This window comes from Sphingobacterium thalpophilum, assembly GCF_901482695.1.
Lineage (GTDB): Bacteria > Bacteroidota > Bacteroidia > Sphingobacteriales > Sphingobacteriaceae > Sphingobacterium > Sphingobacterium thalpophilum.
Genome location: NZ_LR590484.1, coordinates 5185903 through 5243245, shown reverse-complemented (window position 1 = coordinate 5243245; position 57343 = coordinate 5185903). Strand labels below are relative to the sequence as shown.

The 57343-nt window shown below is 43.8% G+C and carries 57 protein-coding genes and 2 tRNA genes (2 of these 59 running past the window's edge); 34 read left to right on the top strand and 25 right to left on the bottom strand.

The window, feature by feature from the left end:
- The 4 genes from FGL37_RS22210 to FGL37_RS22195 form a co-directional block, all read left to right on the top strand.
- A protein-coding gene (locus FGL37_RS22210; RefSeq protein WP_028070200.1) for a response regulator crosses the window boundary here: on the top strand, positions 1-970 show its 3' portion. 2627 nt of this gene lie to the left of the window's left edge; 970 of the gene's 3597 nt are visible here — the last part of the coding sequence; its start codon lies beyond the left edge, outside the window; its stop codon occupies positions 968-970.
- 12 nt (positions 971-982) lie between these two features.
- The gene (locus tag FGL37_RS22205) at positions 983-1351 is read left to right on the top strand and encodes a response regulator (RefSeq protein ID WP_028070201.1); all 369 of its coding nucleotides are present in this window, start codon (positions 983-985) and stop codon (positions 1349-1351) included.
- A complete protein-coding gene (locus tag FGL37_RS22200) occupies positions 1352-2182 on the top strand; it encodes a CheR family methyltransferase (RefSeq protein ID WP_028070202.1) in 831 nt (276 codons plus the stop codon). It abuts the gene before it with no gap.
- 71 nt (positions 2183-2253) lie between these two features.
- On the top strand, positions 2254-2616 hold the full coding sequence (locus FGL37_RS22195) for a response regulator (RefSeq protein ID WP_028070203.1): 363 nt from the start codon (positions 2254-2256) through the stop codon (positions 2614-2616).
- Positions 2617-2871: 255 nt separating this feature from the next.
- On the opposite strand, the gene FGL37_RS22190 is transcribed toward FGL37_RS22195, so the two are convergent.
- Both FGL37_RS22190 and FGL37_RS22185 read right to left on the bottom strand, forming a co-directional pair.
- Positions 2872-2959, bottom strand: a tRNA-Ser gene (locus FGL37_RS22190).
- A 55-nt stretch (positions 2960-3014) separates the two neighbouring features.
- Complete coding sequence (locus tag FGL37_RS22185) at positions 3015-3533, bottom strand: YceI family protein (RefSeq protein WP_028070204.1); 519 nt, start codon at positions 3531-3533, stop codon at positions 3015-3017.
- Between the two features lie 184 nt (positions 3534-3717).
- Here FGL37_RS22185 and FGL37_RS22180 point away from each other — a divergent pair.
- The 3 genes from FGL37_RS22180 to FGL37_RS22170 all read left to right on the top strand — a co-directional run bounded on the left by FGL37_RS22180 (position 3718) and on the right by FGL37_RS22170 (position 4887).
- A tRNA-Arg gene (locus FGL37_RS22180) sits at positions 3718-3791 on the top strand.
- 261 nt (positions 3792-4052) lie between these two features.
- Entirely contained in the window at positions 4053-4358 is a 306-nt protein-coding gene (locus FGL37_RS22175; RefSeq protein ID WP_028070205.1) for an MGMT family protein, read from the top strand.
- A gap of 1 nt (position 4359) precedes the next feature.
- Complete coding sequence (locus FGL37_RS22170) at positions 4360-4887, top strand: DUF1697 domain-containing protein (RefSeq protein WP_028070206.1); 528 nt, start codon at positions 4360-4362, stop codon at positions 4885-4887.
- 109 nt (positions 4888-4996) lie between these two features.
- Here the strand turns inward: FGL37_RS22170 and mgrA are convergent, their stop codons facing one another.
- Positions 4997-6034, bottom strand: coding sequence for an L-glyceraldehyde 3-phosphate reductase (gene mgrA, locus FGL37_RS22165; RefSeq protein ID WP_028070207.1), 1038 nt, complete (start codon positions 6032-6034; stop codon positions 4997-4999).
- 197 nt (positions 6035-6231) lie between these two features.
- On the opposite strand from mgrA, the gene FGL37_RS22160 reads away from it, so the two are divergent.
- The gene (locus tag FGL37_RS22160; protein ID WP_232048760.1) at positions 6232-6873 is read left to right on the top strand and encodes a peptidylprolyl isomerase; all 642 of its coding nucleotides are present in this window, start codon (positions 6232-6234) and stop codon (positions 6871-6873) included.
- Between the two features lie 24 nt (positions 6874-6897).
- Here the strand turns inward: FGL37_RS22160 and FGL37_RS22155 are convergent, their stop codons facing one another.
- From FGL37_RS22155 to FGL37_RS22140, 4 genes are all read right to left on the bottom strand, one after another.
- On the bottom strand, positions 6898-7533 hold the full coding sequence (locus FGL37_RS22155; RefSeq protein ID WP_028070209.1) for an HdeD family acid-resistance protein: 636 nt from the start codon (positions 7531-7533) through the stop codon (positions 6898-6900).
- 94 nt (positions 7534-7627) lie between these two features.
- Positions 7628-8968, bottom strand: coding sequence for a TolC family protein (locus tag FGL37_RS22150; protein ID WP_051606943.1), 1341 nt, complete (start codon positions 8966-8968; stop codon positions 7628-7630).
- 85 nt (positions 8969-9053) lie between these two features.
- Complete coding sequence (locus tag FGL37_RS22145) at positions 9054-9905, bottom strand: helix-turn-helix domain-containing protein (protein ID WP_051606945.1); 852 nt, start codon at positions 9903-9905, stop codon at positions 9054-9056.
- 54 nt (positions 9906-9959) lie between these two features.
- A complete protein-coding gene (locus FGL37_RS22140; RefSeq protein WP_028070212.1) occupies positions 9960-10799 on the bottom strand; it encodes an aldo/keto reductase in 840 nt (279 codons plus the stop codon).
- 216 nt (positions 10800-11015) lie between these two features.
- On the opposite strand from FGL37_RS22140, the gene FGL37_RS22135 reads away from it, so the two are divergent.
- Positions 11016-13235 (top strand): NADP-dependent isocitrate dehydrogenase, encoded by a 2220-nt coding sequence (locus tag FGL37_RS22135; protein WP_028070213.1) that lies wholly within the window; start codon positions 11016-11018, stop codon positions 13233-13235.
- A gap of 95 nt (positions 13236-13330) precedes the next feature.
- Here the strand turns inward: FGL37_RS22135 and FGL37_RS22130 are convergent, their stop codons facing one another.
- Together FGL37_RS22130 and FGL37_RS22125 are read right to left on the bottom strand one after the other, a co-directional pair.
- Positions 13331-14284, bottom strand: a complete 954-nt coding sequence (locus tag FGL37_RS22130; protein WP_028070214.1) for a glycoside hydrolase family 43 protein — start codon at positions 14282-14284, stop codon at positions 13331-13333.
- Between the two features lie 254 nt (positions 14285-14538).
- Entirely contained in the window at positions 14539-15354 is an 816-nt protein-coding gene (locus FGL37_RS22125; RefSeq protein WP_028070215.1) for an META domain-containing protein, read from the bottom strand.
- A 38-nt stretch (positions 15355-15392) separates the two neighbouring features.
- Here FGL37_RS22125 and FGL37_RS22120 point away from each other — a divergent pair, with 38 nt between their 5' ends.
- The 4 genes from FGL37_RS22120 to FGL37_RS22105 all read left to right on the top strand — a co-directional run bounded on the left by FGL37_RS22120 (position 15393) and on the right by FGL37_RS22105 (position 20474).
- Positions 15393-16274 (top strand): hypothetical protein, encoded by an 882-nt coding sequence (locus tag FGL37_RS22120; protein WP_028070216.1) that lies wholly within the window; start codon positions 15393-15395, stop codon positions 16272-16274.
- An 88-nt stretch (positions 16275-16362) separates the two neighbouring features.
- A complete protein-coding gene (locus FGL37_RS22115) occupies positions 16363-17205 on the top strand; it encodes an alpha/beta hydrolase (RefSeq protein WP_051606947.1) in 843 nt (280 codons plus the stop codon).
- A 140-nt stretch (positions 17206-17345) separates the two neighbouring features.
- Positions 17346-19670, top strand: a complete 2325-nt coding sequence (locus tag FGL37_RS22110; RefSeq protein WP_028070218.1) for a TonB-dependent receptor — start codon at positions 17346-17348, stop codon at positions 19668-19670.
- A gap of 6 nt (positions 19671-19676) precedes the next feature.
- Positions 19677-20474 carry a DUF4249 domain-containing protein gene (locus tag FGL37_RS22105; protein WP_028070219.1) on the top strand — a complete coding sequence of 266 codons (798 nt, stop codon included), beginning with the start codon at positions 19677-19679 and terminating at the stop codon, positions 20472-20474.
- 4 nt (positions 20475-20478) lie between these two features.
- Here the strand turns inward: FGL37_RS22105 and FGL37_RS22100 are convergent, their stop codons facing one another.
- Positions 20479-21030: a polysaccharide deacetylase family protein gene (locus tag FGL37_RS22100; protein ID WP_317132248.1), complete on the bottom strand. Its 552-nt coding sequence runs from the start codon at positions 21028-21030 to the stop codon at positions 20479-20481.
- 113 nt (positions 21031-21143) lie between these two features.
- Between FGL37_RS22100 and FGL37_RS22095 the strand changes: the two genes are divergently transcribed.
- The 5 genes from FGL37_RS22095 to ispE all read left to right on the top strand — a co-directional run bounded on the left by FGL37_RS22095 (position 21144) and on the right by ispE (position 26267).
- Positions 21144-22508 carry a TolC family protein gene (locus FGL37_RS22095; protein ID WP_051606949.1) on the top strand — a complete coding sequence of 455 codons (1365 nt, stop codon included), beginning with the start codon at positions 21144-21146 and terminating at the stop codon, positions 22506-22508.
- 21 nt (positions 22509-22529) lie between these two features.
- Positions 22530-23834, top strand: coding sequence for an efflux RND transporter periplasmic adaptor subunit (locus tag FGL37_RS22090; protein WP_028070221.1), 1305 nt, complete (start codon positions 22530-22532; stop codon positions 23832-23834).
- Between the two features lie 110 nt (positions 23835-23944).
- Positions 23945-24907 carry a ComEA family DNA-binding protein gene (locus tag FGL37_RS22085; protein ID WP_051606951.1) on the top strand — a complete coding sequence of 321 codons (963 nt, stop codon included), beginning with the start codon at positions 23945-23947 and terminating at the stop codon, positions 24905-24907.
- A complete protein-coding gene (locus FGL37_RS22080) occupies positions 24894-25421 on the top strand; it encodes an adenine phosphoribosyltransferase (RefSeq protein ID WP_028070222.1) in 528 nt (175 codons plus the stop codon). Before FGL37_RS22085 ends, FGL37_RS22080 begins: the two co-directional genes overlap by 14 nt.
- Positions 25422-25451: 30 nt before the next feature.
- Positions 25452-26267: a 4-(cytidine 5'-diphospho)-2-C-methyl-D-erythritol kinase gene (gene ispE, locus FGL37_RS22075; RefSeq protein WP_028070223.1), complete on the top strand. Its 816-nt coding sequence runs from the start codon at positions 25452-25454 to the stop codon at positions 26265-26267.
- A 71-nt stretch (positions 26268-26338) separates the two neighbouring features.
- Here ispE and FGL37_RS22070 read toward each other — a convergent pair whose 3' ends face one another.
- Positions 26339-27184, bottom strand: coding sequence for an ATP cone domain-containing protein (locus FGL37_RS22070; protein ID WP_028070224.1), 846 nt, complete (start codon positions 27182-27184; stop codon positions 26339-26341).
- A 129-nt stretch (positions 27185-27313) separates the two neighbouring features.
- On the opposite strand from FGL37_RS22070, the gene FGL37_RS22065 reads away from it, so the two are divergent.
- A complete protein-coding gene (locus tag FGL37_RS22065) occupies positions 27314-27610 on the top strand; it encodes a YgaP family membrane protein (protein WP_028070225.1) in 297 nt (98 codons plus the stop codon).
- Positions 27611-27751: 141 nt separating this feature from the next.
- Here FGL37_RS22065 and ychF read toward each other — a convergent pair whose 3' ends face one another.
- Positions 27752-28852: a redox-regulated ATPase YchF gene (ychF, locus tag FGL37_RS22060; RefSeq protein ID WP_028070226.1), complete on the bottom strand. Its 1101-nt coding sequence runs from the start codon at positions 28850-28852 to the stop codon at positions 27752-27754.
- 68 nt (positions 28853-28920) lie between these two features.
- On the opposite strand from ychF, the gene FGL37_RS22055 reads away from it, so the two are divergent.
- From FGL37_RS22055 to trxB, 7 genes are all read left to right on the top strand, one after another.
- The gene (locus FGL37_RS22055; protein WP_028070227.1) at positions 28921-29256 is read left to right on the top strand and encodes a Rieske (2Fe-2S) protein; all 336 of its coding nucleotides are present in this window, start codon (positions 28921-28923) and stop codon (positions 29254-29256) included.
- A gap of 87 nt (positions 29257-29343) precedes the next feature.
- The gene (locus tag FGL37_RS22050; protein WP_028070228.1) at positions 29344-30348 is read left to right on the top strand and encodes an NAD(P)H-dependent glycerol-3-phosphate dehydrogenase; all 1005 of its coding nucleotides are present in this window, start codon (positions 29344-29346) and stop codon (positions 30346-30348) included.
- Positions 30349-30351: 3 nt separating this feature from the next.
- Positions 30352-31248 (top strand): oxygen-dependent coproporphyrinogen oxidase, encoded by an 897-nt coding sequence (gene hemF, locus FGL37_RS22045; RefSeq protein ID WP_028070229.1) that lies wholly within the window; start codon positions 30352-30354, stop codon positions 31246-31248.
- 18 nt (positions 31249-31266) lie between these two features.
- Complete coding sequence (locus tag FGL37_RS22040; protein WP_028070230.1) at positions 31267-32523, top strand: M16 family metallopeptidase; 1257 nt, start codon at positions 31267-31269, stop codon at positions 32521-32523.
- Positions 32513-33835: a M16 family metallopeptidase gene (locus FGL37_RS22035; protein ID WP_051606953.1), complete on the top strand. Its 1323-nt coding sequence runs from the start codon at positions 32513-32515 to the stop codon at positions 33833-33835. Before FGL37_RS22040 ends, FGL37_RS22035 begins: the two co-directional genes overlap by 11 nt.
- Before the next feature lie 71 nt (positions 33836-33906).
- A complete protein-coding gene (locus tag FGL37_RS22030; protein ID WP_028070231.1) occupies positions 33907-34860 on the top strand; it encodes a 3'-5' exonuclease in 954 nt (317 codons plus the stop codon).
- Between the two features lie 25 nt (positions 34861-34885).
- Positions 34886-35842, top strand: coding sequence for a thioredoxin-disulfide reductase (gene trxB, locus FGL37_RS22025; protein WP_037533490.1), 957 nt, complete (start codon positions 34886-34888; stop codon positions 35840-35842).
- Positions 35843-35984: 142 nt separating this feature from the next.
- On the opposite strand, the gene rnhA is transcribed toward trxB, so the two are convergent.
- Positions 35985-36479: a ribonuclease HI gene (gene rnhA / locus FGL37_RS22020; protein WP_028070233.1), complete on the bottom strand. Its 495-nt coding sequence runs from the start codon at positions 36477-36479 to the stop codon at positions 35985-35987.
- A 191-nt stretch (positions 36480-36670) separates the two neighbouring features.
- Between rnhA and FGL37_RS22015 the strand changes: the two genes are divergently transcribed.
- From FGL37_RS22015 to FGL37_RS22000, 4 genes are all read left to right on the top strand, one after another.
- Complete coding sequence (locus FGL37_RS22015; protein WP_028070234.1) at positions 36671-38506, top strand: alpha-L-fucosidase; 1836 nt, start codon at positions 36671-36673, stop codon at positions 38504-38506.
- A complete protein-coding gene (locus FGL37_RS22010) occupies positions 38506-38970 on the top strand; it encodes a hypothetical protein (RefSeq protein WP_028070235.1) in 465 nt (154 codons plus the stop codon). The genes FGL37_RS22015 and FGL37_RS22010 overlap by 1 nt, the downstream gene beginning before the upstream one ends.
- Before the next feature lie 83 nt (positions 38971-39053).
- Entirely contained in the window at positions 39054-39755 is a 702-nt protein-coding gene (locus tag FGL37_RS22005; protein WP_028070236.1) for an SIR2 family NAD-dependent protein deacylase, read from the top strand.
- Positions 39756-39861: 106 nt separating this feature from the next.
- Positions 39862-40980, top strand: coding sequence for a DUF2891 domain-containing protein (locus tag FGL37_RS22000; protein ID WP_028070237.1), 1119 nt, complete (start codon positions 39862-39864; stop codon positions 40978-40980).
- A 61-nt stretch (positions 40981-41041) separates the two neighbouring features.
- Here the strand turns inward: FGL37_RS22000 and FGL37_RS21995 are convergent, their stop codons facing one another.
- Positions 41042-41194, bottom strand: coding sequence for a lmo0937 family membrane protein (locus FGL37_RS21995; RefSeq protein ID WP_115048587.1), 153 nt, complete (start codon positions 41192-41194; stop codon positions 41042-41044).
- Positions 41195-41433: 239 nt separating this feature from the next.
- Here FGL37_RS21995 and FGL37_RS21990 point away from each other — a divergent pair, with 239 nt between their 5' ends.
- A complete protein-coding gene (locus FGL37_RS21990; protein ID WP_037533498.1) occupies positions 41434-41730 on the top strand; it encodes a hypothetical protein in 297 nt (98 codons plus the stop codon).
- Between the two features lie 82 nt (positions 41731-41812).
- Positions 41813-42310, top strand: coding sequence for a CinA family protein (locus tag FGL37_RS21985; protein WP_051606955.1), 498 nt, complete (start codon positions 41813-41815; stop codon positions 42308-42310).
- 66 nt (positions 42311-42376) lie between these two features.
- Here the strand turns inward: FGL37_RS21985 and FGL37_RS21980 are convergent, their stop codons facing one another.
- The 4 genes from FGL37_RS21980 to FGL37_RS21965 form a co-directional block, all read right to left on the bottom strand.
- Positions 42377-43405: an ABC transporter permease gene (locus FGL37_RS21980; protein WP_028070239.1), complete on the bottom strand. Its 1029-nt coding sequence runs from the start codon at positions 43403-43405 to the stop codon at positions 42377-42379.
- Positions 43350-44363 (bottom strand): ABC transporter ATP-binding protein, encoded by a 1014-nt coding sequence (locus FGL37_RS21975; RefSeq protein WP_028070240.1) that lies wholly within the window; start codon positions 44361-44363, stop codon positions 43350-43352. The genes FGL37_RS21980 and FGL37_RS21975 overlap by 56 nt, the downstream gene beginning before the upstream one ends.
- A gap of 11 nt (positions 44364-44374) precedes the next feature.
- Positions 44375-45232, bottom strand: coding sequence for a COG1470 family protein (locus FGL37_RS21970; protein ID WP_028070241.1), 858 nt, complete (start codon positions 45230-45232; stop codon positions 44375-44377).
- 258 nt (positions 45233-45490) lie between these two features.
- Positions 45491-46672, bottom strand: coding sequence for a glycosyltransferase (locus FGL37_RS21965; protein WP_051606957.1), 1182 nt, complete (start codon positions 46670-46672; stop codon positions 45491-45493).
- A 634-nt stretch (positions 46673-47306) separates the two neighbouring features.
- Here FGL37_RS21965 and FGL37_RS21960 point away from each other — a divergent pair.
- Positions 47307-47807, top strand: a complete 501-nt coding sequence (locus FGL37_RS21960) for an RNA polymerase sigma factor (protein WP_051606959.1) — start codon at positions 47307-47309, stop codon at positions 47805-47807.
- Positions 47808-47957: 150 nt separating this feature from the next.
- Here FGL37_RS21960 and FGL37_RS21955 read toward each other — a convergent pair whose 3' ends face one another.
- From FGL37_RS21955 to FGL37_RS21930, 6 genes are all read right to left on the bottom strand, one after another.
- Positions 47958-48671, bottom strand: a complete 714-nt coding sequence (locus tag FGL37_RS21955; RefSeq protein ID WP_051606961.1) for a DUF8832 domain-containing protein — start codon at positions 48669-48671, stop codon at positions 47958-47960.
- A 214-nt stretch (positions 48672-48885) separates the two neighbouring features.
- On the bottom strand, positions 48886-50316 hold the full coding sequence (locus FGL37_RS21950) for an MFS transporter (RefSeq protein WP_037533501.1): 1431 nt from the start codon (positions 50314-50316) through the stop codon (positions 48886-48888).
- A gap of 24 nt (positions 50317-50340) precedes the next feature.
- Positions 50341-51693 carry a TolC family protein gene (locus tag FGL37_RS21945; protein ID WP_028070243.1) on the bottom strand — a complete coding sequence of 451 codons (1353 nt, stop codon included), beginning with the start codon at positions 51691-51693 and terminating at the stop codon, positions 50341-50343.
- Positions 51694-51704: 11 nt separating this feature from the next.
- Entirely contained in the window at positions 51705-54815 is a 3111-nt protein-coding gene (locus FGL37_RS21940; protein ID WP_028070244.1) for an efflux RND transporter permease subunit, read from the bottom strand.
- Between the two features lie 3 nt (positions 54816-54818).
- Entirely contained in the window at positions 54819-55895 is a 1077-nt protein-coding gene (locus tag FGL37_RS21935) for an efflux RND transporter periplasmic adaptor subunit (RefSeq protein WP_028070245.1), read from the bottom strand.
- 206 nt (positions 55896-56101) lie between these two features.
- Entirely contained in the window at positions 56102-56680 is a 579-nt protein-coding gene (locus tag FGL37_RS21930) for a helix-turn-helix domain-containing protein (protein WP_028070246.1), read from the bottom strand.
- A gap of 196 nt (positions 56681-56876) precedes the next feature.
- Here FGL37_RS21930 and FGL37_RS21925 point away from each other — a divergent pair, with 196 nt between their 5' ends.
- On the top strand, positions 56877-57143 hold the full coding sequence (locus tag FGL37_RS21925; RefSeq protein WP_028070247.1) for a hypothetical protein: 267 nt from the start codon (positions 56877-56879) through the stop codon (positions 57141-57143).
- 11 nt (positions 57144-57154) lie between these two features.
- Here FGL37_RS21925 and FGL37_RS21920 read toward each other — a convergent pair whose 3' ends face one another.
- Positions 57155-57343 carry the end of a flavin reductase family protein gene (locus tag FGL37_RS21920; protein ID WP_160169495.1) on the bottom strand. It continues 879 nt past the right edge of the window, so only the last 189 of its 1068 coding nucleotides appear in the window; its start codon lies off the right edge, out of view; its stop codon occupies positions 57155-57157.

Sequence of the window (57343 nt, the reverse complement as noted above, 5' to 3'; positions counted from 1 at the left end):
CGATAACAGTACCCGCCATATTCCAGTGCATATCATGTCATCGCTGGAAGTCAAAAAAGAAAGCCTGCTGAAGGGAGCTATCGATTTTATCAATAAGCCGGTCGCTCTGGAGCAGATGACTTCGGTATTCCAAAAGATTGAATCGGCACTGAGCAAGTCGCCAAAAAAGGTGCTTATCGTCGAGGAAAATCCTAAGCATGCCAATGCATTGGCTTATTTCTTAAGTAGTTTTAATATTGCACTTGAAGTAAAAGATAATGTAGAGGATAGCATCAAAGCATTGGGTACAGCGGAGGTAGATTGCGTGATTCTGGACATGGGCGTTCCAGATGAAATGGGATACAATACACTGGAGGCTATCAAGCAGCATGAAGGTCTCGAAAATTTACCGATCATTATATTTACCGGAAAGAATCTGTCGAAATCGGAGGAACTCAAAATCAAGAAATACGCCGACTCTGTCGTTGTGAAAACAGCGCATTCGTATCAGCGTATTCTGGACGAGGTGGGTCTCTTCTTACACCTGATAGAGGTGAATAATAGCGATGAGGTCAGGAGAAGAAGCAACGGGCTGGGGGCGCTGACGGATGTGCTACGGGATAAAAAGGTGCTGGTAGCTGATGATGATGTACGTAATATATTTTCAATGACAAAGGCGCTGGAGAAGTTTCAGGTGCAGGTCATTCCGGCTATGGATGGTAAGGAAGCGCTTGAATTGCTGAAAGAGGACGAGTCCATAGATATTGTGCTGATGGATATGATGATGCCTGAAATGGATGGTTATGAGACGATCAGAAATATTCGGCAGATACCGAAGTTCTCGGCCCTTCCTATTATTGCTGTCACAGCTAAGTCCATGATCGGAGATCGTGAGAAATGTATTCAGGCGGGCGCATCGGATTACATATCCAAGCCTGTGGATATCGATCAGCTGCTGTCTCTGCTGCGTGTATGGTTATATGAAAATTAAGCTAAGAAATTGATGAACCAAAATAAAATACTCATCGTGGACGATGACAACCGGAATATTTTTGCCTTGGGGCTGACCTTAAAAGCCAAAGGCTATCCTGTTGCCAGTTGTCTGGCGGCAGGGGAAGCAGTCAAGTTATTGGAGCAGGAAAACGATATTGCATTGGTGTTGATGGATATGATGATGCCCGAGATTGATGGTTACGAAGCTATTCGTCTGATCCGTCAATCAGCGTATCGGCCCGATCTCCCCATTATCGCAGTGACCGCTCAAGCGATGGCCGGCGACCGGGAGAAATGTCTGGCTGCGGGAGCGCAGGCCTACGTCTCCAAACCGATTGACGTAGACAAACTGTTGGTGGAAATCGAACGCTTTATATAAATGTTAGGTCAGAGCATTATTAAGGACGAGGAGATAGATATTTTACTGGAAGATATCTACCAGCGTTATGGTTATGATTTTATGCAGTACAGCCGAGCTTCGATCAAACGCCGGATCAACCGTATCATGAGCAACGATCGGCTGGCTAGCTTTGCGGAACTGCGTTTTGCGCTGAAGGATGATCCGGAGTTTCTGCAGCATTTTGTCGAGGAAATTACTGTAAACCTGACCGAAATGTTCCGGGACCCCTTGTTCTTCCGTCAGCTGCGTGAAGAAATATTGCCGCAGCTGGGTACTTATCCGCTGATCCGGATATGGATAGCGGGCTGCTCCAGCGGTGAGGAAGCCTACTCGCTGGCGATCCTGCTGAAAGAAGCTAACCTTCATCATAAAGCGTTGATCTATGCGACGGATATTAACCCGCGGGTACTTGAAATTGCTCAAAAGGGTGTATATCCGCTGAGTCAGATTAAATCATTCTCCGAAAACTATATAGAATCTGGAGGGAAACAGGATTTTTCGAATTATTATACTGCAAACTATGAATGGGCAAAGTTTGATGCAGATCTCAGGCGTAAGATGATCTTATCGACCCACAATCTCGTATCGGATACGTCTTTTAATAGTTTTCAGCTGATCATGTGCCGAAATGTGCTGATCTATTTTAATAAGGAACTCCAAGACCGTGTCTTTAGGCTATTTGATGCGAGCCTCGAAAACCTTGGATACCTCGCTTTGGGCAGTAAAGAAACAATCCGTTTTTCCAGTATTCAACATCATTTCACTGCTGTCGGTGATCAAAAGATCTGGAAAAAAATTTTGCCATTGTAGGATGTTTGCTTCCGGCAAGAATAGCTTAAAGCGTAGCAGGCAACCTGCCATGGCATGATAAAATAGTGCATATGAATAAAAGAAAAACTGTACTGATATTTGAAGATGATAAGATCATTTTGGAGGTCATCACTGTTGTGCTGACTGATCTGGGGCTCGTGGTCAAAGTGTCGGAGACCTCTCATGATATTATTGACAAGGTAGAATCGTATGCACCGGATCTGATCTTAATGGACAACTGGATACCGAATATTGGCGGGGTGGAAGCTACGCGTCTCCTCAAAGGGGATGAGCGGTTCAAGCAGATCCCGGTTATCTATGTTTCGGCTAATAATGACATCGAAATGCTGGCCGAACGCGCCGGCGCGGATGCCTTCCTGCCCAAACCATTTGATCTGGAAGAATTGGAGGCCATCGTCAATAGCTATATTTGATGCTGGTTTGCGCGGCTGGCAGCTTCGACCGGCCAATTTGTTTCAACCCTATTTTCGAAAATAGGGTTGAAACCGAATTTAAAAATCTCGCGATTTAATTTTGTAGCGAATTACAATTTGCATAAACCCCACTTTAAATTCGCCTGGAGGACAGCAAAATTTAATGTTGAAGTAATTGGAGACATATAAAATTGATAGGTTATCTGCAAAAGTTTATAAACGACAAAGCCCGACTATGTCGGGCTTTGTTTTTGCTGGCGGAGAGTGAGGGATTCGAACCCCCGAACCTGTGACAGTTAACGGTTTTCAAGACCGCCGCATTCGACCACTCTGCCAACTCTCCGCGACAAAAGTACGACTTTTTGTGCTTCTGCCAAATTTTATTTTATATATCTCGCTTATTTTGCTTTTATAAACTGAATATCAGCACTAAATTTTACTTCGTCGCTAACCATTACACCGCCAGTCTCTAAAGCCGCATTCCAGTTGAGGCCAAAGTCTGAACGTTTAATTTTTCCTTCCACAATAAATCCTGCTTTTGTATTGCCCCAAGGGTCTTTCTGAATACCGGCAAACTCAAGATCAAATACCACAGGCCGCGTTACATCTCGAATTGTCAGATCTCCTTTGATCTGATCGTTTTCCAAGCTGGTTGCGTCAAAAGTAATTGCGGGATATTTCTCTACATCAAAGAAATCAGCGCTTTTAAGGTGTGCATCGCGTTGTTCGTTACGTGTATTGATCGATGCGGTATCGATGGTCACCTTGGCCAAAGCGTTTTCAAAACCTTCGCCTTCAGTATCTACATCTATTTTAAAATTGTCGAAGTTACCTTTGACATTGGTGATCATCATGTGTTTTACTTTGAATTCTATTTCGCTGTGTGCAGCGTCTAATTCCCATTTTCCTTGTGCCATAATTTTGTGTTTTTCTATTTGTTTAACAACACAAAGTTAACAGCAGTTTTGCGGAATTTGTTTGACCTAGGTCAATAAAATAATCGTATTGAAACGCAATCACTTATTGAAAAACCACAAAAAAAAGTAAATGATATTTTGGAATTCTTGTGCAAATGTCTACTTTTGCATTACCGAAAGCGACGCGCCAATAGCTCAGCTGGATAGAGCATCGGTTTTCTAAACCGACGGTCTCAGGTTCGAATCCTGATTGGCGTACGGAAAGGCCCTCATAGTAAAAGAGGGCCTTTTTTAATGCAACAATGATCCCTGGAAATTATCGCTATAAATCCTCCCACCACCTATTTTTAGTGGCTCCATAACCCAAAGTAGACACTTTCACCCTCTGATTTCGCATCGTATAAGCTGATTTTTCGTATCTTTAATACAATTGCTGCAACGACAGCCGTAACCGGCCGGATACAGCTATTTAACGCGCCAACGTCAGGCGATATTCGACATCATACCGAAGATATAACAATGGATGAGGATTTTAAAAAACAAGTATACGAAGTGGCCCGCCTTATACCCAAAGGGCGTGTCTCAACTTACGGCGCGATTGCTAAAGCACTGGGTTATCCCAACCATTCCCGGCATGTCGGTAAAGCCATGGGCGGATGTCCCAAGGATGTGCCTGCACATCGGGTGGTGTCCAGCGGCGGGTTGCTGTCGGTACCTGAATTTCAATCAAAGCTTGAAGCCGAAGGCATTACTGTGAAGGGATCGAGAATCAAGGATTTCAAGAGGATCTTTTGGAACCCAATGGAAGAACTAATCGATGAATAATATGAAATATTGTGCTTTTCTTCGTGGAGTGAACGTCAAAGGAACAAATATGAAGATGGTGGATGTATGTCAGGTATTCAGAAATGCGGGCGTGGAAGATGTCAGCGCCGTACTTGCGTCCGGTAATATCGTTTTTTCAGCTGATCAGCAGGCGGATGAACTGAAAAGCATGCTGGAGAAGGCGATGAGCCTCCATTTCTCTTATGAAGCTTATCTATTTGTCAGATCACAAGAGGAAACTGCAGCGTTTTGGGATCAAATTCCTTTCGAAAAGCATTCCGGATACCATATTTATGCTTTTATAGGTGCTCCGGGAGTGGAGGAGACGCTTATGGAGGAGTTTGACCGCGCCAGTAAAGCCGATGGTGAGAGGGGCACGATTGTCAATAATACATTTTACTGGCGGGTGCCTAAAGGAAATACGCTGGATTCAACTTTTGGAAAAGTACTGGGAAAGAGAAATCTAAAAGATAAGTTTACCAGCAGAAATGTCAATACATTCGAAAAAATATTAAAAAAGATGAGTTAGGGCTATCCGGTTTGGATAGCCCTGTTCCTTCTGCATACTTTTATGTCTTGCGCCTCGTTTTCTAATCGACATTCGGAGAATAGTCTGAACAGCCGAGGATGCCCGTTTATCAATCCTTGCTTAATTCCGCGGACTGTGCCCATATATTGATGTGACCATCTTTGGCATAGAGATCTATCTCCCGCAGCTCTGCTTCGGTAAAAGAAAGGTTTTTGAGCGACCCCACACAGTCAATGACCTGCTGTGGTCTGGAGGCACCGATCAGGGCCGAGGTAACTTGTTGCTTTCGCAATACCCATGCAATGGCCATTTGAGCCAAAGACTGCCCACGGCGCTCTGCAATAGCATGCAGCGCCTGTATATTCTTTCGGTTCTCCTCGTTTAAAAATCTCGTCTGTAGTGATTTGGACTGGGAGGCGCGACTGTCGTGAGGAATGTCTTTTAGATACTTGTCTGTGAGCATTCCTTGCGCTAATGGAGAGAAAACGATTGAACCGAGGCCGAGCTCATCCAGATTGTCCAAAAGCCCGTCGGATTCAACCCAGCGATTGAGCATGGAATAACTCGGCTGATGAATGATAAAGGGTGTGCCTAGTGATTTTAGAATCGCATAGGCTTCTCGGGTGCGTTGCGAATTATAGGAGGAAATACCAACATACAAAGCTTTGCCGCTTCGCACTAGCTGGTCAAGTGCCATCATCGTTTCTTCCAGAGGGGTATTGGGATCGAAACGATGCGAATAAAAAATATCCACATAATCCAGCCCCAGACGTTTCAGAGACTGGTCACAGCTGGAGATTAGGTATTTTCGGCTGCCCCATTCTCCATAGGGGCCATCCCACATATGGTAGCCTGCCTTGGTGGATATGATGAGTTCGTCGCGCAGGCCCGCAAACTGTTGTTTCAATATTTGTCCGAAAGCTTTTTCAGCACTTCCGGGAGGCGGGCCGTAATTGTTAGCCAGATCAAAATGGGTGATCCCCAGATCAAAAGCAGTGGTGCAGATGTCAACTTTGGTCTGATGGGGCTTGTCATCGCCAAAGTTGTGCCAGAGTCCCAAAGAAATGGCGGGCAGCTGCAGCCCAGACTGACCACAGCGCTTGTAAATCATCTTCTGGTAGCGTTCAGGTTGAGGAATATACTGCATAAAATGTCATTTTGTGTTATCCAAACTTAGACAAATTGATTTTTATATGCAATTTAATCGATACAAACTGTGCATTTTATCCCTTGCGTGGGTGGAGGTTGGTCTTAGGGACGGACCGTCATTGTTGCGGCAGCATTGTGACTATCGGAAATTAATGTATTTTTATAACAACTTTTTGAAAACACAGATTTATGCGCATGAAAAAGATCTTATTTATAGCTGGGCTTTTGATGATATGGACAACTTACAGTTATTGTCAGACAAAGCGCCTATTGTTCAGTACTGATTTTGGAAATTTTAAGGTGCTGCTATATGATTTTAACCCTAAACACCGCGATCTGATACTTCGGTCAATCAGAGATAGTGTTTATCAGGGGGCTTTGTTCAATCGCATTATCAACAATTTTGTGGTTCAGGGCGGCGAGCATGATATCGACATTGAGAAAAGGGAAGCTGCGGATCCGCAGCAGCTGAAACCTCGGTTGTCGGCCGAATTCGACCCGCGGGCATTCCACAAATTAGGAGCGTTGGGGGCAGGCCGTGACAACAATCCGGACAAGGCGTCTTTTTTGAACCAGATCTACTTTGTGGTGGGTAAGAAGATCACTGAAGCAGAGCTGGACAGCCTGGAAATCAAAAAAGGAATGAAATACACTTCGGCGCAACGAAAAGAGTACCTCGAGCACGGGGGGCAGCCAAGGCTCGATCATGACTTTACCGTTTTTGGTGAAATCTATCAGGGACTCGACGTAATCATGAATATAAGTCGCGTAAAAACCGATAAGCAGGATTTTCCGCTCAGTAAAGTTCCTTTCCGTGTCACCGAGATCACCGAATAATTGCTTAATACCTTTTCTCTTTTCTTATCGGCGGTGCTGTTCAAATTCTTCTCTCAGCCGTTGATACCGTTCTCGCCACTCTGGCGGCAGATTTCCGTGAATGTCTTTCAGGTTCCTCAGCTGGAAAGCGAAAACGCAGGCGGCAAAACCAGCTGTGCTGATCGCCATTCCTGTCCAAATCACCAGAGAGAATCCCGCAAATACAGGATTCCAGAGCAATACAAAACTGAAAATAATAGCCAATACGGCAAACAATGTAATCCAACCCCAGGATCTACTGCCATAATGTTTAAGGTCAAATGAAAAGGACAGTAGCTGGATGGACTTAAACAGCGCATAGAAACCTACCATAAACGCCATTGTCCCTGCGGACAGTAAAGGATTCAGAAAAAGCAGCAGGCCGACAAGTGTATAAAGTATACCTCCGGTAAGATACCATCCCCAGGCATCCACCTCATCTCTATTTTGGACTGCAAAAATGATCTCTAAGATTCCGGAAATCATAAATGACCAAGAAAATAGATAGGCGAGAGTAAGAAAAGAAACCACCGGTGTCGTTATGGTGTAAAAACCCAGAACGATGAAAAGTATGCCGACGATTAGCGGTATATACCAGTGTTTAATGGATGACCTGACCGTTTTGAAAAATGAATTTGCCATAATCTGTGTTAAAATATGTGTAAAAAAGCCCCATTAATTACTCAATGAGGCTTTACATATATAAAACTGATTAAAATTAGGCAACAGGAACGGATTAAATCTTTCCGGTTTCTTTCAGAAGTTTATAATATGCATACACAATATTGATTTCAGCATTTGTATATTTTAGTTCTGCCTCGAGCTTCGAATTTGATGCGTCCATTATGTCAACTATCAAGGCTAGCTGGTTCAAATACTTTTTCTCAATAATGCGGTAATTCTCGTCGGCAAGCGCTTTGTTATAGGCCAGAGTCTTGCGCTGTGAGCATGCCTCATTGTACTTAATGTATGCACTATTAACAGCTATGGTGGTCTTTTGTTTCAGGGCGTTTTTATATTTTTCGTTTTTCTCAATTTCCAGGTCATTTAATTTCAGTTTCTTGTTTGTCGTGTATAAGGACGCAATGTTATAATTGAGTGAGATTCCTGCATTCCGGGTGTTCATGTATTTATCTATTACGGGCATGACGTTGGTGATGGGTTTCACCAGTTCATTTCCGGCGAACAAGCTGATGGCAGGAGCTTTTTCGGACTTGGTGATGTCTTTTTCTGTTTGGAGCAGTTCGGTTTCTTTTGCGGCAAGCTGGAGAGTTGGATTTGATGCATAGGCATCTTGCTGCAGTGCTGTCAGATCCTGGGCCCGGAAATTTTGATGCAGGATCGTGGTGTCGGGTACTATCAGGGTGCCGACGGGCATGCCTAATGCTACGTCCAGCTCGTCGCTGAGTACTTTGATGTTGTTCTGAATGGTCTCGCTGGCTAGCTCCAGTTCCGAAATTTGCAGTTGATTCCGAATGATGTCGTTTTTGGTGATCATCCCTTGTTTGTAGAGTTTTTCGGTGAGATCAAGTCGTTTGCGGGCCAGTTCAATGTTTTGCCAGTAGACCTGTTTCTGATTATAGAGTTTAAATAAATCGAGATAATAGCCCAGCACTAATATTTTGACATTTTGTTGTTCGTTTTTATGATTCAGAGCAGCGAGTTCTTCGCCTAAGCCGGAGACTTTGATGGAATTTTTGACCAGCCCGCCTTTCCAGATCAGTTCTTTTGCTTCCAGCGCATAGCTGTTGCCAAAATGGGGTAGCGGAACCCGTTCCGAACCAGACAAGTTTTTGTCGATCAGCGCGGCATCACCCAAATAAAATGCGCTGGCTGAGGCCGTGACTTCGGGCAATTTTTTCTGTTTTGCAATCGCTGTATTCTGTCTGGCTATCGCTACGCTGGCTTCGGATACAGCGAGGCTGGGATGGTTATGCACAGCAAGGTCAAATAGGGTTTGTATATTCATCATCTGTACAGGTATGCTGTCCTGTCCATAAGTGGTATTATTGAACAGTGAGATGAGACAGACGATCAGGTATAAACCTGTTTTTCTTATGCTTGATATAATTTGCATGATGATTTCCTAATTCTTATATATGTCCTACAAAGGTAGGGCTCGAAATGCGCTTAGGAAATGTTTGATTTATGCTTTATGATGTTCAATTGGTAACAGTCGTAGACTGCCGCTCCCGAAAAAGACTCGGCGTGACGCCCACATGTTTTTTAAAAAACTTGCTGAATGCGTACTGGTCAGAAAAATGAAATTCCTGAGCCAGCTGATTGATAGTTTTATTGGACACAATCAGTTGGGCACGTGCTTCCGTAATCAGCCAGTTACTCAGAATATCGGAAGGTGAATCGTTGGTTATTTCCTTGACACTGACTGAAAGGTATTTAATCGATATATTGAGGGCCGTTGCATAGAAAGCCAGGTCTCTGTGGACCTTGTAATGATCGGCGACGAGCTGTAAAAACTGAACCGTAATTTCCTCTTTTCTTTTACTGCGCACAGTTCCGGAGCTTTCTCCGGTATCGTAAATGACGGCAGCCAATAAATAAATGATCGCCATAAAGATATTGGTATTTGCCCTCGCGAAGAAATCTCTTTGCTGTTCAACTAAGCGTTTGCAGTTTACGTGCAAGGTGCTTGTTAATGTCCATATCGTTTCAAAGTCACCAGCCGCGGGGGAGAAAGGAACGGCGTTGTTGATGTTGATCAAGCGATATGCGTCGTACTTGCTGACGGACAATCGAATTCGGCTGGAAAAATTTTTATCATAGTTGAGTATTTTAAAGCTTGCATCATCACTGATTTTCAGAAAGCTGTAGTATTTGCCATAACCGATAAAGAATATATTACCTGCGTGCAGGTGCACCGTACTGCCATTGCAGTTTACCATCGCGTGCCCGCTCCTTAGAAGGATGCATGCTGTTGTGAGCGGATGGTAATAATACTCTTCGTCTGCCAACGGGAGCTCGGACTGATCGATGATCTGTATGCTATTCATCATGGTGTTACAAGCAGAATCTGAACCCCGAAACTGGCCGGGGTTCAGGTTTGTTCTTTAAAAAGTCACTTTCTTTGGATCCGAACCCGAAAAGCCCATTGCAGGAAGTTTGCTAATCGTATCCAGATCTTCAGCACTGAGCTCGAAGCTGTCCATGTCCAGGTTTCGTTTGATGTTTTCGGGATTTGTCGATTTGGGCAGAGGGAGAATGCCTTGCGCCAACGCAAATTGAATACAGATTTGTCCCACGCTGGTATGCTTACTTGTTGCCAAAGCACTTAAAGTCTCGTCCTGCAGGATCCTTCCTGAACCGAGTGGTGACCAAGCCTGGACGAGAATATCGTGAGCTTTGCAAAGTTCAACCGTCTCTTCCTGAAGGTGGCCGGGATGGAATTCAATCTGGTTGACTGCCGGAATGACTTCTGCTGTTTCCAGCAGCTTTTCAAGATAGGGCTTCGGGAAATTGCTGACTCCGATTGCTTTGACTTTGCCTTGCTTATAGAGATGTTCCAGCGCCTTCCAGGTGTCTGCATTTATGGCTGCCCAGTCCTCAAATTGTGTTTCGTTGGCGGGCCAATGGATCAGATAAAGGTCCAGATAGTCGAGCCCTAAAGTGGCCAGTGACTTATCGAACGCGGCAAGAGTTTTATCGTATCCACGTTCTGTGTTCCAGAGCTTGGTCGTTATGAACAGATGGCTGCGGTCAATCCCGCTGTCTTTGATCGCCTTACCTACGCTGTTTTCATTACCATAAACGGCAGCCGTATCGATATGGGTATATCCCGCCGACAGCGCTTCTTTGACGGCTCGGTAGGCTTCGTCGCCCTCCGGAATCTGCCAGGTTCCAAATCCAATTGCCGGAATGTCAATTCCATTGTTCAGTTTGAAAGATTTCATGTGTTGTTCTCGTTTTAAGTGACTAAAATAGCGTTTAGTGCGCATAGTCCCGTCACTGAAATGTCAAGACGGCAATGACAATTTTATTGTCAAAAACGCTAGGATTTATGGAGGTTTATTGCATTTATTCTTATCTTTAGGCGAAATTTTGAGAATTTTAAAATTTTCAATGATTTCGGTTGCATATAAAATTAAACATATTTCTAATAGATTACTATGTCAAACAAAGCAAAAATTGTTTGGACAAAAACTGATGAAGCTCCATTACTGGCGACTTATTCGTTTTTGCCTATTGTTAAGGCGATTACAGCCACGGCTGATATCGATGTTGAATTAAGAGATATCTCTTTAGCGGGCCGTATCCTTGCTAACTTTCCAGAGTTTTTAAAAGAAGATCAAAAAGTTGCTGATGCATTGGCAGAGTTGGGACAGTTGGCGACAACTCCTGAGGCAAACATTATTAAATTACCTAATATCTCCGCTTCGATTCCCCAGTTGAAAGGTGCTATTGCCGAGTTGCAAAAAGCCGGTTATGCGGTTCCGAATTATCCGGATGAAGCTGGTACAGAAGAAGAAAAGTCAGTTAAAGCAAAATATGCAAAAGTACTAGGGTCAGCAGTAAATCCTGTTTTACGTGAAGGTAATTCAGACCGCCGTGCACCTAAAGCGGTAAAGAATTATGCAAAAGCAAACCCACACAAGATGGGCGCGTGGTCAAAAGATTCAAAAACAAAAGTGGCCTCCATGGCTTCTGGTGATTTCTATGGCTCCGAGCAATCTTTGACAGTTGAGCAGGCAGGTCAGTTCAAAATTGAGTTTGTTGATGCGCAGGGCTCGGTGACCGAATTAAAAGGCCTTTCGCCACTAAAAGCAGGTGAAGTCATCGACTCCTCAACACTAAGTCTGAAAGCACTTAAAGGTTTTGTGGCCGATACCATTGCAGAAGCTAAGGCAGCTGGTGTATTATTGTCCGCTCACCTGAAAGCTACAATGATGAAGGTGTCTGACCCGATCATCTTCGGTGCAGTGGTGGAGACCTATTTTGCGGATGTGTTTGCAAAGTACGGTGATTTATTTAAGGAACTCGGGATCAATAAAAATAACGGTCTGGGCGAAGTGTACACCAAAATTGCAGGTCATGCACAGGAATCGGAAGTAAAAGCGGCTATCGACGCTGCTATCCAGGCAGGTCCTGATCTGGCAATGGTCAATTCGGATAAGGGCATTACCAACCTGCATGTTCCTTCGGACGTCATTATCGATGCTTCTATGCCAGCGATGATCCGTATTGGTGGCAAAATGTGGAATAAAGATGGCCAGGAAGCGGATACTATTGCGATGGTTCCGGACCGCTGTTATGCAGGGGTATATGAGGCGACCATTGAAGACTGCAAGGCACATGGTGCTTTGGATCCGAAGACCATGGGTTCGGTTCCAAATGTGGGTCTTATGGCACAGAAAGCCGAGGAGTATGGTTCTCATGATAAAACTTTCCAAGCAGCCGGCGATGGCGTAATCCGTGTCGTGGATGCCGAAGGCAATGTACTGATGGAGCAGAAAGTGGAAGAAGGAGATATTTTCCGGATGTGTCAGACCAAGGATGCACCTATCCAGGACTGGGTAAAACTTGCGGTAAACCGCGCACGGCTGTCAAATACTCCAGCGGTATTCTGGTTGGATAAAAACCGTGCGCACGATAGAGAGATTATCAAGAAAGTTGAAAAATACCTGCCAGATTTCGATACAACGGGCTTGGATATCCGGATCTTGTCGCCGGTGGAAGCAACCAAATTCTCATTGGAACGCATCCGTAGGGGTGAAGATACCATCTCCGTGACGGGTAACGTCTTACGTGATTATCTAACAGATTTATTCCCAATTCTGGAAGTAGGCACTTCTGCGAAGATGCTGTCTATTGTTCCTTTGATGAACGGCGGTGGTCTGTTCGAAACCGGTGCAGGTGGTTCGGCACCGAAGCACGTTGAACAGTTTGTACAGGAGGGCTATTTACGCTGGGATTCATTGGGCGAGTTCTTGGCACTGGGAGCCTCTTTGGAGCATTTATCCCAAACGCAAAACAATCCCAAAGCGTTGGTGCTGGCAGAAACGTTGGATGAAGCTACGGAGAAATTCCTGGCTAACGACAAATCACCTGCACGTCGTGTAGGTCAGATCGACAATCGTGGATCTCATTTCTACCTGACGTTATATTGGACACAAGCTCTGGCTGCACAGACAAAAGATGCGGATTTGGCGGACAGATTCGCCACTGTGGCCAAAGAATTGACCGACAACGAGGCGAAGATCAATGAAGAGCTGATCGGCGCACAAGGTCATGCGCAGAATATCGGGGGGTACTATTTCCCTAATGATGATTTAGCAGCTAAAGCTATGCGCCCTTCTGCCACATTAAACGATGTAATCGGCCGTATTTAATCCCTTTGGTCAGCAATAATAATAAAGGCCCGGTAGTTTGCCGGGCCTTTATTATTTTATGTATGAACTGAATGTGTTATTTGCATCTATAAAAGTTATTTTAACGGGTACTTGACGCCTTCGAATGTCATTTTGATGGGAATGATATGTCCTTGTGCGTCAAATTTCATTTCTTCTATACAGGTGACCCGCTCGTTGGCGCCGTCTTTGCCCAATGGTCTGCGATGGTAGACAATGAAATATTTGTCCTTGTTTGGTACTTTTATGACTGAATGATGTCCCGCACCCACGGCAACGGCAGGATCCCGTTCGAGAATAGTCCCGATACGCTCAAATGGCCCAAAAGGAGAGTCGGCAATTGCGTACGCCACTTTGTAATCCGGGCCTGTCCAGCCACCTTCGGACCACATAAAATAGTATTTGCCGTTCTTCATAAACATAAATGGGCCTTCGACATAATCCTTGGGGGTCACCTCCTTGTAGTAGCTGCCATCATCGAAAGGAAGAAGACCCGTAAAATCTGGTTTGAGTTTGACTACGTTGCAATGTTTCCAGCCGCCGTAATACATATAAAATGAACCATCTTTATCTTTGAATACAAATTGGTCTATCGGTTGAGCCCCATTGATGATGCTGTTGATGAGCGGTTTGCCCAACAGGTCGGTGTAGGGGCCTTCCGGTTTATCGGATACGGCTACGCCGATGCCTCCGATTTCTCCCTCATGTACATCGTTGGCACTGAAGAACAGATAGTATTTTCCTTTATTTTCCAGTACGGCAGGGGCCCACATCGCTTTTTTTGCCCAAGTGACGCGACTGTTGTCCAGCACGCGCGGATGTTTGGTCCAGGTGGCCAGGTCGGGAGAGGAAAATGCATCGAAAAATAGCTGCTGTTCATAGGGAGCAGAATAGGTTGGGAAGATCCAATACGTATCGTTGTATATGATACCTTCCGGATCGGCGTAGTTACCTGTAATAACCGGATTTTTCTGCGCCGAGAGCGCAGTCGCTATAAATAATGTGGTTGCTGTGAAAATTGTTCTGATCATTGCTTTGATTTAAAATGATTAAGATAATCAAAAAGACGAATGTGCAACCGCTAAAAATTTATCATTTATGTGCCGATTTGTCTCATGATTTTCAAATGTTAAAATTATGTTAAAATCAGGTAAAGGTTTCGATTCTTTCCGATTTATTTCACATATTTGTGTATGTCATTTCCAAAATGGCATAAATACTTTTCATAAAATAGGTTAATAATATGGCTAAGATACCCGGAGTTCCCCAAACTTCGGGTGTTTTTTTATCCGCGCTCCAGACCAAATATCATCACCAGTTTTCCGTCCAGGTATAAGTTTAAGGTTTGTTCGGCAATGTCGAATTGGATCTGTCTTTGTTCGACAACCGCAAAAAAGTCGTTTTCAATGCTAGCGCCGCTGCATGCCCGCATTGTGCTGGCAAGATGCGAAAAGCTAATCCTATCGCCCATAATGGTAAAATCTCCCCAAAATTTATTACAGCCTGTGCTGCCCGCAACGGTGCCGTTTTTTGCGTCAAATCCGATGCTTGCTCTGCTTGATGAGACATCTTTGCCGTTTAACTGCAGTAGATTCCATTTAAATCGTGCTAAAAAAGAAGCAACACTAGGGAGTGCGGTGACGCGTTTTTTGGATATGATGTCGAGCAATTCATACTGTGTACTGTCTGCATTTTTTGCTTTCGTTTGCTTCACTTTAATTGTATATGTATAGCCCTCCTCATAATCGAAACCCAAGATAGGTGCGGTGATATAATCCCAGCGTTCTTTTTTCGCTGATTTTACTTGCAGACACTTCAGCCTGCCAAGCACCTGTCCGTTAACATAGGTGTCGCCGACTTGCCAGATGACAGTGTCCTGCACTCCAATGAAATTGTCGGATTTAGGCCTATGATCAAAGCGCCGGCTCTCAATATCAAAATTTTCCCAGTTGTTGCTGTTATAACATTTCCCCCGGTAAGCTGGTGTGACCGCGTACGCTGTCCCGACTTTTATTCTAAACGAGTTACTCAGCGCCAACAGCTTGTCCGACGACAGAAAAAACAGTAGTAAAGGAAGGTAAAACGAACGCAACTTCTTCATATGAGGAATTAAATATTAATAAAAACGTATCTTTAAACATGAATATTGCACACATGATAGTAAGCTTTCTGCTTGTACTTTATCTATCGAACTTGCATTTATTTGCTCAAAATAACAAGGAATATTTTAAATCGCAAATGCCGCAGGGTGAATTGACCGCCCCAGAGCTCAGGGAAGTGTCGGGGATTATCCCAGCTCACACGAAAGGCATGTTTTGGGTACACAATGACAGTGGCGATGGCCCAAATGTTTATCTGCTGGATGCTCAGGCCAAATTGGTCAAAACATTTACCCTAGCAGGAACGGAAGTGGTCGACTGTGAGGATATTGACCGGGTGACTATTGGTGGTAAATCTCATTTAGTACTGGCCGATATTGGAAATAATTTGCAGAAAAGAACATGGATTACCTTATATATATTTCCTGAACCCTCTTTAAAGGACTCAGCCCTGATCCCCAGATCCAGCATAAGAACCGTGCATGTTAAGTTTCCGGGGCGAAAACGTCTGGATGCGGAAGCTATCATGGTTGACCCCACAGACAATATGCTGTATGTGGTATCAAAACGTGAGTTTCGCTCCACTGTATATAGCGCTCCGGTCTTCAAAAATCCCCGGCTGCACTATTATACCCTCGATAAAATTGTGGAACTTCCGTTTACTTTCGCGACAGCAGCAGCGATTGACCCTAAGGGCAGAGAAATGCTGATTAAAAATATTACCCATATTTTTTATTGGAAAAGAAATCCGAAAATCCCATGGTCGGCAGCGTTACGGGAGGCTCCTATACAGATTCCTTATGTCGTAGAGCCGCAAGGCGAGGCGATAGCTTTCGATAATCAGGGTAACGGATTTTATACAATTAGTGAACGTCCATTTGGCTTAAAGTCTTATCTTTACTACTTTGAGAAAATTCAATAAACGATAAAGCAGCGTGTCGGCTACGATTTTACAAGGACTGCACCATTGCGCTGTATTGTTCAAGTGAATATAAAACCTAACATATAATATGATGATTTTTAGACAATTTCTATGTATTTCCATTGCCTTGATGAGCTTTATCCAAGTAAGCAGAGCGGCAAAAGTTGACACCTTATCCATCCTCAGCCCAAGTATGGGAAAAACAATCAAGACAGTTGTTATTCTGCCCGATGGTTATTCAGAGCACGAGAAGTATCCGGTACTTTACTTATTGCACGGCTATTCGGGTAATTATAGCAACTGGGTGAAAAACTCTCCCGTGTCCTCCTTGGCTGATCAGTATGGTTATATGGTGATCTGTCCAGATGGCGGTTTTGGAAGCTGGTATTGGGATATTGCGAATGATAAAAGCTATCAATATGAGACGTTTGTGTCCAAGGAGCTGATCAGTTACGTCGATCAGCATTATTCGACGGTCAGGGACCGCAAAGGACGCGCCATCACGGGACTTAGTATGGGGGGGCATGGCGCGCTCTCTCTGGCGATCAAGCATCAGGACCTCTATGGTGCTGCCGGGAGCACCGCTGGGGGTGTCGATTTCAGACCCTTCCCCCTGAATTGGGAAATTAAGGACCGTATAGGGAATTATGCCGACGACCCGCAGGCATGGGACAACCGCGTGGTCATCAACATGGTGCCCAAGCTGATCAACAACAAACTTCGTCTGATCATCGACTGTGGAACTGATGATTTTTTCTATCCCGTGAATATGGCGCTGCACGATAAGTTGACCTATCACAACATCAACCATACTTTTGTTACAAGTGAGGGCGGACACAACTGGGCTTATTGGGCACGCTCTATAGTTTATCAAATGGCTTTTTTCAAAGGTTTTTTTGAGGAGACCGAAAAAAATCAGCAGAAAAAATAGATAAATATTTGGCGTAAATGAATAAATTGCTATTTTTGTTTATAGAAGATCTTGACTAACAAATTATAAACTTATCATAGAGCCTTACAAATTGTAAGGCTTTTTTATTATTTTCAACAAAATTTTTGATTTCAATCGCTATGCTTAAACCTATAAAGGTTGTTTTTTGCTTTTCTTCTATTGTCTTTGGTCTACAGCATACCTATGCTCAGCAACCTAAATCTGTTTCCGGCTTTGTCAGAGATAGCATCAGTGGTGAGAATATCATTGGTGCGCTAATCCGGAATGACAACGAAAAAAAATCCACAGCTTCGAACAAATATGGTTTCTTTAGTCTGTCCCTTCGCGGCGAGCAAGCTTTTTTGGAGGTCACCTCCATCGGTTACCGGGCCAAGCTGGTTCCTGTCGAGCTGAGCAAAGACTCAACCTATATTATTCAGCTGGTACCTGAGGAAAATCAGCTTGCCGAGGTTGTCGTCACTGGAAACAGGAGAAAATCAATCAAAGACCTGACGCCAGGACTTACGCAGTTTAGCCCAAAAGAGATTGAGAAGGTTCCTGTACTGTTTGGAGAAAAGGATATTCTCAAGACGATACAGCTATTTCCGGGTGTCACCAGCGGCGGCGAGGGAAGCAGCAACTTCTATGTACGTGGCGGGGGCGGAGATCAAAATCTTATCCTGCTAGACGAAGCTCCGGTATATAATAGCTCGCATTTATTCGGTTTTTTTTCAACCTTTAATTCGGATGCGATCAAAGATGTCAATTTTTACAAAGGCGGAGTTCCCGCCCAATATGGGGGCAAGATCTCCTCGGTTATGGAGATAACTACACTGGACGGAAACAATCAGCATTACAATGTGGAAGGTGGACTGGGGCTCATCGCGTCGAGACTCAAAGTAGAAGGACCCATTCAGAAGGGAAAAAGCTCTTTTATGATCTCCGGTAGGCGTACTTACGCTGATTTGTTCCTGAAGCTTTCAAATGATGAAAACATCAAAAAAAGTGCGCTGTTTTTCTACGATCTGAATGCTAAGGTCAACTATCGAATAAACGACAAAAATACGGTTTATCTTTCAGGGTATTTTGGCAAGGACGCTATGGCCTATCACGACCTCTTTGATTTCAATTGGGGGAATGCAACAGGAACCATGCGCTGGAACCACGTGTGGAGCAGCCGCTTGTTTAGTAATACAACTTTAATCTTCAGTAAGTTCAATTATCAGGTAAAGATAGAGGACGACAACAATTTCAAAATACGCTCGGATATCTTCAATTATAATTTTAAACAGGACTTTCAGTACAGCTTGTCAGATCGCCACAATGTAAAGTTTGGTGTACAGGCTGCGTTACAAGAAATACGTCCAGCGAGCATCGAGGCAGGTGAAGATTCCAAGGTCAATTCCCTCAAAATACAGCATAGAAAAGGAGCGGATCTGGCTGTTTATATGGCGGACGACTGGTCGATAAATGAGAAGCTTAAAGTAAACTACGGTGTGCGGGCAACTGCCTATGCGACTTTGGGGCCGGGAATATTCTATCGCTATGATGCGATGGGGGAGGCTGTAGACTCCACGTATGTCAAAGCTGGAGAGTTGGGGAAAAAATACCTGTATTTAGAACCGCGCATTGCACTCAACTACGCCTTAAACGAGTCGACCACAGTCAAGGCGTCTTTTAATCAGAATGTTCAATATCTGCACCAATTAAGCAACACCACAAGCAGCCTGCCGACAGACCAATATGTGTTGAGCAACAATACCATCAAGCCGCAGCTATCGACACAGTATTCTCTGGGCTATTTTCGGAACTTTATGTCCAATCGCTATGAATTTTCCGTCGAAAGCTATTACAGGGACTTAAAGAACCAAATCGATTATAGAAATGGAGCTGATCTGCAGGCTAACGAACTGTTGGACGGCGAATTGCTTTTTGGCAAGGGGAGAGCTTATGGTATCGAATGGTTTATTAAAAAGCGGCAGGGACGTCTAAATGGCTGGATCAGCTATACACTTTCAAAAAGCGAGAGGCGGTTTGATCAGATCAATGGCGGTGAATGGTTTAACGCCCGGCAGGATAAAACGCATAACATTGCCATCGTGGCACAATATCAGCTGAACCCAAAATGGAATCTGAGCGCCAACTTTGTTTATTATACCGGCGATGCTGTGACAATGCCTGCCGGTAAATATTTTGTCGATGACAGAACAATCTTTTATTATGATAAACGCAATGGTCAGCGGATGCCAGCCTACCATCGTTTGGACCTTGCGGCGACTTATGATATCCGACGTACAAAAAACAGGTATTCGAGTTTATCCTTTGGATTGTATAACGCCTATAACCGAAAAAATGCCTATCTGATCGATTTTCGGGAAAAAGAAGGACAGTCGAATGTAACTGAAATCTATAGAATAGCTCTATTTGGTGCAATCCCTTCGATTACTTGGAATTTTAAATTTTAAAGCTACATGAAAAAGATATTAGGACTGCTCGCATGCGCCATGATTACATTGTTAGGCTGTGAAGATAAAATTGATCTGGATCTGCCCGAAAACACCGGACAGCTGGTAATCACCGCCGACCTGATGGTTTCGGACCAGCAGCACCAAATCAGTATTCAGAAAGTGGTCAGCTTAAAGGAGTCGATGCTGACGCCAATCACAGATGCGGAGGTGATTGTCAGAAATATGCAGAACAATCGCACTTATGCCTTTTCGCCGGGACCTGATGGAGTGTATACCAACAAAACCCTGCGGCTGCAGGAAAAAATAAAATACCAGCTTTACGTGCGTACAGCAGATGGCCGGGAAATAGAAGGTACTTCAACCGTTCCTTCCTATATTGATATCGATTCCATCGGTCTTTCGGAGCGCGTGATATTTACAGATACGATCTATTATCCGACATTGGTGTTTAATGACCCGCCCGAAAATGGCAACTACTATAAGTACAAAATGTCTGTGAATGGTGGTGATCTACGATTTATTGATGTATTCAGCGATAAATACAACAACGGGCTGGAGGTACAGCACGATATCATTGATCGTGACCGTGACCTCAAGATCGGAGATCATGTCCGGATCTTGCGCCAGTGCATCGATATAGGTGCCTATAACTACTGGAATAGTTTCCAGATGATCAACCCCGGAGCTGCGTCGCCTGCGAATCCCATCTCCAATTTATCCAACAATGCCTTGGGTTATTTTAGTGTGAGCACAGGCAAATACTACGAATCTGAGATTGTCCTGACACGGAGTAGGCCATAGGCGATCAGTCCAGTCTGGCAAGCTGATAGCCCCTAGACAGTATAAATTCGATGGTTCTGGGCAGTGCATATTCTACGCGTGGGATGGCCTTTAAATTGTCATGGAAGATAATCACAGAGCCATTCTGGATGTTGGGCAGTACATTTTGAAGGCATTTCTCAGGACTCAGTGTTTGGTCAAAATCGCCGGACATGATATCCCACATGATCACCCGGTGGCTTTTGTAGAGGCTTCGTAGCTGTGATTTTGTCGCTTTTGCATATGGAGGGCGGAACAGATCTGTCTGGGTGAGCTGCTGGCATTGTGCCACATTTTCAAGATAGACTTCGTCCGTCGTGTCCCAGCCTTTGAGGTGATTATAGGTGTGGTTGCCTACCTGATGCCCTTCTTGTAAAATTCGTTGGAACAAATGTGGATTTTTTTTAATATTTTCACCAACACAAAAAAATGTTGCCTTGACCTGATATTTTTTTAGGATATCGAGTATAAAAGGTGTAATTTCAGGAATTGGACCATCGTCAAAAGTGAGATAGACTTTTTTTTCCGTGCGAGACATATGCCAGATCGATTTTGGGTATAGCCAGCGTAGGAAGAACGGGGATTTGACAAAATACATAACCGATAAATGAAGTTCAAATCTATAAAAATTGTATGGTTCTACATATGAACATGAAAAGATTTTATTATTCTGCAGTACTATTTACTGGCTTTTTTCTTGCAGCACACACGGAAACCCGGGCGCAGCAGGTGGTCAGCGTTGCTGATGCCATACAGATGACACTGGAGCGTAACGTACAGATCAAACAGGCCGAACTTAGCAAGGACATCGCCGCCCAGGACCTGTTTCAGGCCAAGTCCAATTTATATCCGAGTCTGGAGGCTGGAGTGACCCAACGGTTCAACTATGGTTTCTTTTTTGACCAGGTTGCCGGACAGCCAATCAGTGGAAACCAATGGACAAATTCCGCCGGTGGCGCTATCAGTTCAAATGTCAATTTGTTTAAAGGATTTCGTCAGATCAATCAAATCAAGGCAAACAAGACGCAGCTTGAATCCTCTGCAACTCAGGTCGACAAGATTAAAAATGATCTGATACTGAATGTACTTGTAACATATCTGGAAGCCATCACAAACTATGAGATGTACACGGCCAGCGGGGACCAATTAAAGCTTTCCCAGCAACAGTATAAACTAGATTCGATACAGTTTGCCGTAGGAAATAAGACTGTCGCAGATATCGCTAAGTCCAAAAATCAGGTGGCTTCGGATGAGTTTAACAGGGTCAATCTTCGAAATTCGTATGAGCTCTCGTTATTGACGCTGAAACAGTTGATGGAAATGCCACCTCAAACCGACATTTCATTGGTTAAACCCAGTGTTGATTTTTCGATGCTGACTCCAGGAACGTCTTCTGCCATTGAAGTGTATGATATGGCCTTACGCAATCAGCCTGATATTAAGAAAGCTGCACTCGACAAAGAAGCGGCGGCGCGGCAGATCGACATTGCAAAGGGCGGATTTTATCCTTCTCTGGACCTGGGGGTGAGTTATGGAACTAATTTTTCATCCGAGCGCAAGGATTATCTGACTGGGGAAAAGCTCCCATTTGTGGATCAGCTCGGTCAAAACAAGGCCTTCGGGACTACCTTGAGCTTGAGTGTCCCCATATTTACCAACAACCAAAATAAAGTCAACCTGGCAAAAGCCAAGATCGGCCTTAAACAGGCCGAAGCTGCCGAACAGCTGGCAAAAAACAATCTAAATAAAGCCGTTAACCAGGCTGTTCTGGATGTTACGGCTGCCAAACAAAAATTTGTTTCTGCAACGACGGCTTTTGAGAGCGCCGAAACTGCTTATAAGGCAACTAAAGAGCGTTATGACATCGGTATGGCCAATTCACTGGAATTATTTACAGCACAGACTGAACGGAATAAAGCTGAATTTGACCTGATTCAGGCAAAATATAATGTGATATTTAAATCCAAGATCATTGACTATTACTTGGGAAATCCAATTCAATTTGATAACAATTAACCTATTTGATTAACAAAAGCAATGGCAAAGAAAAAACGTAGTGTAATAAAGATTATATTCATCACTTTAGCCCTCCTGGCAATAGTTGTTTTTATAGGCTTTAAAGCCGGCTGGTTTGGAAATGGGGAGGTTACCAAAGTCGCCGTGGATGTTGTGAAAGAAATGGAAGTTGACGAACTGGTATCAGCCAGTGGAAAAATACAACCTGAAATAGAGGTAAAATTAAGTTCGGAAGTCTCAGGAGAGGTCGTTGAGTTGACTATCAAGGAAGGCGATTTTGTAAAGAAAGGACAGGTGCTCTGCCGCATCAAACCGGATATCTTACAGTCAGGTTATGACCGCTCGGTAGCGGCGCTCAACTCACAGCGAGCCAATCTTGCTGCAGCACAGCAACAGCTGAAGCAACAGGAGGAAAACTTCAAGAATATCGAAGCGACATTTAAGCGCAATCAGGAACTCTTTCAGAAAAGAGTAATATCGGCTGCCGAAATGGATAAGAGTTCGTCGGAATATTACTCGACCTTGGCTGCAATCCAGGCGCAGAGAGAAACTGTCCGGTCGACCAGATATGGTATCGAACAATCGCAGGCCTCCGTCAAAGAAGCACAGGACAACCTCAATAGGACAACAATATATGCACCTACCGATGGTATTATTTCTCTCCTGTCCATTGAGCAAGGGGAACGTGTGGTCGGAACGGCACAGATGGCAGGTACCGAAATTATGCGGATAGCCAACATGTCTTCAATGGAGGTAAATGTGGATGTCAATGAAAATGATATCAACAATGTGAGGGTTGGTAATCAGGCAGAAATAGAGGTTGATGCTTTCCAGGACCGGAAATTCAAAGGCGTGGTAACGGAGATTGCAAGTTCATCAAAAAATATTGCGACAACAACAGCTGCAACTTCGTCTACGGATCAAGTGACAAATTTTAATGTGAAAGTACGCATCAGTCCGGAGTCGTATCAGGATCTGATGAAGGAAAACATCGCTTCGCCTTTTAAGCCCGGACTGTCGGCAACGGTGCAGATTTTTACCAAACACGATAAAGGCATGGTCGTGCCAATTCAGTCGGTTACTGTCCGTTCGGATGACAAGGATTCCACCACTGTCAATAAGAAAATTCAAGAATTTGTGTTTGTTCTGAAAGGCGATACGGTCAAACAGACACTTGTAAAAACCGGCATTCAGGACGACAAGAATATTATTGTCCTTTCAGGACTCAAGAAAGGGGATGAGGTCGTCTCTAGACCGTTTGACGCCATATCCAAAACGCTAAAAAATGGTAGTAAAGTTCAAAAAGTCGATAAGTCAGTACTTTAATAGCGTTGTGCACAGAAATAATATACAAATAACAAGGGTGTTTTTTTTAACACCCTTTTTTATTTTCTTTTTAATTTATTAAATTTAAGCGACCCAATTATTGACAGCTTATGAGCAGGCTATGGCGTTATTTCAAATTTAATAAAACAGAACAAAATGGTTTCTTCGTCATTTTGGTGATTATCATCGTGTCTACGGTAGTCTACTCGCTGTTGACAAGGCGGGATTCGGCAGATCCTATTCCGCATGAGGTCAAAGTTTTTGAGCAATCCTTTCACGATTCGCTGGATATTCCAGATTATCCAAATAAGAAATATGTTTCCGATACTGATGCTGGGGATAACGCACGACAGATTGCAGAGAAGTTAGCAGCAACGAAGCCTGCTCAGCCGCTTCTGTTTTATTTTGATCCCAATAATTTATCTCTGGCGGACTGGCGCAAACTTGGACTTTCGGACAAACAGATCGCTGTCATTAAAAATTATGAACGGAAAGGAGGACGGTTTAAAAACAAAGACGATCTAAAAAAAATCTATTCGATCAATGAGCAGCTGTATGAGCGTCTCGAACCTTATATTCGAATAAAGCCCTCGAGCGACGCAGCGGCCAAAGTGCAAAACACCCCCATGTTATATGATAAGTTTGAAACAAATGGGGCGGAGCTGATCGATATCAACAACTGCGATACAACGGGGCTGATGAGCCTTAAAGGAATCGGTAGCATACTTTCAAAGCGTATTTTGAAATATAGGGAGGTCCTCGGCGGATTTTACAGAATTGAACAGCTCAAAGAAGTATATGGGGTTACTGCTGAGACCTATGACATGATCAAAGACAATGTCGTCGTGTCCAGTTTAGAAAGAATCAAAAAAATCAATATTAACGAGATTGATGCGCATTCATTGGCCAAACATCCGTATCTTAGCCCAAAGGATGCGAAATTAATTGTCAATTATCGACTCCAGCACGGTAGCTACACAAATATAGAGGATCTAGCAAAAATAGGTACTCTTTCTGATCTCGCTATTGCTAAAATCGCTCCGTATTTAATATTTGAGAATGATTCAAGATAAATTGAAACTGGAAATCCGGGATATAGTGGATTTTCCAAAACCGGGTATCATATTCAAGGATATTACACCCTTATTGAAAGATGCCGAACGTTGCAACGAGATGATCGAGACGATTATTGATCAGCTACAGGGCATTGAAATAGACGCTATTGCAGGAATTGAGAGCCGCGGATTTCTTTTTGGCTTTCTTTTGGCAAACAGAATGGGATTGCCTTTTATTCCTATCCGCAAACAAGGTAAGTTGCCCTATAAGACAATTGCCGAATCCTATGCCTTGGAGTACGGCCAAGCAACGATAGAAATTCACGAAGATGCCTTCGAGTCGGGGAGCAGGATACTGATCCATGATGATCTCCTGGCTACTGGAGGGACTGTAGTCGCCGCCAGTAAACTTGTGGAGAAATTAGGTGGCACCGTCGCTGCATATAGCTTTATTATCTCTTTGGATTTTCTAAAAGCAAAGGGAAGATTGTCACGGTTTAGTGAACATGTTTTTTCTTTGGTGAGTTATTAAGTTTTTAAATGAAATAGTGCAACAGAAGGTATGATCATATCCGCAAATGCAAAGATAAATATCGGACTGCAGGTCGTGGCTAGGCGTGCTGATGGCTATCATGAGCTAAATAGTGTGTTCTATCCTCTGCACATCTATGATATCATCGAACTAACGGAAAGTACGGAAAACGAAACCGTTCTTCACATACAGGGGCAGCATATACCCGGAGATCCAAGTGACAATCTGTGTATCAAGGCGTATCATTTGCTGAAAAAAGAATATGAAATGCCGGCCGTATCGATTGACATGATCAAGCAAATTCCTATAGGAGCGGGATTAGGCGGGGGATCGGCTGACGCTTCCTTCGTGCTGAAAGGCCTAAATACCTTGTTTAACCTACATCTGACCAATGCGCAACTGGAAGAATATGCCGCGAAGCTTGGGGCAGACTGTCCGTTTTTTATCGAAAATACACCTGTCTATGCGACTGGGATCGGAACCAGTTTCAAACGAATATCACTCGACCTGTCTGCTTATTTTATAGCGGTAGTGATGCCAGATATACATATTTCGACAGCTGAAGCGTACGCTTCCGTAGTACCCCGAGCTGCCACCGTCAATCTGGAAACTGCCATACGTCTGCCGGTTCAGGAATGGAAATTCCATATCCGGAATGATTTTGAGGATGGAATTTTTGAAACTTATCCTGTGCTGAAAGAAATAAAAGAAGCACTATATCAAAAAGGCGCTGTCTATGCGTCCATGACCGGCTCGGGGGCGGCTATTTATGGCATATTCTGGGAAAAAATAGATCTAACTGAATTTGAAAAGTACGGCAGGATCTTCTATCCTTCGCTGATATAGGTCAAACTCATACAAATTGCAATAGCCTTATCCGTCCATGATCAGGCTATCGCGTTTTTTTGTCGTAACGTTCAATATTCTTCTTCGACCTTGTAATCGACCAGCTCGCGCGCTTCATTGAGTACGATTTCTTTTTTTTCTTTACTAAGTCCGAGGAAGTCTAGTTTGTTGGGTTCCCCAACAATATCTTTAACCAAAATGACCTGGTTTTTTAATAACTGCTGCTCTTCGAGGTCTGACAAGGTTGTCAGACATGTAACAGGATAAAGAACAGCCTTGTCAACCCTTCTTTTGATACTGCTCTCCTTAGGGTAATCCCACGAAAGCAAATTGATCTTATAATATTCAGCAAAATTGATCGAATCAAGCGTAAAGTATGCGTTGGTAATAAGCCAGCCTTCTTGAAACTGTAACCGCTTGCCGAAAAATGGATAGTCGATGCCACTGATGTCTTTGAACCTTGACAGGTAATACATAGGTGTCGTCACCGAGATCTTTGCATCGATATCATTTCTGAATTTGCATTCAGCTGTGACTAGTTTACCATTTTTATAGGCTACCACATCCAATTCATGGCTGACGGCATGCCCCTGTACCGTCTGGCCTGTGGTACTTTCGTAACCAGCCTCCCGTAGGAGATGGGCTATATATTTTTCAAAATAAAATCCTTCAGGTCCCAATTCCCGTAGCGCTTTTTTTAAACTATAACGAGCAGCATAGGAGGTGCGTACGGTCTTTAAGGTATCAAAAGCCAGCTGATAGAGCTCCCGCGTGGAAATACCGTCATATAATTTATTGATAACGCGCTCGTAGACCTGATTGACCTGATCGCTGTTGGCGCCTGAGCGTGACAATGAGCCCCGTAGCGCATCGCCATTGAACGGAACTAACTCACCGGAATATTTCTTGACTTGCATGAGTATTTAAATTGATAAATACGAATATAAGAGATGTCATGAAAGAAACCGCATAAACAATATGCTAAATTAAACTTTTTTGGATCATAATTTGTTTAAATATGAAACAGGACTTAAATTCAGATTATTATGAGTAACCTTTTGACATTTGCATTCGACAAGATTAAATCGAAGATAGAAGACGATTGTATTGAAGAGAACATCGGTACCTCTGAGCGGGTACTGTCCGTCATTGCCGGCGGATTTATTTTAGGTATGGGAGTGAAAAAGTTATTTAAATCTCCACTGACCGGATTTTCGGGACTGACACTGGGCGGAGCATTGATTTACCGGGGAGTAACGGGACATTGCGATGTCAAGAAGGCGCTGGAAGGAAACGACGTAAAGAAAGTTGAAGTCATTGAACACCGCTATTTTGTGAAATAGGTAGTGTCATCTTCTATACATGTTGGGGCAATTTACCATACATAGCCGCGGCAGCCAAGATTGGCATTTGAAAAGCTTCATCCTATAAAAGGCCGAAAGTAAATTTATCGGCCTTTTATAGTATAAAAGCTTGACAGCCATTTATACATTAAAACGGAAGTGCATAATATCGCCATCCTGTACGATGTAGGTCTTTCCTTCTACAGCTAATTTTCCTGCTTCTTTTACAGCACTTTCCGAACCGAAATGAACGAAGTCGTCGTACTTGATTACTTCGGCACGGATAAATCCTTTTTCGAAATCAGTATGGATTACACCAGCAGCCTGCGGTGCTGTAAATCCTTTTTCAATGGTCCATGCCCGTACCTCCTGCACTCCGGCAGTAAAGTAAGTCGCCAGATTGAGTAACGAATAGGCCGCACGAATCAGTTTGTTGACACCGGATTCTTCCAGCCCCAGATCATCCAAAAACATTTTGCGTTCTTCGTAGCTTTCCAGTTGCGCAATTTCAGATTCGATCTGCGCAGAGATGACCAGTACTTCGGCTTTTTCATCTTTCACAGCCTCTTTAACTCGCTCAACATAGGCGTTCCCCGAATTTACCGAAGCTTCGTCCACGTTACAGACGTACAGTACCGGTTTGGCTGTTAATAGCGCCAGATCTTGAATAAATTCAAAATCTTCAGCTTCAATAGGTGCGGTTCGCGCCGATTTTCCCGCTTCTAAGTGCGCTTTGATGACCGATAAGATATCAAACGTTTTTTTAGCTTCTTTATCACCACCGGTTTTAGCCATCTTCTCGACTTTCTGGATACGTTTTACCACCGTGTCGAGATCTTTCAGCTGTAATTCGGTATCGATGATCTCTTTGTCACGGATAGGATCCACCGAACCGTCTACGTGGATAACGTTACCATCGTCGAAGCATCTCAGTACGTGGATAATGGCATTTGTTGTACGGATGTTTCCTAAAAACTGATTGCCTAAGCCTTCTCCTTTCGAAGCCCCTTTTACGAGCCCCGCAATATCGACTATTTCAATCGTATTGGGCACGATACGTTGTGGGTTAACTAATTCAGCTAATTTATTTAGACGGGCATCCGGTACGGTAATTACCCCAACATTTGGTTCGATTGTACAAAATGGAAAGTTTGCCGCCTGTGCTTTCGCATTCGACAGACAGTTAAATAATGTTGATTTACCTACGTTTGGTAAACCGACGATACCGCATTGTAAAGCCATATATAGTGCAAATTTTTGAAATTGCACAAAGATAGAAAATTCACTGTAATTTTTAACTATCTTGGACTATGCTTCGCTGGTACAAAATTGATCGAGCCTTGGATTTAAAAGACAAAGGCATTGTAGAGTACAAAACTGGGAGGAAAACCATCTGCCTCACCTGGTATGAAGAGCAGCTATATGCCTTTTCCAGAAAGTGTCCCCATGCTGGCGCACCGCTAAAAAATGGCTGGTGCGAAGACGGCAAAGTGATCTGTCCTTTTCATCGGCACGAGTTTGATCTTTTGTCAGGCAAAGGTAGCCCCGGACAGCACAATTTTATCCATATATACCCTGTGAAGCACGAGGCAAACGCATATTATATTGGGATAGAGACGAGTTTTTGGCAAAGCTTGTTCGGCTAAAAAGTAACTAAAGTATCATATCTCGTTATCCGGTCTCGTATCTCAGTCCGAAATAAGTATATTTGCTCTCGAAAACAAATTAAAGACATGCAGGGGAAAAAGATTGGTATCATTGGGAGCGGGAGCTGGGCGACGGCGATGGTTAAGATGCTATGTGAAAATGACCAGGATAAACATATTTTTTGGTGGATCAGGAAACAGGAAGATGCGGATTATATTCAGCAATTCAAACATAACCCAACATACCTGAGCAGCGTACCGGTAGATTTAAGCATCACGACAATTGACACGGATGCCAAAAATGTAATTGCTTATGCGGATATCGTCATCTTGAACACTCCTGCAGCTTATCTGAAGGATGCCTTGGCAGGAGTGACAAAAGACGATTTTAAAGACAAGATTATCGTTTCGGCCATCAAGGGGATTATCCCGAAAGATAATCTCATCATCGGAGAGTTTCTGGAACAACGTTATGAGGTCGATATTAATCAGGTCTGCGTTATCGGCGGACCCTGCCACGCGGAAGAAGTAGCCTTAGGCAAGTTGTCTTACTTGACATTCGGCTGCAAAAATTTGGAAAGTGCGGCATTGGTGGCTTCATTTTTGTCTTCAAGAGTGATCAAAACCATTTTGTCGGACGATGTCCTTGGGATTGAGTTTGGCGCTGTGCTCAAAAATATTTACGCACTGGCCGGAGGCATCTGTCATGGGCTCGGGTACGGTGACAACTTTCAGGCGGTACTTGTCTCCAACGCCATCCGTGAGATGCGTAGATTTGTCGCCAAAGTGGATGGGGATACTTCACGCGATGTGAATACTTCGGCCTATTTGGGGGATTTGCTGGTGACAGCCTATTCGCAGTTTAGCCGCAATAGAACCTTTGGTAATATGATCGGAAAGGGATACAGTGTACAATCTGCTCAATTGGAGATGAACATGGTTGCCGAAGGCTATTATGCCTCTGCGTGTATTCAGCAATATGCTGAGAAATATGAGGTAGATCTGCCGATCTGCGATGCTGTATATCAAATTCTGTATCAGCATCAACCGGCCTCAAAAATTATACAGGCGTTAAGCGAAAAACTAACATAATACATGATAACAAAAGAAGCAATTGCTTTAGCATATAAGGACATACAAAACGAAATTTGTCTGGCGCTCGAACAGTTGGACGGCTCCGCAAAGTTTGAAGAGGAGCTTTGGGAACGCGAAGGTGGGGGTGGGGGCCGGACAAGGATTATTCAAAATGGGCAAATTCTGGAGAAAGGCGGTGTCAACTTTTCGGCTGTGCATGGCAAGCTGCCAGAGTCTATAAAAAAAGCGTTTGGTGTGGATGAAGATGATTTTTTTGCTACAGGGGTTTCAATTGTTATTCACCCGAATAACCCCTGGGTACCCATTATTCATATGAACATCCGCTATTTTGAACTGAATGAACATATTCGTTGGTTCGGAGGAGGAATAGATCTCACACCACATTACGTGAATGAGGAAGATGCACGGTATTTTCACCAGCAATTAAAAGCTGTCTGCGATAAACATAATCCGGATTTTTACGAAGAATTTAAAAAGTGGGCAGACGATTACTTCTATATCCGGCATCGTGGGGAAACGCGTGGTATCGGAGGCGTATTCTATGATAAGTTAAATACCCAGAAGACGGGGATGAATCTGCAGGATATTTTTGCATTCTCGTGTGATCTGGGACGCAGCTTTGCACCCATCTATTCCGTGCTAGTTGAAAAAAACCGAAATAAAACTTACACCGATGCGGAGAAGAACTGGCAACTGATTCGCCGGGGGCGTTATGTCGAATTCAATCTGGTCTGGGACTCGGGAACTAAATTTGGCCTCGAAACCAATGGTCGCATTGAATCTATTTTGATGAGTTTGCCATCTCAGGCCAGCTGGGTCTATGATCATCAGCCCGAAGAAGGTTCGGAAGAAGCCAAGACCTTGTCTATGTTACGAAAAGGTATTAACTGGATTTAAAAATCGAAAAAGTATTAGATGGTTTCCTATCAGAAATTTACGTTAGATAACGGACTTCGTGTTTTGGTACATGAAGATCATAACACAGCTATGGCCTGTGTTAATATATTATATGATGTCGGCGCGCGCGACGAATCGCCCGAGCAGACCGGCTTTGCTCACCTGTTTGAACATTTAATGTTTGGTGGCAGTATTAACATTCCCAATTTTGATACCGAACTTCAGAAAGTCGGTGGCGAAAATAACGCTTTCACCAGTAACGATATCACAAACTATTATATCACTTTGCCCTCCTCCAATCTCGAAACAGCACTTTGGCTCGAATCTGACCGTATGCTGAGTTTGGCGTTTTCACCGCAAAGCCTTGAAGTGCAGCGTAATGTGGTGTGTGAGGAGTTTAAACAGCGTTATCTCAACCAACCTTATGGGGATGTATGGCTAAAGCTGCGGCCGCTCGCTTATAAGGTACACCCTTATCGTTGGGCTACAATTGGCAAGGAACTGAAGCATATCGAGGATGCAACGATGGAAGATGTAAAGGCATTCTTTGCGTTGCATTACAATCCACAAAGTGCGATTTTGGTGATTGCCGGTGATGTGTGGTTTGATGAAGTCAAAAAATTGGTTCAAAAATGGTTTGGTGACATTCCACGCGGGCGACAATATCATCGCCAGTTGCCAAAAGAACCTAAGCAGACTGAACTGAGACGTGAGACAGCCTATGCACCTGTGCCGCTTGATGCGCTTTATATGGCCTTTCATGGGCCTGCCCGCCTTGATGAGGGATACTTTGCCATGGATCTCTTATCGGATATCCTGTCGCGGGGTTCTTCTTCCCGTCTATACCGCAGATTGGTGAAAGAGGAACAGTTATTTAGCGAAATAAACGCATATGTGATGGGTAGTATTGATAGCAATCTATTCGTCATCGAAGGAAAACCATCTGCGGGGATTTCTTTAGAGGAAGCGGAACGTGCGGTATGGGCCGAATTGGAACTGTTGAAACGAGAACTCGTTCCGAACGTCGAATTGGAAAAAGTCAAAAACAAAATTGAATCTACCAATGTGTTTGCTGAACTATCGATTCTGGACAAAGCAATGAACTTGGCGTTCCATGAACTACTTGGCGATGCCAACGGGATCAATACCGAAGTTTCCAGATATCTGGCCGTGACCGCAGAAGAAGTACAACAGCAGGCAAAATTAATTTTTAATCCTGAAAACGTATCCATATTAATGTATAAAGCACAAGAGGAGGTATTAAATGCTGGATAGAACGAAAGCTCCCCAATTCCGTGAAATTGGAAAAATTAGTTTAAAAGAACCGGTCAAGAAGCAATTCTCGAACGGGATGCCCGTATACGTCTTTCACTCCCCCGATCAGGAACTTGTGCGTATCGAATGGATTTTTGAAAATAAATATCTAGACAGCCAAGATGAAAACCCATTGCTGAACAGCACGTTGAGCGCGCTGCTTAAAGAAGGCACAATGACCATGTCCAGTGCCGAAATCGCAGATAAAGTTGATTTTTATGGAGCATTTTTGGTGCCGGAATATTCCTTTGATGTGACGTCCTTATCGCTTTATACCTTAAATCGGCACAGTCAGATACTATTACCATTAGTAAAAGATATTTTAACGGAAGCCTCGATACCACAGGAAGAGCTCGATACTTATATCCGTAATAGCAAACAGAAGTTTCAGGTGTCGGTCCAAAAAAACGATTATCTGGCCCGTCGTAAATTTTATAATTTGATCTTCGGCGAAAATAACCGCTATGGCCGGACGCCAAAGTTGGAAGATTATGACATGATTACCCGCGAACAACTGACCGAGCTTTATCGGCGGGAGATCCTGCCAGACAATTGTACCTTGATCGTCTCGGGCAACGTGTCGGACAGCCTATTAAAGGAGCTGGAACAGATTTTCGGAGATGAATGGCCGGTAAACAGGGCGGTGGCAACTACGGGTAGGCCCCTGCTTATTCAGGGAACAGCAGACCTGGCTTATGAAGAGAAAGAGAATGCTTTGCAGTCGGCTGTTCGGCTTGGAGCACAGACCATCTCAAGAGAGCATCCGGATTATCCCGCACTACAGTTTGTAAATACTTTACTGGGTGGTTTTTTTGGATCGAGGCTGATGCGCAACATTCGTGAGGAAAAAGGATATACCTATAGTGTTGGTTCGGCAGTAGCGACTCTGAAACACAGTGGCTTTATTACGATTGCCACAGAAGTCGGTGTGGACACTACCCAAGCGACATTGAGGGAGATTCAGAAAGAAATCGACCTGCTAAAATCTACGTTGGCTTCGGATGCAGAAATTGAGTTGGTGAAAACCTATATGGAGGGATCCATGCTGGGATCATTGGAGAGCATTTTTTCTCATGCCGATAAATTTAAGAGCGTATTGCTGAATGGTATGACGCTCGAATATTACTCCTACTACATGGAAGAAGTTAAAAGCATGACGGCTTCGAAGGTGAGGGATATTGCCAACAAATACCTCGACTTTGATCGGATGGTTAAGGTCGTCGTGGGGAAATTCAACCAGGTGGAGCCGATTCATCAAGTGGTTGTAAATTAAATTTCACAAAGTACAAAAATCAAATCCTACTTTGTATTTTTGGTTTTTGTTTTAAAACGCATAAATCCAGCATGGAATTAAAATTAAAAAGACCATTGGTGTTTTTCGATCTGGAGACTACAGGTGTTAATGTAGCCACGGATCGTATTGTAGAAGTTTCTTTTCTCAAGGTAATGCCCAATGGTGAAGAGACAGTATATACGAAAAGGATTAATCCAGAGCGACCAATTCCTCCGGAATCATCTTTTTTTCATGGCATTTACGATGAGGATATCAAAGATGCACCAACCTTTAAGGCAATAGCTACAGAGCTGGCCGCCTTTATCGGCGACGGCGATCTGGCAGGGTACAATTCGAACAAGTTTGATGTTCCAATGCTGATGGAGGAGTTTTTGCGGGCTGGAGTCGATTTTTCACTGGAAGGACGTTCCTTTGTTGATGTACAGAATATTTTCCATCAGATGGAGCAACGAACATTGAAAGCTGCTTATAAATTTTATTGCAATGCAGAGTTGGAGAATGCCCATACGGCTGAAGCGGATGTGCGTGCAACCTACGAGGTGCTGAAAGCGCAGCTGACAAAGTATGAGGGCGCTGCGTTTGAGGACCGTCATGGTACTGTTACCTATCCTGTAGTCAACGATGTCGATGCCCTGCACGAGTTTACAAACCTGAGCAAACCTGTGGATTTTGCCGGACGTATTGTTTACAATGAAGACGGCTTGGAAACTATCAATTTTGGTAAGCATAAAGGCAGACCGATTATTGAAGTATTTGAACAGGAGCCCAGTTATTATGCATGGATGCAAAATGGAGATTTTCCGCTGTATACAAAGAAAGTACTCGAAAATATCTGGATCAGATACAAGAAGGAGAAGAATGAGCAGAAAGCGAAAGTTGCTACAAGTCAGTCTTCAGAGGAGAAAAAGTTGGCAAGAAATGAGTATAATCGGCAAAAAGAGGAAGTACCGCAACCCATTTCTCTGGATATGCTCAAAGAATTGCAGGATAAATTTAAAAAATAACTTATTAATAGCTTAGAAAAGGATTATGGAATTTAAACAAGAAGTGGAGCATGTGCAATGTCTGATTATTGGTTCGGGCCCTGCTGGTTATACGGCTGCAATCTACGCCGCCCGTGCGGACATGAAACCAGTAGTATATACGGGTATTGTACCGGGGGGACAGTTAACTCAAACAACAGAAGTAGATAATTTTCCGGGGTATCCGAAAGGAATCACTGGCCCGGTGATGATGGAAGAGTTGCGCGAACAGGCTGAACGCTTCGGTACTTCAGTACGTTTCGGATATGTGACGAAAGTAGATTTTACAGGTGACGTGCACCGTGTCGAAATAGATGGTACGGTACAGGTGACCGCGGATACAGTCATCATCGCGACTGGTGCGACAGCCAAATGGCTAGGCCTTGAATCGGAGCAGAAATATAATGGTTTTGGGGTGTCGGCATGCGCCGTCTGTGACGGTTTTTTCTTCAAAAATCAGGAAGTCGCGATCGTCGGCGCAGGTGATACCGCAGCTGAGGAAGCGACCTACCTCGCCAAATTATGTTCTAAAGTGCATATGTTGGTACGTCGTGACGAATTCAGAGCTTCGAAAGCAATGGTACACCGCGTCATGAATACGCCAAATATTGAAGTACATTACAATACGGAAGCGAAAGAAATTTTAGGTGATGGACAGGTCGTCACCGGCGTACGTGTCCTCAATAATAAAGATCAATCCGAAAAAGATCTGGAGGTAACTGGCTTCTTTGTAGCAATTGGTCATAAACCAAATACTGAGCTGTTTACAGGCATCTTAGATATGGATGAAACAGGCTATTTGATTACAAAACCTGATAGCACAGCTACAAATATACCCGGTGTTTTTGCCTGCGGCGATGTGCAGGACAATGTGTTCCGCCAGGCTATTACAGCAGCTGGAACCGGCTGTATGGCTGCTCTCGAAGCCGAGCGATACCTAGCGGCTAAAGAAAGTGGTGAATAGAATAATTCATGTAGGTCATCAGCTGGCAGTCATTGCCGGATGAATACCGTTTGTACAAGAGCCCAGTAGATCAATGGGCTCTTGTACTTTAGTCATAAATACTGCTTTTTTACTAGATCCAATATTCGGAAGCGGTATCCTTTTAAATGCATTCCTCCAGCTCAAATACCGAATCGATTTTCCAATTTGCTTTATCTTTTGCGGCTGCTACTGCCAGTCGGTCACAACGTTCGTTTAGCGGATGCCCCGCATGCCCTTTTACCCATACCAACTTGACCTGATGCAATTTATAGACATTCATCAGCCGAATCCACAAATCTTTGTTCTTTTTACCGGCAAAACCTTTTTGCATCCAGCCATATACCCATTTTTTGTCGATAGCATCGATTACGTATTTGGAGTCTGAGTACACGGTAACCATTTGGTTTAAGTTTTTCAATGCCTCAAGGCCCACGATGACCGCCATGAGTTCCATCCGGTTGTTAGTTGTTTTCCGGTATCCACCTGAAAATTCTTTTTCAATCAGCTTCCCCCTAAACGCTTCGTTATCCCCAGTATACACTGTCCTGAGTATTGTACCATAGCCGCCAGGGCCGGGATTGCCACTCGACGCTCCGTCTGTATATAATTCAATCATACCACCCAAACTTAGATAAATTTGTGCTGATATACAATTTAATTGTGTAGCCAGCAATTGGCGGTCGTGAGGATCACGGGCAGCAGCCCGCAATGCTATAGTCGCAAATTTTTACTCGTAGACTGGGATTCTGAGCATTTATATGTATTTTGCGGGCTTAAACTCGTTATGTACTCGATTAAATTAGCTTTATGAAGTTTCGAAAGATCTCACTATTGGCACTGTTGGCTTCGGCGTGCTTAAAGGTTTCAGCTCAAGAGGTAGCATCAGCGCAAAAAATGGATTGGTTTGAGGATGCCAAACTAGGAATTTTTATCCATTGGGGTATTTACTCGGTGGACGGGATATCCGAATCTTGGTCATTTTTCAATAATTACATCAGTCATGACAATTACATGAAGCAACTCAATGGGTTTACGGCGCAGAACTATAAGCCAAAAGAATGGGCAAGCCTGATCAGGCAGGCGGGAGCAAAATATGTCGTCATCACAACAAAACATCATGATGGTATTTCTCTATGGAATACGGAAGCGGACAAAGCGATCAGTACCTTGAAGAATGCGGCAGCAAAACAGGATGTCCTCAGTCCCTTTGTAAAGGCCATAAAAGATGAGGGTCTGCATACGGGCCTTTATTATTCGCTGCCCGACTGGAGCCATCCCTATTACGATGTATTTACACGCAACCGCAAACGTTATCAATTAAGTGCCGAACCCAACCGTTGGAACCGCTATGTTCAATATTATCAGAAGCAGTTGAGCGAATTGTCCGAACAATATAAACCCGAACTGATTTGGTTTGACGGAGATTGGGAGCATAGTGCCGACGAATGGAAAGCGCAGGAGACGCTGGCGCTTCTGCGGAAATACAACCCTGATATCATCATTAATTCGCGTCTTAACCATCATGGCGACTATGAGACGCCTGAGCAGGGAATCCCTGTGACACGTCCTGAATCCAAGTTTTGGGAACTGTGTTACACGATGAACGACTCATGGGGATATCAACCATTCGACAAAAAGTATAAATCACCAAATATGATCATCAGAACTTTGGTCGACTGTATTGCCATGGGTGGAAATCTGCTCCTCGATATCGGTCCTAAAGCGGATGGCAGTATCCCGGACAAGCAGCTCCATATACTTAAACAACTGGGACGATGGACCAACAAACATGCACGGGCTATCTATGGCACCAGGGCTGGCATTCCTGCTGAGAACTATTTAGGAAAATCAGCATTGTCAAAGGACGGTAAGACCCTATATCTTTATTTATACGAACAAAAACCACATGTATGGGTCCGTGGAATTAAGAATCCGAAGGCGCCGGAGGTCACCGTCGTCGGCGACAGCAACGCGAGCGTGAATACCAGACGAGATGGCGAAAATTTGCAACTGGATCTATCCCGCATCAATTTTGATCAAGACGTTACGGTGCTGGCGCTTGATTTTAATGAAGCTGTTGAATGGAGCACGCCCAAGGAAGACAGCACCGATCTTTTATCCGTCTTGGACAGCAAGCAAACCGTGCCGGCATTGAACCAGATTGCAAGTAGCTTACATTCCGGAAGGAATATTTTTGACAATTCGGGTTTAACGGTTGATGGTATGGAAACTAAGATGCCAGCAGGGAAGACAACAAATAAAGAGGTGTTCTCCTGGATCGAGAAACATGCCGAGGCCCTATATGAGACAGATAAAGGGCTTCCAGACGGACATTATGAAGGGCATAGTGCACTTTCCAAGGACCGTCAGACCCTTTATCTGTTTGTCGAAGGCATACCGACAGGGCCAGTAGCCCTGAAAGGTATAAAGAATCGGATAGCACGTGTCCGGATTGTTGGAGAGGGGTCCATGATCAGCCACGATGTATTTAATAAACTCTACTGGAGCAATATCCCAGGTATTATCTATATCGATGTGCCCAAAGAACGTCTGGATAAAAACATGACTGTAATTGCAATATTGTTGGATTCACCGCTTGCGCTATATCGTCAAAAAGTAGGTGCTATAGAAAATAATCTATAATGAGCTTTTGGAAATTTGTTTCTGGAATCGTTATAAGCGGTGCCTTCTACATATCATGCCATGGGGGCGATGGAAGCGATTTGGAACGTTTGCGGGCAGATTCGCTGGTAAGTGAAGTGATCAAAGGGAGATTGAGCCTCGATTCTTTAGCTAAATCGCAAGAGTTTATGTATTTTAATGAAAAGTACTTCCACGAACCTGCCAATTTAAAGGAGATGTCTGCTTTTGACAGGATTCAGGTCCAAGTGGTGACTTACCGGATCTACAGTCATGTTAAACTCGTGAAAAATCGCTATCAATTTGGTGTTAAACAGGCTAAGGACCTCCATATCCCCAACAGAGCATTTGTGTATTATCAACGTTCGTTTGAGGAAATGAATAGGAGAGCGGCGGCCAGCCGTGATTCAGTTCAGCTCGAACTCCCGGAAGATTATGCCATTATGCTCCTTAAACAGGAGTTGTGATCCTGGTACACAAATTATTCGGTCGGTTATGGTGGGGATTCGTTGGAAATCACTATTTTTAGATGTGGTAAAATGGCAATGAAATGAAGAATATTGTTGTACTCACTGGAGCAGGTATCTCCGCTGAAAGTGGCATCCCCACGTTTCGGGACGCCAATGGTCTGTGGGAGGGACACGACGTGATGGAGGTGGCATCCATTGAAGGCTGGACTAAAAATCCGGTTTTGGTGCAGGAATTCTATAATTTAAGACGGAAGGTGGCGCTGGCGGCTAGACCAAATGTAGCCCATCTGGCATTGCAGCGCCTCGAGTCCGCATATAATGTCACCATTATAACGCAAAATGTGGATCTACTACACGAACAGGCAGGCTCAACCGCAATCATTCATTTGCATGGACGATTGGATCAATCGAGATCGTCAATAGATGAACGGTTGGTATATCCTGTCGAAGGAACCGAAATCAAAATGGGAGATCTTTGTGAAAAGGGAAGCCAGTTGCGTCCCAATATTGTCTGGTTTGGAGAGGCGGTTCCGGAGATCGAACGCGCGATCGCGCATGTTGAAGCAGCAGACATATTGTTGATTATTGGGACTTCCTTGCAAGTTTATCCGGCCGCGGGACTAAAGGAATTTGCTTCGTCGCAGTGTAGGATCTATGTGATCGATAAGCACATTCCATATGGGGTATCGGGAACTAAAATTCAGTGTTTTGAGGAAAGTGCAAGTATAGCCGTTCCTGGTCTCGTTCAGCAGTTACTTGACGAGTCTGATTACCGTGAATAAAATAAAAGTTTACTGGCCTCTACATAAAAATATGTCATTTTATCCGCATTAGGCGTCTTAGACCAGATGGAGCGTTCGCCAAGCGATAAAAGAAATTAAATAGCAGATGAAAAAAATAGTAGGATTATTTTGCAGTACATTTTTGGCTGTCGCATGCCAGAATAGTTCCAAGGTTAACGTGCGTACAAGTAGAGAGGAGGCTCCTTTGCAACTTGATAGCGCACAGGCGAGGCAGCTACTCGCCCTGCCATTGCACTGCATCGAAGTCGAGTATCCCAACAAGCTAGGCCAAGTATTGGGGAGCGGAGAAGACTTGAAAGGCCCGCGTGCGCTGCACCCCATTTTCTATGGTTGTTTTGATTGGCATTCTTCCGTTCACGGCTACTGGTCTATCATCCGTATTCTAAAACAGTTTCCTGATCTGGATAAGGCTGGAAGCATACGGAAACAGCTGAATCAGATCATCACCGACGAACATGTAGCTGCCGAACTGGCGTTTTTCCAAACTAAAAATAATAGAAACTTTGAGCGTACCTACGGCTGGGCATGGCTACTGCAACTACAGAAGGAACTGCTGACTTGGAAAGATAGCGACGCCCAGCGTTGGGCAGGCGCTTTGTCGCCATTGGCGAAGCATATTGTAAAAGCTTATCAAGATTACTTACCCAAGCTGGTCTATCCGATCCGTACCGGTTACCATGATAATACGGCGTTTGGACTATCGCTAGCACTGGATTATGCACGGGCGACGAACAATACGGTTTTTGAAAAGTCTTTAATGACCAATGCGACAAGGTTGTACGACCATGATAAAAATTGTAATATCAGCTTCGAGCCCAGTGGAAGTGATTTCCTTTCGCCCTGCCTTGAGGAAGCGCTATGCATGAGCACGGTCATGCGTCAGGAGGAATACCGCAAGTGGCTGCGAGAATTTCTTCCTGAACTGTTCGAGCCAGAATTTAATCTGGAACCGGGGATTGTGAAAGATCGCAGTGATGGACATTTGGTACATCTCGATGGGTTGAATTTTAGCCGCGCGACCTGTTTAAACGGCATAGCCAAGGCCCTCCCAGAACTAAATCATCTGCACGCTCTGGCCAATAAACATCTAAACTATTCATTGCCCAATATCACTACGCAGGATGATTATATGGGATCGCACTGGCTGGGGACTTTTGCGCTCTATGCGTTATCGCACAATGAATCAATCAACGAAGTGCGTTAGGATAAAGAGGCGGGGCATAAAGATCCGGCGAGGGAATAAAATGTATCCCCTCGCCGGATCTTTATGCAGCCCCCCGTATAACGCGCAACAAGACAACGATGATTGCAATAACCAGCAACACGTGTATAATATTCCCCGTTGCATAACCTCCGAAAAAACTGATTGCCCATATAATGACTAAAATGACGGCAATGATGTATAATAAATTTCCCATAATATTGATGTGTTTTTCATTAGAACAACAACAGTCAAGCGAAGGTTTTAGCATAAAAGAAGTTTTGTTCTCTAATGCTATAAAGGACCAGTTGCGTATACATAAATATATCTTCATTCAAACCATCCACTGTTGACAGCTGTTCGCCATCCGAAGACAAGCATGACGACTGAGTCTGAAGTCAGTTTCAAGTAGTCTACATCACAGATATAAGATTTCAGTAATTTATTCATACAAATATGGACAAGACAGTAAAAGCATATTTACAGATTACCTTAAGGATCAATGCAGCGGATAAAGGTGCTGCTTCGAGTGTTTACGATAAGTTTCAAGCGTCCTTCCTTGACCAGATTAAAGGGGCGATATCTGCAGAATTATTGATAGGTGAGGAGTATATCCAACTGTTACATGGATTTGAGACTGCCGAAGATGCCAAAGCTTTTCTTTCTACTGAGCTGTATAACAATAGTGTTCTCGTTGCGCTCAAACCATTGATTCTGGATAATCCCGAGATCAGGATTTTTAATGTCGCTTAGTTTATGGATGGTAGGTTGATAACATCTGAATGCTGTCCATCCAAATAAGAGTTATCATAAACGGTAAAAGATTTCGAGTTATATGGCTAAAATAGAATTTTCCGAACGATTGCTGAAGGAGATTAAAAACGGTCTTTGCCAATCTCATACACGGTTGGCGGTAGCAGAAAGTGTGACAGCAGGCTTTTTGCAGTTGGCATGCTCACAGATGGAAAATGCAACTGCAGTGTTTGCCGGTGGCATAACTACTTACGCGATGGACGAAAAAATACGGATCTTACAAGTTGATGCGGAAGGAGCCAAGCGCTGCAATTGTGTATCAGCCTCCATTACTGATCAGATGGCTGTTGCAGTAGCGGCGTTGTTCCATGCGGATTGGGGAATAGCGACAACGGGTTATGCCACAGTGGTGCCCGAGTCGCGGGGTGAACTATTTGCGTTTATTTCGGTCGTACATCAGGGAAAGCTTGTCGATCGAAAAAAGATCGAACTACAGCTACCTATGGACGCTGTAGATGCCCAATACGCGTATACTATTGCAGCATTGGAGAACATGGCTGATGCGCTTAAAAACAGATAGCGGTTTGAATTGAGGACAAATGCCGTTCGGCGACCTAAAAGGCATTTGTCCTCGGTTACACTACTGCTAACAGCGAATCTCACGTCTCATAAACAGATAATAAGACCATGCAAAGCAAACCACTGTCGCCGCGGTAAGACCACTTATCTGTGGCCAAACCATAAGAATACTCTCTCTCACCGAAAGTGGAGCTGGGATGGCGCCTACCATCTGTTCCATTGCGATTGGGCCAAGGCTTCGGACAGACGGCATCAACAGGGTTGTCGACGCATCTGTGTAAAGTTGGCTTGGCGACAATCTCAATATATTCAATATAAGCTCATTATAACTTAAGTACTCTTGTTCTGAGATATAGTTTGGATTCGGCAAAAACGGACGTATCGCCAGATTAACCAAAATAGGAAAGAATACGGTGAAAAAAAGCCAGATCCCGATGGCTGTCAGTGCCGAGGTAGCTGGCTGACGAAAAGAGATCGATAATAAAATGGAAAGGCTGAGCCAAAATGCCACGTAGATGATACTAATGAATGTGAAACCCAGTATCCGCAGCAATTCTTGTGGTTCTATACGTACACCAGTTCCCAATAATCCACCACCGATCATAAGTAATACCAAAGCAACAAACAATGTACCTACGACAATGAGCGGCGCCAAAAATTTGGCAAACAGCAGATTATCCCTATATAGCGGTTGTGCCATCAGCCGGGTAAGTGTTCCATTATTATACTCAGCATTGATCGCGTCAAAACCCAGTGCAATGCCGAGCAAAGGCGCCAGGAAATTCAAAAACACATGAAACGGAGGTATCGAATTGTCAGTGAGCGTCAACAATTTGAGGTATAAGAATGATTTATCTGGATCCTGTACATTATTGACAGCATCTTTTAGTCCGGAAGAGGAAATATAGAGTGAGGCCCCAAATGTCAATAGAATCAATATGATTAAGGTGACAAACCGCCAACTCCTGATCTGAGATGCAGCTTCCTTGTTTAACAATACCATCAAAGGGCTGCCTTTTTCTGTTCTTCCCGAAGTCACATTAGCGTTTAAACTTCCCGAAAAGAGACTTCCCGAAGAAACGGTTGGATTTTTCATATTCAGTATTGTTTATTTTACTATGCTCGAAATACGTATTATAAATGTTATCCAATGCGTAGTCGTTACGCTGAACGGAAACGACGTTCGCCCCATGGTGCACCAGCAGACGTACAGCTTCAGCTGTGACATCGCCGTCGCTTTTAAGTTCAATAGTGTTTGCCTGGATGGTTAACTGCCGCAGGCCGGGTAGGTTTTTCAGCTGCTTTTCGAAGCCTATCATATCATTATCCGCTTCGATCGCGATACGTGTTGTTACGCCTTCCTGTTGCTGGAGATTTTGCGCTAATTGGTCTATGGATCCTTCTACAAGAAGTTTTCCGTCGACAAAGATGCCGACCCTGTCACATACACGCTGTACCTGATGCAAGTGGTGTGATGACAGAAGAACAGTTAAATGTTGCTCTTTGCTCAATTTTTTGATAAGCTCAAGGAATTCATTGACACCGCTTGGATCGATTCCTAGCGTAGGTTCGTCCAATATAGCTACTTCTGGATTTTTGATAAGTACCTCTGCCAGTCCAAGTCGCTGCTTCATTCCTCTGGAAAATACACCCGCTTTCTTATTTATTGCCTGTTCTAATCCGACGATGCTCAACATCTCTTTCGCCCGGTCGTAGGCCTGTGAAGTCGACAGACCATTTAATCTAGCGATAAAACTAAGGTTCTCCAAGGCAGTCATCTCGGGATAGAAGCCTACATTGTCAGGGAGATAGCCTACTTTCTTCTTGACTGCGATTGGGCTCCTGGTGGCATTGTAGCCGCACACCATGGCGGTACCAGAAGATGGCTCGGTCAACCCCAGCATCATTAAGATGCTGGTTGTTTTTCCGGCACCGTTGGGGCCAAGCAGGCCAAATATCTCGCCTTTATAGATATTTAAATCAAGTTTGTCAACAGCGACTGCTGTACCGTAATTTTTGGTCAGGCCAGTCAGTTGAATAATAGGGTCCTTCATGATAATCTTTTCTATCTTCTTCCGTATTTGCGAATGAGATAATACACTAAGCCGATAGCCAATAGAATAATCAGCATGCCGATCCATCCGGAGAGTAAAGAGGTCTTTACAATGATTCGGAAGGAGACATCCGCGGAGTTACTGGCAGATTTTACATCAAATTTGGCCACATAATCGCCAGCAATGGTTTTGTCCGGCACCCTTAGACTAACCTTAACTTCCTGGGACTTCCCAGTCTCGAGTTGTTTGATAGTGGACGGTGTGAATGTGGCTTCCCATCGTGTCGGTAACTGCGAACTAAATTCAAGGGCATTTAACGGAAGGGTACCCGTATTCTTGACCTGAAGTGTGATTTCTTTTGTACCGCCGGAGACCACTTCATCACTCAGCCTACCCGAAGGTGTACTCAGTTCGATTGCGTATGACCCTTTGACAGCGGCCTCGAGATCTAACTTTAACGTATCTAGCGTCGATATGGCCTTGATGGGAATTTTATATTTGTCGGGCTTGGCAGTCAACGGGCAGCTGATTTCGATGCTGATTTCCTGCGATTTGTTTCCCTGCATCTGTAGTGAAGTGACTTGAGAACCCTCTACTCTATAGGTGATCTGCCACCCGGGAGGTAATTGTGCGTCAAGGTTATAGGTGACGGTTTGCGACGAACCATTCGTTAATGTCGTACTATAGCGAAAAGGTTCATTACTCGGCGCCTCGATATTGATTAACCTAGCCTCGAAGCCTGATTTCTGAGATGCAGCATTTGTCTGACCCAAAGAGCTGCCATGTACGGACAGGGCCAAAGCTGTAATAATAAATAGCTTTAATGATAAACGTTGTCTTGTTTTTGTAGATAGTAATTCTGTTAACATGATCCAATAACTAAAATTTATATTTAAATAGAATATTAGCTTTTAAAAAATGTCATTTTGGACTTTACGTCCCTTTCGGAAAATCGAACCCAAATTATAAATCATTTTCATAAAAGTCAATACCTACGCAGAAGATCATACGTAAAAAAAATATAGTGATTAGTTACAGCTTCGGCTTTTCAGTCATCGTCTACCGGTAGGGGATACCGGCCGATAAGGTAATAGTGTCTTCCCATGAAGGGAAGACACCAATATCTGCTAGGCTTCTCTTTTTAAATCAAAGGAAACATATTTTTTGTAATCCACCAGTGACCTCACTGGGGTGACCAAATCGGATAACAGTGACAGATAGTCTTTGGCTACCATTTTCCAAGTGGTTTGCTCGCCATAGCTGCGTGCTTTAAACCTGTGCCATGCCAGCAAACGTTTGGATTGATAAAGCAGCTTAATGTTGGCTGCCATCGTTTCAGTGTCATTGAACGGGGTGAGAATACCGCGGTCATCTATCAGCAGGTCCTTAGCGTGCCAGTATGGTGTTGAGATGACCGCTGCCCCGGCGCCGACGGCAAATGATAGTGTGCCGCTACTGATCTGCTGTTCATGCTGATAAGGTGATAAATAGATATCACAGGCGGTTAAATACTCTTTCAGTTGTTCGTCGCTCAGAAATTCATCGACAAACACTACATTTTCCTGTAAATTCAACTTCTCCACAAGTCCCTTTAATTCAAATCGATAAGATTCGCCTTCATGGGCGAGTACATTGGGATGTGTCTTGCCGACAATCAGGTATTTGAAGTTGGGAAGATCGAGTCCCGCAAGTGAGCGTATGGCATACTCCAGCCCTTTGCTACGTCCGATCAGGCCAAAAGTCAACATCACAAACTGATTCTGAAGTCCAAGTCTATATTTTGCCAATCCCTGATTGTAATCGAACTGCGGTACGCCATGCGGGATGACTTTAACTTTACGCTGTTCAGTCTTAGGAAACAGCTTGTGCAATAATGTTGAACCTGTAGCGGAAAGGGAAACAACAGCTTGGGATTTCTCCAGAAGGAATCCCATGATTTCCTTTTGTCGCAAAGATGGTGTCTGTAAGATAGTATGGAATATAGTCAATAACGGAATATCGATCTTGTCAGCCAAGTGATTCACGAAAATGCCATCGGCTCCACCGAATATACCGTATTCATGTTGTACAATACAATAGTCGTATTCCTTATTAATAATTCTGCTCGCCTGAATATAGCTGTCCAGTCTTTCCCTGTCAATGACGAATCGAACGGATTGGTCATACTGTTCCTTCCCTAATTTGGAAACAGCGATCACATCGACGGATACATTGGGATCGAGTTCCATTCCTTGTTTCAGATCTTTTGTAAATGTCGCCAGTCCGCATTCCTGGGGCGGATAAGTGCTGATGATAACGATTCTTTTCATAGCCTTAGCCCTCCTTAGCTTCACTGCTTTCGTTCTCAATCGGAATATCTAAAATAGCCATCAACAATAAATAATATCCTTTTTCTAAACCCATTTTGGCTGCTTTTTGCTGTATATTTTCCATATCAAGTATTATGATTAATAAGGTTGTACATTATTTTACCGTGGATGGATCAAAAGCTGTACCCAAATGCCTTCATCTGACACTTAAAGGTAGTTTTTGAGTAGATATCACGTAGTATCATACGCGATATACCGATAAAAATGCTGAACTATACGTAGTTTTTTCCTGAATCTGGGAAAATCGCATTTTCGAAACACGATTCTATGTTCAGTTTTCGCTACATGTGACTTTACGTGTGTGCTGCGACCGAATGCTTGGGCAGCGTAATTTATACAGTTTTGCAGGTGTAGAGTACCCAATTACAAGATTTTCTTACTTCATTATTTTTGATCTTTATGGTATAAATATGTTGAAAATCCGGTGTAAAATGCTGTTTAAACCGGCAAATAGTGTAAAAACGTATTTTTACTTATCTTCCTAGAACAAACTTTTCGAACTGTCCTGCGCTTGAAACCTAGCATTTTTCTTGTGCCGTCTATACTGATAATAACAACAAGAAAGAGGTTAGCTATGAACAATCACAATTTAAACGTACTTATCAATGAGAAAAGAAGTTTGTTGAATCACTTTGCAGCAAAGTTTACTACAGACCCAGATGAAAAGGAAGATCTGATTCAGGAAACATGGATCCGTGCATTAAAATCGATTGACGATTTTGTGCAACATCCTAAGTTGATGAGCTGGCTCTATGTGATAATGAAACATACCTATATCAATAAATATAGGAAAGCAAAACGCGTAAACGAGATACAGGATTCTTATGTCGAATTGGAAAGCACCAATACGATCGAACTAAATAAGGGGGTGGATAAATTTATTGCCGATGATATAGAACGCGCGATGTCTAGCCTTAGCGCTGAAAATTATGAGATTTTCCGTCTGTTTTTGGACGGCCACAAATACCATGAGATCGCGAGCTATTTCAACATGCCGGAAGGCACCATCAAAACGAGGATACATATGACTCGAAAAAAATTGCAGCGGCAGCTAAAGGTCTACCGGGTAAATTAAACTCAGGCGAAGCATGCGTATTGCGATGCCCATAGCCAATAATTCTAAATCGTTAAAAAAGACAACTCGAAATCATGTGCAATGCTAGCGTTTCCAGCGTTGCACATGATCTTGCGTTGTTCATCCTCCTGACACTTCCTGACCGATTAATTACTTAACCTCTACATTAAAGTCCGCTGTGTGAACAGTGTCATCCGTTTTGAACTGTACCCACAATACATAATGTCCCGACTTTGTAATATGAGCTTCGGCGTAGATTGGAAACTCACTGTTGGTCATCGGATGAATATGAAGAAAGTCTTTGTCTTTATTACTAATCATAACGATATGCGCTGCGGCGCCAAGGTAATTTTGAATTTCTTTTGCAGGAACGGTTCTGCCATCTTTTTCTATTGCAAATTGCAAACCTTGTGTGGTATCAGTGGATAACTGATTACCATTCACCAAGGTTATTTTATAACCATCCACATAGGAAACCAGTTTTGTCTGTCCGTTTGCTTCGGACACAGGTGTAGACCCTTCTATATCGATAACTTGCTTGTTCACCGATGCCGGATAACCTGTCGGTTTATAGTCTGTAAACAACAGGTATCTACCTGGCGAAGGAAAGGTTGTTGTGACCTGGAATGTTCCATCCAGTTGTTCTTCGGGATGAATGTGGGTAAACCAGCTTAGCTGTTCATTGACGATCAAAAGATGTATTTTCATCTCGTGTACAACATCAAGAGGAAGGTGTTGCCCTTTATCTTGTATTGAAATGGTTAGCATAACAGATTTTCCAGCCTCTATGTTAGAAGGTATGGAGATGATTTCTACGTTTGCTGCTTCTTTGTGCAGGTGATGATGTTGGTGATGCGTGTCCATAGTTATTGTTATTATGAATTTTCTAAATGTTGAACATGAAGTTTAGCTATTTAATGCTTAAAATGCTGGTTACCAAACTTACTATACAAAATTGTGGAAACTAGTTTATGATTTACTTGCGCAATTTTAGAAATGATTTGTAATATTTGGGAGCCACGTACAGTAGCTCCTCTCTATACCATGACTGGGCTAATTGCATAAGAAAGCTAATGGTTTATGGTCTTGAGTTTATGGTTTTGATAGAAACTGCGGTTAGCACCAGAGCAATTAAGCAAATGATGCCTGCTGAGAAAAATGCTGTACGGAACCCCTCATTTAAAGCTTCTGTGTTGTCAATCCCTGCTAAAGCCAGTTTTTTAGTTTTCATTGTTGATAAAGCGACGATAATTGCTAGCCCCAATGCCGAACCTACCTGATAACTCGTGTTAACCAGACCTGATGCAAGTCCCGTTTCGTTAGGCCCCGCCCCTGATAGAGAAGCCATTGTTCCGGGGATATAGGTCAGAGACATACCTATTGCCGCAAGGAGTGAAGCGGGCAGTACATCTGTTAAAAAAGAGCCTGAGATGGAGACCGTACTAAATAAAAATAAAGAGGCAGCGAGGATCGTCAGGCCTGCCAGAATATTATACTTAAATCCAAAACGGGTAACGAGTTTTCCAGTAAAACCTACCATCAGAAACATAATAGCTGCCGTCATAGGGAGCAAGGCAAGGCCGCTGTAAAACGCAGAATAGCCGAGTACCTGCTGTAAATAAAGATTGAGGAAGAACCATAAGGGAATCCATGCGGCAGCCAGTAATGCAATCATCAGGTTGCCAGAACTGAGGTTAGGAACCTTAAAAATCGTTAAGGGAACCAGAGGTTCGTTTTTGTTCCGCTGCACGAAAAGGAAGATGATAAGGAGTAGGATTGACAGGCTCAAGAGACCTATTGTCTGCAGTGATATCCAACCCGCGTGTTCTGCCGATACGATGGAATAAACCATGAGAACAAGCGCTGTAGTGGCCAAAAGGGCTCCTCCGACGTCTATTTTCCCCGCTCTGGTGTTGCCTTTGAACAATAGACTTGGGCTAAAAAATAAGACTAAAAGACCTGCGGGAATATTTATCAGAAATATCCAGTGCCAAGAAAGCCACTGGGTAATTACTCCACCTAGAAATACCCCAGCAGAGCCTCCGGCTGCTGCAGACGCACCCCAAAAACCGAAGGCCTTGTTGAGCTCTTTGGGATCGGTGAATTTCGACATGACTAGTGTCAGTGCAGCGGGTGTAATTAGTGCAGATCCGAGGCCCTGTAAACCTCTGCCGATATTTAAGGCGGCTTCAGACCATGCAGTGCCCGCTAGTAGGGACGCTGCGGTCAAAATACCAAAGCCCCACATAAAAACTTTTCGTGCACCAAAGAGATCTGAAAGTCGGCCGCCGAGCAGCAAGAAACCGCCGAAAAGGATTACATAGGCATTGAAGATCCATTGAAGAGCCGACTGCGAATAACCTAAATCTTCTTTAATCGCAGGTAGTGCCACACCGATAATCGAAGTGTCCATTATGACGATAAATTGGGCTGTGCAAAGCAGAAAAAGGGCTGCCCAGCGTTTTGGATAGGCCACTGCCTTATCCGCATCTATAGGATATGTTTTCATTTTTACTTATATTATAACCATAGTTTATTGTAAATTCAATAGGCCAAGCGCATGCTGCATTTCTGTGTACAATATCCGCAGGTTGTAAGTAGCGCGTAGACAGTTTATTCGTGCTTGAGTAAGTGCAAGTTCGGCGTCCGTGAGTTCTAGCCTTGACCCGAGACCATTTTTAAAACGGTCCTCATTCATTTGGTAGTTTAGGGTTGCTGAGTGAACGGTTGTTTTCTGTATCTCCAATTGGGAATTTGCCTCTTTCCACTTGCTGATGATAGACGCCAGTTGCATTTTAATCTCCTGCCGGAAATCGTCTAACCGAATTTGCTCTTGTCGCCATCTTATCTTCGCTTGGTTGATCTGAGACCTGTTTCGATGACCATTAAATAGGGGGGCGGATAGTTGTAAGCCTATGAAAGATGTTCTGGGCCACGCATAGTTTCCAATTCGTAAGTCGTCTGCCTGGGCCTGGACTTGGTATTGGCCGATAAATGCCAGCTTCGGCAATAACGCCGCTTGCTTCACGGCAACTCTTTTCTCTTCGAGATCGATCTGAATGTGCTGGATCAGCAAATCCTTACGATTTTGTTCCGCTATTTTCAATGCTTCATCAAGTGAATAAAATTCATTTTGTATCGTTCCCATAGGAGAAGCCAGCTTATCACTCAATTCGAGAGTTTCAGTGTCGTCCATGCCGATTATCCGCTTTAATTCAATGAGCGACACTTTGATGCTGTTTTTCAGATATGATGACGATGAGCGTATGTTTTCGACTTCGATAAAACTTCGTAACGTGTCTGACTTTAGGGCTCTGCCCTGATTAAAAAGTGAGCGGGCATCATCCAGTGCTTTTATATTGCGCTGTAGACTTTGTTCGAGTAAGCCCAGCTGCTCAGTCATCATCAGTATGCTGAGATAGTGTGTCGAAACCTGGAGCGCAATCCTGCTTTTGAGATCGGCTGTTTTTTGCTGTTCCAGCTGCTGGTTGATAGCAGCTGTTTTTCGTTGTCTGCTAAGAGCAGGCGAAAATACAGGTTGATACAGGGCAACCATTCCATTCCATGCATTTTTCCCCCCGACGGCAACTTCCTGTACCGGTTTTGCCGTACCGGCGAAAGAGCCGGGGAGAAAGATTGTCTGCCTGTCAAAATAACGGCTGTAAGCCAGATCTGCCGAAATGGTCGGTAGCATCGCTCCTGTTGTTTCCTTTGTGAGCTCAGCAGCATATATTTCTTCCAGAATTTGAGCCTGAAGGGCCTTGTTTCCCTTCTCCGCCATTTCCAACGCCGAAGCTAAAGAAAGCACCCGTGTTTGCGCATTGAGCTGCTTCGCGACCGATGAAAAGTATAGTAGTATTGTGATTAGATAGGATATTTTATTCATGGTATAGTTCTTTAAAAACCTTGTTCATGTGCCAGCTCCTTGCCAGTCTCTGTGGCCTCTTCATCGACGACTAGCCTACGTTTACTACTTGAGAGATAAGAGTAGACCGCTGGGATGATGAATAATGTGAGAATTCCGGAAAATACTAGACCGCCAGCGATGACAATACCTAGCGATTGCCGACTGTTGGCTGTAAGAGCAATCGGTAATGCTCCAAATATCATGGCGAGCGAAGTCATCAATATTGGTCGGAAACGTTGTTCGGCAGCGCTGATTGCAGCCTGATATTTAGATACTCCGGTCTCTTTAAGATGATTGGCGAATTCTACAATCAAGATCCCGTTTTTAGTAATGAGCCCAACCAATGTAATAATTCCTATTTGGCTAAATACGTTTAGACTCTGACCAAACCAGTGTAAACTCAGCACCGCCCCAGTTACTGCCATTGGTACAGTGAGCATAATAGTCAGCGGATCCCTTAAACTTTCAAATTGGGCTGCTAAAATCATGTATATCAGTATAAGTGCCAGAACAAGTGTAAATGTTATATTGCCTTGACTCTCTGTGTAATCTCTCGATTGGCCGGCAAGGGAAGATTTAAAATTCCCACCGAGTACCTCAACCTTTATTTTCTCAATCTCCTGTATAGCCTCGGCGAGACTTACCCCCGGTGCGGGCGCAGCAGAGATCGTGGCGGAAGTGTATTGATCATAACGGTATATCGCTGCTGGACTTACGGCTTCTTCAAAAGTGATCAGATTATTGAGCGGAATCATCTTACCTTTCGTGGAGTGGACATATATACCGTTTAGATCTTGGATGTCATTCCGATAGGGTCGTGATAGCTGCCCGATCACTTCGTATTGGCGGTCGTCGCGGAGAAAGTAACCATACCGCTGACCTGATAGCGAAAGTTGCAGCGTGCGTGCAACTTCTTCAATGGAAACTCCCATCAGTGCTGCCTTTTGTCGGTCAATAGTTATTTTCACTTCGGGCTTGTTTATTTTTAAGTCCGAATCTGCAAACATCAGCTTCTTGCTTTGCCGTACTGCTCCCAGAAATTTAGGAAGTGCAGCCGTCAGAGTATCCAGATTTTGGGCCTGTAATACAAATTGGACTGGCATGCCGCCGCCATATCGCGTTCCGATGGTAGGCGGGAGGTAGGGGAATAGTAAAAAACCTCTAAAATTACCCGATGCAGCGGCATATTGGTTGTATAAGTCCTGAATAGACTTTTTCCTTTCCTTTGGATCTTTGAGATAAATACTCTGTACAGCGACATTGACCGGTGCGGGGGCAGGAATAAAGGAAATTGCAACCATCGAATAGGTCTGATAGAGACCATCTGTAGAATCGTTGACATACTTGCCGACTTCGATCATCTTTTTCTTCATGTAATCGAATGAAACACCTTCAGGTGCAATGGCAATCAGATTCATATTCGAACGATCTTCTATTGGAGCAAGTTCTGAAGGCAGCTGTCTGCCGACATAATAAATCAATCCAGTAGTGGCGATTAAAAATATCCATGCAAGCCAGCGCACTTTCATGAAAGCAATCAGTAAGTAGGCATAACCATTGTTTAATCGGACGAAAAATGGTTCCGTGACCCGGTAGAACCAGCTTGGTCCTTCTTTCTTCTTGAGGAAATATGCACTGAGCATCGGCGTGAGCGTTAGTGCAACAAAAGCGGATACCAGTACTGATCCCGACACGACAATCGCAAATTCCAAGAAAAGCTGGCCGCTGATTCCGCCCATAAAAACGATGGGAAGGAATACCGCTGCAAGCGTAATAGTTGTTGAAATTACAGCGAAATAAATTTCCTTTGAACCTTTAAATGCAGCCTGAATAGGGGGTATACCCTCCTCAATCTTTTTATAAATATTTTCGAGTACGACTATGGCGTCGTCGACGACCAGTCCGATAGCAAGTACCAACCCCAGCAATGTGAGTACATTGATGGAAAATCCGGCGATATACATAATAAAAAAGGCGGACAGGATGGAGACGGGAATGGCCAGTACCGGAATAATAGTTGACCGCCAATCTCGGAGGAAAAGGAAAATTATCAGTACAACCAGACCAAACGCGATAAAGAGCGTCTCTTCAACCTCTTTGATGGACTCACGGACCGAACGTGTGAAATCAAAGCCCACAATAAGTCGATAATCGGTAGGGATATCTTTCTTTAACTGCTCTAAACGCCTGTAGAACTCATCAACCACTTCAATAGCATTGGCATCTCGTTGAATCTGAATAGCCACACCTATGCCCACACGGTTCAGATTTCCGGTTTCGTTGATAATTGCGGTACGCTCATTCATTTCCCCCAACTGTGCTATGCCAATATCTTTTAATTTAATAATAGTATGACCGGTTTGCTTGATTAACATCTCGTTAAAGTCATCTTCCGTCGTCAGCCGACCTAATGTCCTAATGCTCAATTCGCTACTTTCACCCTCTATCCGTCCCGAAGGAAGATCAATGTTTTCCCTGAGGAGCGCAGCTCTGATATCTTCCGGAGTCAGTTGATACGATGCCAATTTAACTGGATCAAATCTGAGACGCATGGCATACTTGTGTTCGCCAACGATTGCAACATTGTTGATTCCGGGAATAGACTGCATTCTGTCTTTTATGACAGTAGACGCGATGTGGCTGACTTCTTTAATATCTTTTGTATCGCTTTCCACTTCGAGAAATGCAACGAGATTGTCCGCAGAAGTAGCTTTCTGTACAATTGGAGGATCGACGTCGGCGGGAAGCTGCTTACGGGATTTGGCGACCTTGTCTCTGACATCATTTAATGCATCTTCGATGTCAGTCTCCCGGTTGAATTCAATGGAGATCACACTGACCTGTTCGCGAGACTCAGAGGATATTGTTCGTATACCACTTGCTTCAGCGATAGACTCTTCCATCGGTCTGGTAAGCTTGGATGCGATGACGTCTGGACTTGCTCCGGGATAGAAGGTGATAACGGATATGACGGGAGGCTCAGTTAGTGGGAACTCCCGTACGCCGAGTTGTTTCCAGCCAACAATTCCCAAGATAACTAGCAGAAGTGAAAATACTGCTGCCAGCACTGGTTTTTTTATGCTTAATGATGATATACTCATGATCTATTGGTTTGTTTGAGTAACCGCTTTTACCGGTGTATCTGCTGCTAAACGCAGTAAATTGGAGATGATGACGCTATCGCCGCTGGTTAAACCGGAGGTGACAATAGCCTCTGTTTCAGTTCGATTAGTAATGTTTACTGGGACCGGTTTTGCCTTTCCATTTTTGATAATGAAGGCATGGTAGCCATTTCCGTCCGGCATAAGTGCTTCTGTCGGGACCTTAATGCCTTTCGCTCCATGATCGCTTGTACCAAAGTAGATTTTAGCAGATAGGCCGGGACGCAATTTCCCATTGACGTTGCTCACAAGGGCCTGGGCTTGCAGGCTTCTACCTTCGGTATTCAGCCCTGGTTCGGTTGCAACTACTTTTGCTTCAAGTGGTTGATCGGAGAGTTCGGTGGTAAAGTGTACTTTAGTTCCCTTGTTGATCAGCTGAAAGTAGCGCTCCGGAATGGAGAAGTCCACTTTCAGATTTGTTTGGTCCTGTAAATCTACAAGTGCTGTACCGGGGATGACGTAGGCTCCGGTATGCACTTTTGAAATACCGATTCTTCCCGAAAATGGCGCTTTAATGACTGTCTTTGCGAGTTCTGCACGTAGTAGATCCTGCTGTGCAGCCAGCGACCGAAAACGCATAAGTGCTTCGTCGTACTCTTGCTGGTTTACCGTTTCATTGTTTAGAAGATTATGTAGACGATCCTTGTTGATCTGCGCCAGTTCGAGCTCGGCGTCGACCTGTTTGAGACGTGCGCGGATTTCGGTATCATTGAGTGTGTAAAGTGTAGTGCCGCGATCAACGTATGCGCCATCTTTGAAAGCCACATGGGTAATCCGCTGAGCAATTTCACTAACTATCGAGACTTCTTGATAGGGCATCAGCGAACCTATAGCGGTTTCGTGCTGCTGCAGCTCTTCTTCCTGTGCTGTTATTATATCAACAGGTAATTGTGCGGCTGCAGCATTTGGCGCAGGAGCGTCTCCCGACTTGTTGTCTGGTCTGCGCTGGCAGGTAACTAATAACATACCAAGGAGGGGAATCAGAAGCCTCGACTTGGATTTTGTCAATTCATATATCATAAACTCACTTTTTGATTTTAGTAATGGACGATTAAACGCCGTTATTATCATAGCTAGCCTCCTTTGGAGGCGGTTCTTTTTGCATAGTTTATAGCACCAAAAGTGCTAATTCCCTAGGAACAGCAAGTACGCAACTCCGCTCATCATTTGTAATATTTACTGGCGTGCGCGATCTCAAGACAGTTATGGACACGGTGGTCGATGTCCTAAATAACTGCCCTAACACTGGGTAACAGTTGCTGTTTTAACAATTTAAAATGACTGGACGTAAGGCCGGTATACTTTTTCAACTGATTGGATAAGTATGCCTGGCTGCTATACCCCATGGCATATGCAATTTGCGTCAAAGACATATCCGTGTATATGAGTAGTTCTTTCACTTTTTCAATTTTGCGATGAATGATATATTTCTCCAGTGTGATTTTTTCAACGGAAGAAAATAACGCGCTTAGACTGTCGTAATTCTTGTGAAAGGTGTCACTGATCAGTTTGGTGAATTTAGTCGGAGTTCCACTCTCTACCTGTAAATTGATGCCTTCCTCTACAAGTTCTTTTATCCGATTGACCATCCGCTGTCGCTTGTCGTAAATGAGGCCAAAACCATTGCTTTGCAGCATGTTTTTTAGCTTGTCCATTTTTTTCTGCACATTTTCGATGTCGTTTATAACAACCTGTCCCAATCTGATTTCCAACACTTCGAATCCCATGGCCACCATTTCTCCCTCAAGAACATAGGTACATCTGTCGCACACCATTCCTTTTATTAATAGAGTCGTAGTTCTCATAATGACTTATATAATTTTATAGGTTAAAATTCTGCATTTGAGCGAGATATGGCATTATGATATTCCGGGTTAGATTTATGATATTCCTTATATCCTTTTGTTCAAGACAACTTTAAATATTATAAAAACGCAGCGGAAAAGCGCATATTTCTTACCGGCGATAGGACGAATTTTGTAAGAGATAAGACAATAAAGTATGAGAAATAAGACAAATAAGGAACACCAGATCTGTAAGGTACTACAGGACTACCATGCTGGGAAAAGCGGAGTGGAGCTCTTCGAAGAATACGGTATTTATGGTGCCACTATTTTTGAGCTTAAAGAAAAGTATAAGGATGTGGCCATTGATATTCTGGCTGTTTTAGTTAATTTAAGCGAAGAAAATAGAAGATTAAAGTCCATGTATGCGGAGCTCTGCGTGCAACATTGCCGATTAAAAGAACTCCTTAATGAAGAATGCTGACAAAATATGTGTTACTGTAAAGTAACAGATACTTTGTCGTTGATAGGATAACTTTGACAGAGCAGTACAACTCCTGAGTTCAGGTCTAGGGGCGTTAGGGCGTCATGGCGTAACATATGCACCTCGCCTTCGGTCCTAACGGCCCAACAGGAGCCGCAGGTTCCGTTGTTGCAGGTACTGGATACCTTGATGTTATTTCC

What these genes read in the sequence shown, in the direction of transcription:
- FGL37_RS22160 (WP_232048760.1), top strand. Translation starts at nt 6,232, where the DNA reads ATGAAAAAGATCTTATTTATAGCTGGGCTTTTGATGATATGGACAACT.
- FGL37_RS22030 (WP_028070231.1), top strand. Translation starts at nt 33,907, where the DNA reads ATGGAATTAAAATTAAAAAGACCATTGGTGTTTTTCGATCTGGAGACT.
- FGL37_RS21945 (WP_028070243.1), bottom strand. Translation starts at nt 51,693, where the DNA reads ATGAATAAAATATCCTATCTAATCACAATACTACTATACTTTTCATCG.
- FGL37_RS21990 (WP_037533498.1), top strand. Translation starts at nt 41,434, where the DNA reads ATGGACAAGACAGTAAAAGCATATTTACAGATTACCTTAAGGATCAAT.
- FGL37_RS21955 (WP_051606961.1), bottom strand. Translation starts at nt 48,671, where the DNA reads ATGGACACGCATCACCAACATCATCACCTGCACAAAGAAGCAGCAAAC.
- FGL37_RS22010 (WP_028070235.1), top strand. Translation starts at nt 38,506, where the DNA reads ATGAGCTTTTGGAAATTTGTTTCTGGAATCGTTATAAGCGGTGCCTTC.
- FGL37_RS21995 (WP_115048587.1), bottom strand. Translation starts at nt 41,194, where the DNA reads ATGGGAAATTTATTATACATCATTGCCGTCATTTTAGTCATTATATGG.
- FGL37_RS22170 (WP_028070206.1), top strand. Translation starts at nt 4,360, where the DNA reads ATGAAATATTGTGCTTTTCTTCGTGGAGTGAACGTCAAAGGAACAAAT.
- FGL37_RS22090 (WP_028070221.1), top strand. Translation starts at nt 22,530, where the DNA reads ATGGCAAAGAAAAAACGTAGTGTAATAAAGATTATATTCATCACTTTA.
- FGL37_RS22015 (WP_028070234.1), top strand. Translation starts at nt 36,671, where the DNA reads ATGAAGTTTCGAAAGATCTCACTATTGGCACTGTTGGCTTCGGCGTGC.
- FGL37_RS22150 (WP_051606943.1), bottom strand. Translation starts at nt 8,968, where the DNA reads ATGCAAATTATATCAAGCATAAGAAAAACAGGTTTATACCTGATCGTC.
- FGL37_RS22005 (WP_028070236.1), top strand. Translation starts at nt 39,054, where the DNA reads ATGAAGAATATTGTTGTACTCACTGGAGCAGGTATCTCCGCTGAAAGT.
- FGL37_RS22125 (WP_028070215.1), bottom strand. Translation starts at nt 15,354, where the DNA reads ATGAAGAAGTTGCGTTCGTTTTACCTTCCTTTACTACTGTTTTTTCTG.
- trxB (WP_037533490.1), top strand. Translation starts at nt 34,886, where the DNA reads ATGGAATTTAAACAAGAAGTGGAGCATGTGCAATGTCTGATTATTGGT.
- FGL37_RS22070 (WP_028070224.1), bottom strand. Translation starts at nt 27,184, where the DNA reads ATGCAAGTCAAGAAATATTCCGGTGAGTTAGTTCCGTTCAATGGCGAT.
- FGL37_RS22145 (WP_051606945.1), bottom strand. Translation starts at nt 9,905, where the DNA reads ATGATGAATAGCATACAGATCATCGATCAGTCCGAGCTCCCGTTGGCA.
- FGL37_RS21925 (WP_028070247.1), top strand. Translation starts at nt 56,877, where the DNA reads ATGAGAAATAAGACAAATAAGGAACACCAGATCTGTAAGGTACTACAG.
- FGL37_RS22035 (WP_051606953.1), top strand. Translation starts at nt 32,513, where the DNA reads ATGCTGGATAGAACGAAAGCTCCCCAATTCCGTGAAATTGGAAAAATT.
- FGL37_RS22195 (WP_028070203.1), top strand. Translation starts at nt 2,254, where the DNA reads ATGAATAAAAGAAAAACTGTACTGATATTTGAAGATGATAAGATCATT.
- FGL37_RS22050 (WP_028070228.1), top strand. Translation starts at nt 29,344, where the DNA reads ATGCAGGGGAAAAAGATTGGTATCATTGGGAGCGGGAGCTGGGCGACG.
- FGL37_RS22080 (WP_028070222.1), top strand. Translation starts at nt 24,894, where the DNA reads ATGATTCAAGATAAATTGAAACTGGAAATCCGGGATATAGTGGATTTT.
- FGL37_RS22115 (WP_051606947.1), top strand. Translation starts at nt 16,363, where the DNA reads ATGATGATTTTTAGACAATTTCTATGTATTTCCATTGCCTTGATGAGC.
- FGL37_RS21975 (WP_028070240.1), bottom strand. Translation starts at nt 44,363, where the DNA reads ATGAAGGACCCTATTATTCAACTGACTGGCCTGACCAAAAATTACGGT.
- ychF (WP_028070226.1), bottom strand. Translation starts at nt 28,852, where the DNA reads ATGGCTTTACAATGCGGTATCGTCGGTTTACCAAACGTAGGTAAATCA.
- FGL37_RS22120 (WP_028070216.1), top strand. Translation starts at nt 15,393, where the DNA reads ATGAATATTGCACACATGATAGTAAGCTTTCTGCTTGTACTTTATCTA.
- FGL37_RS22155 (WP_028070209.1), bottom strand. Translation starts at nt 7,533, where the DNA reads ATGGCAAATTCATTTTTCAAAACGGTCAGGTCATCCATTAAACACTGG.
- FGL37_RS21950 (WP_037533501.1), bottom strand. Translation starts at nt 50,316, where the DNA reads ATGAAAACATATCCTATAGATGCGGATAAGGCAGTGGCCTATCCAAAA.
- FGL37_RS22175 (WP_028070205.1), top strand. Translation starts at nt 4,053, where the DNA reads ATGGATGAGGATTTTAAAAAACAAGTATACGAAGTGGCCCGCCTTATA.
- FGL37_RS22055 (WP_028070227.1), top strand. Translation starts at nt 28,921, where the DNA reads ATGCTTCGCTGGTACAAAATTGATCGAGCCTTGGATTTAAAAGACAAA.
- FGL37_RS22200 (WP_028070202.1), top strand. Translation starts at nt 1,352, where the DNA reads ATGTTAGGTCAGAGCATTATTAAGGACGAGGAGATAGATATTTTACTG.
- FGL37_RS22065 (WP_028070225.1), top strand. Translation starts at nt 27,314, where the DNA reads ATGAGTAACCTTTTGACATTTGCATTCGACAAGATTAAATCGAAGATA.
- FGL37_RS21980 (WP_028070239.1), bottom strand. Translation starts at nt 43,405, where the DNA reads ATGAAAAATCCAACCGTTTCTTCGGGAAGTCTCTTTTCGGGAAGTTTA.
- FGL37_RS21940 (WP_028070244.1), bottom strand. Translation starts at nt 54,815, where the DNA reads ATGAGTATATCATCATTAAGCATAAAAAAACCAGTGCTGGCAGCAGTA.
- FGL37_RS22205 (WP_028070201.1), top strand. Translation starts at nt 983, where the DNA reads ATGAACCAAAATAAAATACTCATCGTGGACGATGACAACCGGAATATT.
- FGL37_RS21960 (WP_051606959.1), top strand. Translation starts at nt 47,307, where the DNA reads ATGAACAATCACAATTTAAACGTACTTATCAATGAGAAAAGAAGTTTG.
- FGL37_RS22095 (WP_051606949.1), top strand. Translation starts at nt 21,144, where the DNA reads ATGAAAAGATTTTATTATTCTGCAGTACTATTTACTGGCTTTTTTCTT.
- FGL37_RS21970 (WP_028070241.1), bottom strand. Translation starts at nt 45,232, where the DNA reads ATGTTAACAGAATTACTATCTACAAAAACAAGACAACGTTTATCATTA.
- FGL37_RS22130 (WP_028070214.1), bottom strand. Translation starts at nt 14,284, where the DNA reads ATGATCAGAACAATTTTCACAGCAACCACATTATTTATAGCGACTGCG.
- FGL37_RS21965 (WP_051606957.1), bottom strand. Translation starts at nt 46,672, where the DNA reads ATGAAAAGAATCGTTATCATCAGCACTTATCCGCCCCAGGAATGCGGA.
- FGL37_RS22185 (WP_028070204.1), bottom strand. Translation starts at nt 3,533, where the DNA reads ATGGCACAAGGAAAATGGGAATTAGACGCTGCACACAGCGAAATAGAA.
- FGL37_RS22135 (WP_028070213.1), top strand. Translation starts at nt 11,016, where the DNA reads ATGTCAAACAAAGCAAAAATTGTTTGGACAAAAACTGATGAAGCTCCA.
- FGL37_RS22085 (WP_051606951.1), top strand. Translation starts at nt 23,945, where the DNA reads ATGAGCAGGCTATGGCGTTATTTCAAATTTAATAAAACAGAACAAAAT.
- hemF (WP_028070229.1), top strand. Translation starts at nt 30,352, where the DNA reads ATGATAACAAAAGAAGCAATTGCTTTAGCATATAAGGACATACAAAAC.
- FGL37_RS21935 (WP_028070245.1), bottom strand. Translation starts at nt 55,895, where the DNA reads ATGATATATGAATTGACAAAATCCAAGTCGAGGCTTCTGATTCCCCTC.
- FGL37_RS22000 (WP_028070237.1), top strand. Translation starts at nt 39,862, where the DNA reads ATGAAAAAAATAGTAGGATTATTTTGCAGTACATTTTTGGCTGTCGCA.
- FGL37_RS22105 (WP_028070219.1), top strand. Translation starts at nt 19,677, where the DNA reads ATGAAAAAGATATTAGGACTGCTCGCATGCGCCATGATTACATTGTTA.
- rnhA (WP_028070233.1), bottom strand. Translation starts at nt 36,479, where the DNA reads ATGATTGAATTATATACAGACGGAGCGTCGAGTGGCAATCCCGGCCCT.
- ispE (WP_028070223.1), top strand. Translation starts at nt 25,452, where the DNA reads ATGATCATATCCGCAAATGCAAAGATAAATATCGGACTGCAGGTCGTG.
- FGL37_RS22110 (WP_028070218.1), top strand. Translation starts at nt 17,346, where the DNA reads ATGCTTAAACCTATAAAGGTTGTTTTTTGCTTTTCTTCTATTGTCTTT.
- FGL37_RS21985 (WP_051606955.1), top strand. Translation starts at nt 41,813, where the DNA reads ATGGCTAAAATAGAATTTTCCGAACGATTGCTGAAGGAGATTAAAAAC.
- FGL37_RS22100 (WP_317132248.1), bottom strand. Translation starts at nt 21,030, where the DNA reads ATGTCTCGCACGGAAAAAAAAGTCTATCTCACTTTTGACGATGGTCCA.
- FGL37_RS22040 (WP_028070230.1), top strand. Translation starts at nt 31,267, where the DNA reads ATGGTTTCCTATCAGAAATTTACGTTAGATAACGGACTTCGTGTTTTG.
- FGL37_RS21930 (WP_028070246.1), bottom strand. Translation starts at nt 56,680, where the DNA reads ATGAGAACTACGACTCTATTAATAAAAGGAATGGTGTGCGACAGATGT.
- FGL37_RS22140 (WP_028070212.1), bottom strand. Translation starts at nt 10,799, where the DNA reads ATGAAATCTTTCAAACTGAACAATGGAATTGACATTCCGGCAATTGGA.
- mgrA (WP_028070207.1), bottom strand. Translation starts at nt 6,034, where the DNA reads ATGCAGTATATTCCTCAACCTGAACGCTACCAGAAGATGATTTACAAG.